The sequence below is a fragment of the uncultured Methanobrevibacter sp. genome, from assembly GCF_902774605.1.
Lineage (GTDB): Archaea > Methanobacteriota > Methanobacteria > Methanobacteriales > Methanobacteriaceae > Methanocatella.
Genome location: NZ_CACYJE010000005.1, coordinates 1 through 55,978 on the forward strand (window position 1 = coordinate 1; position 55,978 = coordinate 55,978).

The window sequence follows — 55,978 nt, forward strand, 5'->3', positions numbered from 1 at the left end:
ATATAATGCCAATGAAGGTACAATAAAAGCAGATGAAATAACGATTCCTAAATTTAATTGGTTTAAAAAATAAGTAATTGTAATTATTGTAATAATGATTCCTGGAACTGAAAATACCATCAATTTAGACAAAAACTCATAGCTATTTCCAAATCTAATATCGGACATGATTTTGTATTTCTTTTCTAATCTTTCATAATTCAAAAGGTAATAAAACCATGGACTAAACAAAATGCAATATAATATCCATATTACAATACTAAAAAAGTCATTTAAGTTCATACATGTTAATATAGCTAATAATAGAAGCGGAATTGTGTAAATTAATATTGAACATATTCTTTCCATCATTGATAAACTTTTAATGTCTAATGGAAGTAGTATTTTTGATATTCTTAAATTGTCCATATTTTATCACATGTAAATTTTTGATATATTAATCATAATATGTTATCGTATTTAACTCTTCTGCAGTTATCAGGAATTAACAAAATCTATGAAATTTTTTTTGATTCATAATATTGGGGAGGGGGTTTATAAAAAATTGTATTGAAATATTGTCAATAACTAAATTTATATACTATAAGAAATTAAAGTTACAATTAGTAACTAAAAGTAACTTTATTTAAGGAGGTCATTTTTTTGGCATTTAGAGATTATTTCAAATTCAACAAGGATAAGACAACATTCATTTTTATAGGTGGAAAAGGAGGAGTTGGAAAAACATCAGTATCCTCTGCCACTGCATTATGGCTGGCTGAACAGGGCAAAAAAACATTAATAGTGTCAACAGACCCTGCACATTCCCTATCTGATTCACTGGAAGTTCCAATAGGAAGCTATCCAAGAGAAATCAAAACAAATTTATTCGCAGTTGAAATCGACCCTGATGTTGCAATGGAGCAAAAACAGGCACAGCTTGAAGCCCAAAAAGCGGCAAACCCTGATGACAACGGAGGATTGTTGGGCATGGACTTCTTATCAGACCAACTGGACATGGCATCATCCTCACCGGGTGCGGATGAGGCAGCGGCATTTGAAATGTTCATGGCAGTGATGAACTCAGATGAATATGATGTGGTGGTGTTCGACACAGCACCGACCGGCCACACATTAAGGTTACTTTCCTTCCCGGAAGTCATGGACTCATGGGTGGGCAAGATGATGATGCTCAAGGCTAAATTGGGCTCAGCAACCAATGCCCTTAAGAAAATCATGCCTTTCATGGATGCGGTTGATGACCCTCAAACCTCAGAGGATTTGAAAAGAACCAAGGAGCAAATCGACAAGGCAAAAGAAGTGTTGTCAGACCCTGACAGGACCACTTTCAAGATGGTTGTGATTCCTGAGGAAATGTCAATTTATGAGTCTGAAAGAGCATTGGAAGCTTTAGGAAAGCACGATATCACTGTTGACAGTGTCATCGTCAACCAGGTGATGCCGGATATCTGCGACTGTGACTTCTGCCACTCAAGGCACAAATTGCAGCAAAAGAGATTGGCTTTAATTGACCAGAAGTTCCCGAACCAGCACATTGCTGAAGTGCCGCTCTTCAAGGATGAGGTAAAAGGCCAGGAGAAACTCTTAAACCTAGCTCATATCCTATATGATGGTGAGGACAACGATGAGGTTGTTCAGGAAGCTATTCAATTATAAAATTAAAAGTTAAAAGTTTAAACTTTTAACCATTCTCATTTTTTCTTAAAACCCAACTAATCACTTCAACAATCAATATCAAAATTATGAATAATGCGGAATTGATGAAAAAAGTTTTTTGATAGATTGTTTCCAAATAACCTGCAATTCCCCAGCAGACAATTAGAATTATTGATATGGCTCTAAATATTTTGCTGATCTTTTCGTTTTCATACTTTTGTTTGAATTTTAAAAGTATTCCAATTATCAGTATCACTAAAAGTATTGCTCCAAACATTAAATGCGCATATATTGGGATTTTCAGTGTTAGTGAGCATATTATGTATGCGATGACTATAATTATTGAAAAGAGTATTTCATATTTCTCCATTGTTTTCCTCTTTTTTAAAGAACCATTCGCAGAATAATGTTATAATTAATAATAAAATAGGAAATCCACTTATGTCTGTATTTCCGGTATACAAATCGTATATTAAGCAGATTACTGTTATTACAATTAGGATCTTTATGATAATTGATTGTTTTTTCAACTTTTCAATAATGTTTTTAGGATTTTTTATAAGTATATATGCAAAATATATGAGAATAATCAATGCAGGGATAACAAATATTAATAATGCAAATATCTGATTAAAAATCTCATTTCTTGTAAGGGCAATTGCGAATACTAAGATTGCAAACAAAATGAATAGTAGTATTGCTATAGTTTCAGATTTTATCTTCATATCATCACCTGTAATATATATTGTACAATATTCACTTCATTATAAAAATAATTATTTATTTTTACTTTAATTAAATTAAATTAAAATGAACCTGCATGAAGTATGCAGGCTCATTATAGTTTATTCTTATTTCCAACTTTTATCCCAATATTTTTTAGGCATGCTAAAGGGTGTCCAATGCTCGTCAGTGAAATACTTGTAGGTTTCTTTTTTTGTCAATGTTTTAGTTTGACCTTTGCTGATATATTTGGCATTATTCCTGTTTAGACTTCCATCTTTTTTTATTTCAACTTCGATATAGTCCATTCCTCCATTTTTATTTGGAATATTGTATACTTTCTTGTCTTGGAAATATCCTGGACGGGTAAATGTAACTATATCCATTGCTGTATGCCAATCCTTTTCATTAAGCACGTCCTGTTTAAAGCTTGATCCTGCTCTTTGAGCCATGGCCATAAAACCATAAATGGCAAGTAATGATCCGGATGCTCCATGAACTAATTTTCCCAGCGAGTATGATAATAAAGTATGGACTGTGTGAACATAGGAGTTGGCATCATTCATCATATCAGTTAATAGTTTCATTCCCGGCTTGCTGATTGATGTTAATTTGCTAAGGGCATTATAAATGTCGTTTGCCGCATTGCAAAGGCCGCATCCCTTGGTGTTGGTGCTAATTTTGGATCCCTTGTAGACGCTTTTTCCACTGGAAAGCAATACGCTGCACACGCCGCTTGTTGTGTTCAGTGCGAATGCGGATTCATTTCCATTGAAGACGTAAAGCATCTCGCCCAGTTGGGTGATGCTGTAGTTGCCATTGGCTATCGCTGAGAACACATCGTTCATTGAATTAGTTGTATTGGCATTGTAATCTCCGCTTAAAGGCTTCAGTGCGTACTCTTCAATGTTTGGCAGGTTGATTGAATTGGCATATTTGAACAGTTCAATGTTTTCATCATTGCCCATAACCTTCATGCCCATATCAGCGTTTAGAATATGGAGGTAGGTGTCCTTGGTGTTTATTCCGCCAAGTATTGTAGCGGTGCTTCCCCTTTTCCAGACCACATCCAATTCCTTTGCGTAGTGATCAGCGATTTCGTCCGCCAGCCATGCGGTTTCAAGGCCTGCCATGAACATTCCGTAAATGTAGATTATGTTAAAGTTGCTCCGGTACTTTTGGTCTATTCCCATCCATTTCTCTACAATGTCCTTTGTGACTTTTTCATTGATTATTGCATATGATTGTATTGCCTCAAAACCATGGTATAGTTCATAATCCTCTCCATGCCCGTAGGTAATATGCTCTTCCTTCCCATATTCCTCCGCGCCGTTGACGATGAATTTTGTGAGGATGTCCTCTTCAGGTATATATCCAGTTGTAGAAATTAGTTTGTCTACATGATTTATAGGTTTTCCGCAATTTGTGAACTTGACCTTATCCATATTGTGGTCGGTTACTTCATCATAACTTTTAATGTTAAAGTCATTAATGTTTTTGCCGTAATATTTCGCTAAATTATATTTCAGACCCATTTCATCATATTCATAAGTTATGAAATTGATTTGAGCTTTCAATCCATTGTTATGGGCATAGACTATTCTTTCAGTATTCTTCGAAAACTTATCAATGTTCACTCCGAACATATCAGTGTTCATAATGTTGGTGTTTCTGCATTCTATTTTAGTGTAATTAATCATTTTTGTAATTAAAATCCCGTCACCTTTCAGGTTCGCTTTATTGTAATCGCTTTTGACTCCGCTTCCGTCAAACGGAATGAAATGTGTTTTATATCCTAAAACTATTGAATCGATGCCTAATATTGTACTGGTGGAGAATCTATATGCTTTTCCTCCAACCTGCACTGTGAACACTTCATTTTTAGGCAACTTCACTATCCCATCAACTCCAGTCTTTACAGTGTAGTCTGAATTGTGGAATCCATAGGGCACTGTCACGTTGACATAATTCGGAATCAGTGTCACGTGGCTAAACGTGGTATGCTTGAGGGCCTTGTTGATTGTTATCTTGTTAGTGTTTTTCAAGCCATCGTACTCTGTGGTCACGCTGTACTGTCCCACATCATAATCCAGCGGTATTGATGCCATTCCGTTCTTGTCGGTGGTTTGTGTGAATGTCTGGCCGTTAATCTTTATGGTGACCTTCTTGTTGGGGGATGCCTTGCCGTAGCTGTTGAGTATTTTTACCTTGAACCTGCTGCCGTCGCCATCCTTCATTGTCAGGTCACTGGTTTCAATCAAGGATTTGATTGTCACGGTCTTTGTCACTGTTTCTGATGTCTTTGAGTTTATGGAGGATAGGCCATACTTGCCAGGTTTCAGGTCCAATGCCACTTTCCCCACGCCCTTCTTGTTGGTCTTGACGCTATATGTTTTGCCGTTTAATTTGAACTTGACTGCAGTGTTTTTCAAAAGCTTTCCCTTCTTGTCGTAGAATGTTGAGTAATAGGAGGCAGTGTTCTTATAGTATTTTGTGAAATCACTGCATTTAATTGTGCTTTTGATTGTCACCTTGCTGTTGACGCTTTTTTTGGCGAATTGACTTGATCCCGCATAGGTTGACACTACCTTATATGTTCCGCTTTTAAGATTGAGTGCAAGTGTCGCCACGCCCTTGGAATCGGTTTTCCTGGAGTATGTTGTCCCGTCAATGGTGATTTTTATTTTCGTGTTCTTCATTGCTTTCTTTTTGTTGTCCTTTAGTGTGACTTTGAATTTGGTGCCGTCCTTATAGTGCATCTTCACGTTAGGGGCTTTCATGTTGACTTTCACATTGGCCTTCACGGGGGTGACGCTGTGATATGTTGCCTTGCTTGCAAGCACTGTCTTTTCTGAAGAGCTGACTACATTATCGTTCTCAACGCTTTTGGAGAGAACCTCATCCGAGTGGGTGTTCATCTGAAGTTTCCCCTCACTGTCAATGTCCTGATCGTAATCAGGTTGATTAATGGTTTTTAATGTTTCATTATCACTGTCTGTTGCGCTTGCAGCTGTAATCAGAGCGAAAAACAGTAATATGAAACAGATGGTGTTTATTTTCATGTTCATAGTATCTACCTTCAAATTGTCAATTTAATCTTAAATCAACAATTAAGGTATTGTACTGGGAACATATAAGCTTTGATTTAAAAATCAAATCATAAAAGACTTTTAAAATGAATTCTAAGCAACAATTTTACGGTTCTATGACAATAATGCACATGTAGGTAAATTCACTCTCCGCAATGCATTTTAACGTGCCGGTTACAATCTTCTCATCAGGGTAGCTCAAGCGCTCACAGACAGTGACCTTGCGCTCAGGCTCCACACCATTGTCGATTAGAAACTTTGCCATGTCCTTGACTTTCCTTGAAGGCAATGCAATGGTAGTCTTGCCGTTGTTGATGACTGGCAGGATGTCCTCGATGTTTTCACGACCATGGAAAGTCATCACGTTCGCATTGTCCCATTGGATATGGCATTCGGCGGCTGCAAGCTGCAGGGAACTGATTCCAGGTATCACCTCAATCTCCTCTTCAGGAAAACCGTTCTCCCTTGAAAGTCGCAAAACAGTATTCAAAACGCCTGAAAAGCCAGGGTCCCCGGTTGACAGTATTGACACTGTGTTTCCATCAACCGCCAGTTTCACTCCCTCATCCAGCTTGTCAAGCAGGTCCTTGACGTTGAATGCGATTCTGTTTTGAACATCATCAAACAATTCAATCGCACGGGTGCTTCCTACAGTGTAGTCGCTCATCTTGACGGTGTCAATCGCCTTTTTGGTCAAATACTCGCTTGCGCCGGGGCCGATTCCAACAATATAAATTTTACCAGTCATGCTAATCATCAATGTTTAAAGTTTGCTTGAAAGTATCCTTCAGTTCCTCGCGCTTGTCCTCGGGATAGGTTTCATCCAGATCATCATCCAATGTGAACATCGCCAGCTCATAGACAATCCGGTTCATGGAGCGCCCATAATCGGTCAGGTAATACTCGGTAGTGACTGGAGTGGTGTTTATGACCTTCTTTTCAATCAAACCGTTTTCCTCCAATTCCTTAAGGCAACCTGACAGTACCTTATTGGATAGCTTGGGCTTGTCCTCCTTGAATTCCTTGAAATGCTTCTTTCCGAAGAACATGTCCCTGATAATCTGTATGCTCCATTTTTTGCTGATCAGGTTCAATGTCCTATCCACTGGACACACTATTTTTTGAACACTCATAATTAAAAATTGATTTAAATCATATTTAAATGGTTACTTTCAACTCACCGGGTTTCCATAAGGTTACAAAAATCATTTAAATGCATTGGATTAAATTAATTATTAACAAAAATTTTTTTGGGAGGGATTGAAATGGAACAATTGGACTACTTGCTCAACTACCTGATTGATGAGCGTGGAGAAAAAATCAGAATTCCGGACGATTATCATTCAAAAAGGGCATTGCTCAGATCACTGATGAACGTCAGGCCGCCAATGGAAATATCGCACGAGTACCTGAAAGTGCAGGATGAGTTCTTGACCGCTGAGACATTAAGCAAGGATTTGACCGGCATTGATGACATCACCGAAGCCAAAGGAAAGATGATGCTGTGGCAGGGCGACATCGTCACATTGAAGGTCGATGCCATCGTCAACGCCGCCAACTCCAAACTTTTGGGGTGCTTCATCCCCCATCACAATTGCATAGACAACATAATCCACTCCGCAGCGGGACTGCAGTTAAGGGATGAATGCAGCAGGATAATGAAAAGCCAAGGCGTTGACGAGGAGGTTGGAAAGGCGAAAATCACCGATGCCTACAACTTGCCCTCAAAACACGTGATCCACACTGTCGGTCCGGCTATACCTCAAGGATCAGGCCCCTCCGATAAGAACATGGAGGAGCTGGCCAGTTGCTATAGGTCATGCCTTGAGATTGCAAACCGCTATAATCTGGAGTCAATCGCATTCTGCTGCATATCCACTGGAGTGTTCAACTTCCCGCAGGACCTGGCGGCTGAAATTGCAATAGGAACCGTTGAGGAATACTTGAAAAGCAATGAAACCACACTGAAACACGTGATTTTCAACGTGTTCACTGATGAAAGCTACATGATATATAAAGAATTGTTGTTTGGAGATGATTAAAATAGATAAATTCGTTTTAAGATTGGACAAGGCTAAAAAAGCCATTGATGAAGCAGATTACATACTTATAGGTGCAGGTGCGGGACTGTCCACCGCTGCAGGCATCGAGTACACTGGTGAAAGGTTTGAGAAATACTTCCATGACTTCATAGAGGAATACGGTTTCACTGACATGTACTCCTCAGGATTCTACCCCTTCAAGACGCAGGAGGAGAAATGGGCTTACTGGGCAAGGCATGTCTACGCCAACCGTTATGATGTCGGCAAGACCAGCGTCTACCAGAAGCTGCTGGAGCTGGTTGAAGGCAAGGAATACTTTGTCCTCACAACTAACGTGGAATCACAATTCTGGATCAACGGATTCGAGGACAGTCGAATATTCGCCACACAGGGAGACTACGGGCTGCTGCAGTGCAAGACACCATGCCACCATAAGCTATACTCGAACAGGGAACAGGTTTTAGAATGGGTTGAAAAGACCGAGAATTTCAGAATCCCCACCGAGCTCGTTCCGAAATGCCCTGTCTGCGGCGGTGAAATGGAGCTGAACCTAAGGGTGGACAACACCTTTGTCGAGGACGGCAAATGGCATCAAATGAATCACAATTACTCCAAATTCCTCAAGGGGGTCGATGGAAATATAGTGTTTCTTGAAATCGGCGTGGGATACAACACTCCGGGAATCATCAGGTACCCATTTGAGCAGATGACTTACAGTGACGATAATGCAACATTGATACGCTTGAACCTGGACTATCCGCAGGCAATACCTGAAAACAAGGATAAGACAATCAGTTTCGATGAGGATGTTGGGGAAATCCTGGATTATTGGCTTTCAAGAATCTAAATTCCCAATCTCCTTTTTCAGGAATCTATAGATTGATTCGGCACCAACCAAATCACCGGGGTCGCTCCATTCTGACGGATAAAGGATGAATGGTCTTGACTGGTTTCCGCCCAATCCTCCATGGGACCCGATTAGCTCTTCAAAGGCGCACACTTCATCTGTTCTCTCATCGTAGAAACTGTTCACAAGAATGTCAGGCATGTTCTTGAATGAATTCTGCCTTTTCAAATGCCTTGAAGCATTCTCTCCAAAGCCGTTGAGAGGATTTTCGCCGATGATTTCATCACTGTCGAGGTAATAGATTCCATTCTCGCCAATGACCATTCCACCATTTGCCAGTGAATTGGCCATGATGAAGCCGATTCCTGAGTGGCTTACAAGGCCGGGTATCAGTTCCGGGAAAAGCATCACTATCTCCTCATAATTCAGGCGCTGCTTCCAGTTTGTCAGATAAATCAAACCCAGATTGCCGGAACCCAAAACTATCAGTTCAGAATCACTCGCCTTTTTGGTGCTCAGCTGTCTTGACTCATGTCCGGTAATGTATTCCAGGCTATTGGAGTATCTTTCACGCAGGTTCCTGTACTGCTCGTTTTCAAAAATAAGATCAGGCTTTATCTCTTCAATCTCGCGCCTGATGTTTTGAAGGGAACCCTCATCGTCGAAGAGATCATCACGAATGGTATCTACCCTTTCCCTGATGCTCTGCAGCTGCCTGCTTTCAGGCATGACTGCATCCCTGAAGTGGTCAATATTGTATTCGGTGGAGTATACCTTCAAGTCATCCGGCAGGAGTCTTCTCACGTAATCTCCAAGGGTGATTCCGTATCTTTGCTTGAATGTTGCGCCCTTGCTTTGGCCATGGTCGGACAATACCACCACCTTATAGTCACGGTCGTTCATCTCGATGGCGGATGTGAGTCTTGCGATTTGAACGTCGATCTGCTTTAAAACGCCCCATACGTCATCATCCTCCACTCCTGAATGGTGCGCCACTTCATCATAGCCCATGAATGTCGCATATGCAGTGTCGATTTCACCCCTGAACATTTCACTGGTGAGTATTTCAGTGGTGGCTTCCCTTAAAACAACATTGGCCCCTGCCCTGATTGCAGCATAGACTATTGTTCGCCTAAGCCTTGGCTGAATGTTACGGATTCTATGCATGAGCTGTGATTTCAATTCCAGTATGATGTCCCATAGGAACAGGACGAAGATTCTCTGGAAATTATAGGATTCCAAAAAAACGGTATGCAAGGTCTTGTTATATATCCTTGAGATTGATTTCAACCGGGATGAGGTAAGGGCTGATAGTTTGCTGTCTCCTGAAAACATGTTGGCGATGCTTAACCCGTTTACAAGCAATCCTTCCCCGTTGCTTATTCTCTTTTCAATCTCTGGCGCATGGCTTAATTTGCCTGAAACCATGATTCTATTGTCATTTTCCTTTTCAACCCACCTGTAGGCAACAATGTCTTGGTTGTTTCCGTGAAGTATTCCTGCCTGGCTTGCACCGGTCTGTGAGGACAGGTCGGTTTCCCATTCCTTCAGGACATGGGTCTCCTCTTCAAGCCATTTCTTAAGCGTTGGCATCACGCCATTGTCAATCGCCTTTTTCAGGGTGCTGAATGACAATCCGTCGATTTCAAGCATTATGGCTCCGGGGTATTTCTTATCGTCAGTGCTTTTCCTTTTAATCGCATATCTTAAAATGGTTTTGACGTATGAATCATAATAGCTGGTGTTGGTAATGTTTGTTATGAATGTTGTGAATATCGCCATGACAATCGGCACCTGCCAGAAACCGTAAAAGCCGACATAAACGCCAGGGATGAAGTATGTGGCTATGTAGAATATTAGAGAGTTTAGCACTAATGCACCAATCCCAAAGGTTAAGATAATATACTTCATCATAAACCTTCTGAAAACCGGCCATAGTATTGCATTGGCAATGGTGAATGCCACAACTATGATTATGGCATTATAATGGGGGCCTATGTTGAAATCAGTGCTGATGTAGTCGACAAAAAAGATAGCTGCAATGTTGGCTAACACGAGTAAAACTGTTGTGATGACCGTTTTCAGGGATGAAATTATAGTGTTTTTTAAACTCATTCTACCGGAATGCGCTGCTTGTTTTTTGTTTTCAATGTTATTATTGTTATTTCAGGCTTGCAGTTGATTCTTATTCTAAATGAATTGGTGCCTAATCCTTTGCTGGTGTATTGTGTCATTTCGCCAACTTTATAAAGTCCAACAGGGTACTTGGTGGAATTCGGTCCCCTGAAAGGGGTGGTTTCAACTATAGGTATGATCAGCTGTCCTCCATGGGAGTGTCCGGATATCTGCAAGTCGATTCTGCCGGTCTGGGATGATTCATGAGCGAAATCGGGTTCATGGGCAAGAAGTATTGTAGGATAGTCATCGTCCAGCTTGGCCAATACGGCGTCAAGGTTATCGGCGCAAACGGTGCATGAGTCCACGCCGGCGAGGTTCAGCTTATCATCGCCTCTGCTCAATAGGCGAACATCATTGCTCAAGTCCACAATGTCGCATTGATCGAATATCTCGCGAATCTTATCTGAGCCCATCCAATGGTCATGATTGCCCAAAACCCCAAACTTTCCTCCAGGGGATTTCAATTTGCCCAATGATTTTTTCAATGCCTCATCATACCCGTCAATGACATATGACACGTAATCTCCTGTCAGGGTGACGATGTCATAATTTAAGGTATTGACATAATCTATCAGGTCATCCAGGTACTCGGGGTTGATCCATTGGCCCATGTGGATGTCGCATAGGTTTAAAATCCTGAAGTTATGGAAATCCCAGCCGAGATTGTCCAATTCGATATCCACCTCAATGACATCAATTTTTTTTGGACTGAAATTCTTGTCCGGCAGGGAATAGGTCATTGCATCCTGAATCCCCTGTCTGATTTTCATGGCCTGTGGGTGGTCAATTTCTTCATCTTTCATAATGATAATATATTTTGGTTCTGAAAATATATATAATTTTAAAGACAAAGATTATGATGTTATTGATTATCAAGTGATTATTATGCTTCAAATTGCAGTTTGTGGAAAACCGAATGTTGGAAAATCATCTTTTTTCAATTCAGCAACAGCATCAACCGTGGAAATGGCGAATTATCCATTCACAACCATTGATGCTAACAAGGCGGTTGCTCATGTAATAAAGGATTGCCCATGTAAGGAACTGGGCGTCACATGCAATCCCCACAATTCAATCTGTTTAGATGGAAAAAGATTGCTTCCAATAGAAATGATAGATGTTGCAGGACTCGTTCCTGGAGCGCATGAAGGAAAAGGATTAGGTAACAAGTTTTTAGATGACCTGATGCAGGCTAAAGTATTCATCAATGTCATCGACGCATCAGGCTCAACAGACCTCGAGGGAAACCCGGTTGACCCTGGAAGCCATGATCCGTTGGATGATTTGGAATTTCTCGAAAACGAGATTGTGATGTGGATGTATGGGATACTCTCCAAGAACTGGGTCAGGCTCATAAGGAAAGTCGGTGCCGAACACCTCGACATTTCAAAAGTACTGTTTGACCAGCTTTCAGGTACGGGCATAGCTATAGAGGATATCATTGAAGCTAAAAGAACAATCGAACCTGATTACAATAAATGGGAAGAACAGGATTTGATTGATTTAACCCGCAATATATTGCATATTGCAAAGCCTATGATGATTATTGCAAACAAGGCTGATCTTCCGACCTCTGCTGAAAACATCAAAAGAATTCAGGAAAAATATCCGAACGTGATACCGACCTCAGCAGGTTCAGAGATTGCACTTGTAAAGGCCGCTGAAAGCGGACTTATAAGCTATCTGCCGGGGGATGACCATTTCGAAATATTGAAGCCGGAGGAATTGTCCGAGGCGCAGAAGAAAGGTTTGGAGTATATTCAAACCAATATCCTTGACGTTTATGGAAGCACCGGTGTCCAGGACGCATTGAACTACGGCATTTTCGAGCTGTTGGATAGGATTGTGGTCTATCCGGTTTCTGATGAGAACAAATACACTGACCAGAAGGGCAATGTCCTGCCTGACGGTTTCCTGGTTCCAAACGGTGCAACCCCTAAGGAGCTGGCATACATTGTCCACACAGACATCGGGGACAAGTTCATGCATGCGGTGGATGCCCGCAAGAAAATGCGCGTGGCCAGCGACTATGAACTACAAGACGGGGACATTATAAGTATTATTACAAGAGGATAATCATCCTCAATTCTTTTTTGTGATGACGATGAAAAAGGTAAAAATCACGGTTATGAGAAAGGTCCGGCACGATGATTTAATCGAGGAATATGAAAACCCTATTGAGCATGAGTGTGACGTTGAAGAGGGTCAGGTATTCATTGCCAACGGCTGGGTAAAGCCCGATAACTTCTGTGACAGCGCATGGGAAAGCCTTTCACCATTCGTAATGGGTTTGGCTAACGGCGCCAGTGATTTTTATGATGGCTGGATGAAGAATAAGAAATCCGCAATGATATCCTGCAATGACGGTTTCCGGCCGGTCAGTTTTCTTCTCGAAACCCTTGATGAGGATGCCGATTGATCATGGTTGATTTGGTGGAATTTTTCAAAAAGGAAACTATATTCTCAATATCATTGATTCTTTCATTGATTTCCTGTTTTTTTGTAAGGCCAAGCATTGGCTATTTAAACTATATCAACTGGGACACAATCATACTTCTTTTTGCAATAATGCTCATCGTTGAAGTCCTGAAGAACTTGACCATTTTTGAGATTCTTGTTCGCAAATTATTAATAAAAGTTAAAAGCATTCGGGGATTGGTTTTTCTTCTGGTTTTCACATGCTTTTTCAGCTCAATCTTCATAACCAATGATGTTTCACTAATCATATTCGTTCCATTCGCCATATTGGCATTGAGAAAGATAGACAGAACCGATTTGATCATATTCACTGTTTGCCTGCAGACCATTGCGGCGAATGTCGGCTGCATGGTCCTTCCAATCGGAGCGCCGCACAATATAGTATTGTACACTGTTTCCAATGTGTCATTCGATTCATTTTTCCTAATGCTGTTGCCCTATATAATAGTGTCGGTGGCATTTTTAATGATATTGACTTTTTTAACACCCAATGACAGGATACGGCCATTATCCTTTAAGAAAATAGATATCAACAGGGAGAACTTCATCAAAAGGGTCGTCCTTGGAGTGGATTACTTTTTGCTCTTGACCTTCATTGCATTGTTTATTCTAATAGGCAACCTTGAAAACATCCCATTTTTCACATTGATTTTTAAGAAATGGATTGTCGGCAATGAGGTTATATGCGGCGTTTTGACATCTCAAATAATCTCGAATGTTCCAGCGGCAATGCTTCTAAGCGGATTCAGCACCAATTATGAGGCAATCATTGTCGGAATCAACATTGGTGGTTTCGGAACACTTATAGCATCCATGGCGAATCTCATATCATTCAAGATTCTCGCCCGTGAATTCGATGAGTTCAAGGCCAGGTACCTGGTGGTGTTCACGGTTTTCAATGTCATTTTGCTTGTGATACTGTTGGGCGTTAATTTCTTGATGTAGATTTAAATCCCATGATTTGTAAAATTATATATTGGAGGTTAAAAAATGAACGATTCCCTGAACATGTATGATGATTTCTCAAATGTCGTTTCAAACGAGCAGAGCATCTCGACACAGTCCGTCCTGGATATATTGAAGGAATACTCAGGCACCATTTCAGTGTTTGACTTGATGGCGGTCAATGCTGAAATGATTGAGGAAAGCAAGTACGTGCAGGAAAATTACAAGCACAAGAGCCATGCAGTCTATGTCAAGTATTTTCTGGGACGCATCAAGGATGTTCACAGCGACAACAACACTTATGACCATGACATTGACAAGGAGGAGTTCATTGATGCAATCGCCACTTTGAAGTCATATCACGTTAACGAGTCAGTGACTTCCAAGACAAAGTTCCCATTGATTTATGGGATCATTTCAATCTACACCACTTTCATACTTGAGGAGCCGATTCATCCTGTGGGCACACCTTTCCCAGGGTCTTTGAAGGTTGAGGAAAAGGATGGGGTGTTCTATTGCCCGGTCAAGGATGCCAATTTGGAATCTCCGAATGCGGTCTGCAAGATGTGCATTGCCGAGCAGTTGGAATTTTGACTTTACCATCAAGAATTCCAATCTCTCATTTGTTTTCAACTTCTTGATATATATCCCTATTTTGAATTGCTTTGATTTTTCCAAATCCCTAATGGTAATGTGAAATGCGATTAAAAAAATCAATTTCAATGTCGACAGTATCATTTTAATCAATCAAATTTTCAATTTTAAGCATAGATTTAATATTGCATGAAAATCATATGATTAAACATGGCCAATAAGAATGTTGAACTGATGAGGGGAGAGCCTGAAATAGCAGTCAGGAAACTGGCAATCCCAATAATGATATCAATGCTTCTGACAGCATCATACAATATCGTTGACGGAATATGGGTTGCAGGACTGGGACAGGCAGCTATTGCAGGAATAGGATTTGTAACGCCAATATTCATGATTTTAAATGGTGTGAGCGTAGGATTGGGAAATGGTGCAACCAGCAGCATCAGCCGAGCGGTCGGCGCCAAAAACCATGAAAAGGCAAGCAAGTCAGCATCACACTCACTTTTGATATTCTTAATAGCTTCAATAATACTTACTCTGCTCCTGCTCGTCATACAGGAACCCTTGCTCAAGGCATACGGTGCAAGCGGCCAGTCACTCGTTGAAGGGATAAGATACGGGACACCATTGTTTGCAGGGCTATTCGCATTCATGTTCGGAAACGGCGGAAGCGGAATCCTTCGTGGAGAAGGCGACATGAAAAGGGCAATGTATGCGATGATGGTCTCAGTCATATTGAACTTCATTCTCGACCCGTTATTCATCTATGTTTTAAACATGGGCTCTGCAGGCGCATCACTTGCAACAATAGTGAGCTCATTCGGTTCGGCAATCGTGATCATGTACTGGATCTTAATCAAAAAGGACACTTACGTTGATGTTAAGCTTAAAGGGTTCGAGTTCGACCCTGCAATCATCAGGGACATTTTAAAGGTGGGGATTCCATCTTCGCTGGACATGTTTATGATGTCAGTTGCAATGAGCTTCTATCTGATGTTCATATCCTCTGTCGGTGGAGAGTATGGTATTGCGGCGTTCACATCAGGCCAAAGGCTATATCTCTTCGGTATAATGCCGTTGACAGCTATTGGAAGTGCTGTTGCAGCGGTGAGCGGTTCATCATTCGGCGCCAAGAACTGGAATTACCTTAGAAGAACACATGCCTACGGCACAAAATTCGCCACAATGTTCGCAGTGGCAATCATGCTATTGATAGTGGTATTCGCACCGCAATTGGCAATGATATTCGCATACACTCCCGAAACCGCCCCATTGATTCCGGAGATAACCAATTTCCTAAGGATTGCATGCTTCGGATTATTGTTGGTTGGTGTCGGCATGCCTTCCAACTTCATGTATCAGGGAATCGGGCGCGGAACAACCTCACTTGCATGGACAATCATACGGGAGCTAATATTAACTGTCGGTTTCACTTACCTGTTTGGAATAGTGATGAATATGAGTTTGACCGGCATATGGCTGGGATTGGCTGTCGGAAGGATTATAGCATCCATTCTAAACTACATTTATGCAAGATATACCATTCGAAAGTTGAAGCCCGTCTTAGAAAACTAGGTCAGGCTTGTTCTTGGTTTGATAGGAGTACCAGGTACTGTTCTCAATGAGAAACTCCCTGGCCAGGTCAACCAGTATCTCCTCGGTTTCGCCCTTCCGGGCAATTTCTCTTTCTGCATTGTCGTACAGGGCAATCATCCTTTTGTGGTCATTGATGGTGTATGTCAATGACAGCTTGCCGTAGTAGCTGCTGGTAAAAAGGGTTACGGCGGACATTGTACCTACAATTATTTTCAAAATCGCCCTAACGGCATTGACATCAACATTTCCGGGATTTTGAGTGGAGATGAAAAGCTCAAAGAACAATGTGATGAGGTATGCTATGATTGTGATGACTATGACCACTCGTGTGGTCCTGTTGTCCCTGTTTTTCTTGTTTTCCGCTTTTGCAAGAGCGCCATTATGATATGCTCTCTGGTCAAGTATCCAGAAGTTAATGATTGGATTTCTTTCATGACTGCTCATTTTCGGCAATGACTTCAGCACATCCTCAATCCATGGCAGGCCCTGCCTTATGAACCATGGCAGAATGTCTACAACTTGTTTTTGAACCCCTGCAACGGATAGGAAGAACTGGACACGCAATGTCTCTGCAAGTACGCGGTATTCAATGTATTTCCTGTGACAGTCAAGAGTATGGGCTTTCCTGCGGATATAGAACAAGAACAGTATCATGACTGTGCATGCAAGTATGAGTCCGTGCAATTCGGCCTCATCATATAAAAGAAAACCCATGGTGATTAATGTCCCGATGATTGACAATGCCAGAAGTATTCTCTGATGCTTGAGGGCATTTTTAATGCTTAAGACGTCTGCCGCACCATATAATTCGTCAATGGCTTTCAGTGCAGGGTCAGTGATGTCTCCTGTGATGTGGGTGAACTCTTCGTTGCACTCTTCCTTATCCCTGAAAAAGACTTCCTTCTTGTTCATTCATATCATTTCGTTAGATTTGCCAGTGTGTCTCCGGCAACTCGATATACAGTCCACTCATCCATCGCCTCGGCACCTAATGAAAGGTAAAAGTCAATGCTTGGCTGGTTCCAGTCAAGGCATGACCATTCCAAGCGGCCGCAGCCTCTTTCAATAGCGATTGATGCAAGCTTCTTAATCAATGCCTTTCCGTAGCCCTTGCCACGGTATTCAGGTTTGACGAAAAGATCCTCCAAGTATATTCCTGCCTTTCCAAGGAATGTTGAGAAATTATGGAAGAAGAGTGCAAAGCCGACTTCAGCATCATCCTCCATGATGAATATTACTTCAGCCACCTTCCTCACAAATAACCATTCATTTAGAAGCTCCTCAGTGGCGACAACCTCATCAAGCATCTTTTCATAAGTCGCCAACTGCTTGATGAAGTCCAATATCAATGCCAAGTCATTCTCGTCTGCGAACCTGATTTTGCTCATGAAAACCACTTACTCGTCAAGCAGGTCAGCCACCTTGTCTGCGATGAAAACGCAGCAGTCGACGCATGGGGACTTGTCCTCTCCTTTCTTGCTTATTATGTCGCAGCGCACGGTTCCGTACTCCTCCTTGAAGGAGTTGAATATTGCCTTTGCATTGGCCTTGATTTGTGACGGGTCATCATTGAGGATGCCGTTGGCAATCAATGCGCCGGTCACTGCCCCGCAGGTTCCCTCTTCGAATGTTCCTCCCATGCCTCCTGCAAAGCCGCAGGCCAACTTGGTCATTTCCTTAGGGGTGATGTCAGCGCCTGCTGTTTCACAAAGGCCCATCAATGTGGATTCGGAGCAACTTTTGAATGTTCTGTATTCGCGAATTTTTTCCTCGAGTAATTGTTTGTCAAGTTTCATAATCCAGTCTCCTAATTAATTATATTAATCACGAATTTTAAATAATTACTTATTAAATTGTAAGGTGATAAAAATTATACATCCAAGACCAAGTCCAATCGCTGCAACTCTCTACACGTTAAGAGACATGAACGTAGATGTAATCATCATGCACGGACCCACCGGGTGCTGTTTCAGGACAGCCCGCCTTCTAGAAGGGGATGGAGTTCGCGTGGTTACCACCGGAATGTCCGAAAATGACTTTATATTAGGTGCCGGTGAAAAGCTGGTTGAAACCTTGACCGAGGCTTATGAGGAATTCAAACCAGAACTCATGGGAATAGCGGGCACATGCGCCAGCATGATAATCGGTGAAGACTTGAAGGACGCCATTGAAACAGCAGACTTGCCATGCACCGTGATACCGGTCGAATCCCATGGGGGCTCCGGTGAGGGTGACAATACTGTCGGTGCAATCATGGCGCTTGATGCGGCCGTTGAGGCCGGTGTCATTCCGCGTGAGGAATCCGACAGGCAGATTGAAATGCTTGAAAAGGCAACTGAGGTTGAAAAGACCCGTGGAATGGCTCAGGGCAAATACATCAAGCCGAACTTCGGAGACTCAAAGGAGAAAGTTGCAAGAACAGTAGTCCAAGCATTAAAGGATGGCAGGAAAGTCGCTTTCGTTTTAAACGTTAAAAAGGAAACATCATACCTCTTTGCTGACATCATCAATTTCGATTACAAGCAGATAAATCCTGACATCAAGCCGATTTTCGTCGCCAACCTTGATGAAAACATTGGTCTTCCAAGAATCAGGCAGCACGCTGTAAACATCAAAGAGCAGCTCGACATCGAACCTGACCACATTACCGGCGGCCTTGACGAGTACCCAATCACTGCAGGAGATGCGGCGCAATACCTTAAGGACAAGGACTTGGACTTGATAGTGGTGTTCGGCGTTCCTCATGCGTTCCCGATAGAGGACTTTGACGTTGAATCAGTGGCAGTAACCGACGGGCCACGTCTCGTTGAGCCATTGAGAAACCTCGGCTACACTCATGTCGTTGCCGAACTCGACGCACATTCAAAGACATTGGGTGTTGATGAGATAGTCTTCTCTGATTTCGGAGGCATGATAAGGTCAACAATCGGGTGGTTAAGCGAATGATAACAATAATAGATTATAAGAGCGGAAACCTCAAAAGCATCTCAAACGGCTTTAAGAAAATCGGTGCCGAATATCAAATAACCGATGATAAGCAAATCATCGCCGACAGCGACTACCTTGTCCTGCCGGGTGTCGGGGCATTCGGCAGTGCAATGGAAAACCTTGAAGGGTTCAAGGATGTAATATATGAGCACATAAACGATGACAAGCCATTCCTTGGAATATGCCTCGGCCAGCAGGTGCTCATGAGCTCAAGCGAGGAATCACCAGGCGTCAAGGGCCTTGATTTATTTAAGGGTCATGTTGAAAAACTCCCTGAAGTGGTTAAGATTCCACATATGGGCTGGAACAGGCTTGAAGTCACCAGCAATTCAAGAATACTTGAAGGAATAGATGGGGAATACTTCTATTTCGTTCATTCTTATCATGTGATTCCGGATGATGAAGAAATCATTGCCGGAGTATGTGAATATGGAAGCAGTGTTGTGGCTAGTTTAAACAGGAATAATTTATTCTCAACACAATTCCATCCCGAAAAAAGCGGTAAGGCAGGATTGAAAATCCTAAAGAATTTCACTAACTTGGAGATATAGACAATGGATATTGAAGGATTTGTAAGGGCTAGAATTGACGATTACACTTATGATGATTTGGCAGACATTCTAGCAGTGCGCATAAGAGAATACAAGAACATCACTGAGGACAATTCAGTTGAAATGGCAAAGGCAGTTATTGATGAAGTGGCAACAACACTGAAACTGCAGGAAAGCGATGACGAGTTTCTAAAAGAAATAGCAAACGTCAACAAGGCTGATGTGCTGATGGGAGAGATGGGAGTAGGCTCACGCGGAGCCGGGGACTTTTTCGTTCACAGGAAAATCGCGGAAATAGTGTCATCCACAAACACCGCTTCACTCGTCAATCCATCAGAACAGGACGACGGTGGAGTGGTGAAGGCACCGGTCAAGAATGATGAGGTCTACATTACCACTGCAGTGGACGGCATACACTCAAGATTAAGCGAATACCCGTTCCTCGGAGGTTTCCACGTTACCCGCGCAACACTGAGGGATGTCTGCGTTATGGGGGCCGACCCTGTGGCCATTCTAAGCGATGTACACCTTGCTGATGACGGGGACGTTGCAAAGATATTCGACTTCACCGCTGGAGTCGCTGCAGTCTCAGAACTCGTTGATGTGCCGATTGTTGCCGGAAGCACATTGCGTGTCGGCGGCGACATGGTGTTGGGTGACAGGTTCGTGTCAGCGGTTGGAAGCGTAGGAGTGTCCGCTTATCCTCCAACAGCGCGTAAGGGAGCAACCGAAGGTGACGTGATACTTTTAACTGAGGGTTCCGGTGGGGGAACAATAACAACCACCGCTTTATATAACGGATTTTTCGATGTCGTGTGGGATACAATGAATGTTAACTTCGTCCAGGCATCACATGCACTCTTTGAAGCCGATCTCGTAAAGGACATTCATGCGATGACTGACGTTACCAACGGTGGATTGCGCGGTGACGCTCATGAAATATCAAACACCACTGGAGTCGGATTGGAATTCTATGAAAATGAAATCCGCCAGATGGTTGCGCCAAACGTTTTGAACATGCTTGAAACATTAAACATCGACCCGTTGGGAGTGTCAACAGATTCATTGATGTTGATCGTGCCTCCTGAAATAGTAAGTGATGTCAAAAAGGCCGTCGGCAAGTATGATGTTGCAATATCAGAAATTGGTGAGGTCAACAATTCAGGAGAACCTATACTCATTAAAGAGGACGGGTCTGATGAAAAACTTGTGCCGTTGTTCCGTGAAGCGGCCTACACCAAGATTAAAAAGCTGGTCGGTGAAACCACTCCTGAGGACTTTGAAATGATGAAGGAGAAGGTTCAAAGGGCATCCGATTTGGCGATTGCTAAAAAGGATAAGGTTATTGAACACATTCGTGGGGAAAGATAGTTAGGGAAATCAACAATTGATTTCTCTATTATTTATCTAATTGTTGTTTTTTTGTAACCCTTATTTAGTTTTTTAAAACCATATTTTTCATATTTTTTTTGCATTTTTTCTAATCGTTTATGTTTAATTCTCATGATATACCTCTAAATTTTATCAATTAAACCACTATGATACTTATTTTATTTATTAATCATGATTCTAAGTTTTTAATATGATGTGCAATATGTATTATTAGTTTTTTTTTAATATTATATAAATATTTTCTTATTTATCTGAATATACTGATATGAAGATTCCTTTTTGATTTACAAAAATTTTTCGAGCGTTGTTTTCATTGAAATAATTTAAATATTCTTTATGGATTGACAAAATTAATTTATTCAAATTTTTCTCATTTTCAAGAAATTTGATAGGCAATCCCATTTCTTTACATTGAATCGCAGAAAAGTTTTGTGAATGTTCTTTAATTGATTCATTGGTAATCAAAAACTTTTTCAATTTATTGATATTTTTTGTTTTAGAATACTTTAAAGCCTTTTCTAAAATATTTTCGCTCCATTCAATAAGATTTTCACATTCAAACACGAAATTAGCAGGATACTTATCAAGCAATGTTGTCCAATAGGGGATTGTCTCTGGTTGTTCCATAATTTCTTTTTTTGCTAGTTCATGTTCTTTAATTACACTTTTAGCAGACATGTCTAATATCTGTGGATCAACTGGTCCTAAACTTGATTGGTTTCCCATATAAATTTCGTTACAAGAACAAGCAATCATTGTACCTCCGGACATTGCCATTTGGGGAATTATTGCTCTTATATTTTGGTTAAATTGTACATGTAAGTAATCTATAATTGATTCTGTTTCACTTATTGCCCCACCAGGAGTGTGTAATATCAAGTCTAATCCTTTTGATTTATTTAGATTATTCATAACTTTCATAAATCCATTTTTATCAAATGAATTGATGTAATTTTCTTCAGAATCATCATTTAAAAAATTTGAAGCATATATCACAACATTTCTACCAGTTTTTTCAGAATATATTTTTAAATTATCAATAAGTCTTGTTTTTGAAGTATTTTCTTTTTCTGTTTTAAAGAATGATGGCATATTCGTATCTCCTTGGTGTTTTAGCATTATTCAAACCTCGTTATTTGAAATTAATTCATTTAATTCATTAATTTGAACAACGCTATTTGCATTACTAATTTTTGGTGTTTATTTTATAAACAGCTTTTTAAAGTGCGACTGTGCACAAAATCATACAGTCGCACTTTGAGACTTTTTTAATAAAATGGGGTGCAATTATTATTCATGTTAGACAATAAAGGTTCATTGTATATAATTGACGCAATGCTTGCAATCGTTTTGCTTTTAGTCGTATTCTTAATAATCAACACTGCAATCAACGTTCCAAGCTATGAGTATTCATATGAAAGCAAGGACATTCGCCAGGCGCAGGATGTTATGGAGCTTTTGAGCGGCAAGATAGATTTCAAAGACCACACCTTCATCGGTGAAATTTCAACCATGCTGAAGGATGGCAAGAATTCAAAGCAATCGGTAAGGGAAGTTTCAGAGATTTCAAAGGATAAGCTGGAGTCGTTCAATCTTGGGAATTACAGGTTCACTGAAACCAATGTGCTTGATGGTGAAGTGTTGGCTTCCAATGGGGAGTATGATTCCAAAAGCAGCGTTTCTGTTGCCACACGCACTTACGGGGATTATTCATATACGTTGTCAGTATGGTAATGATTAAATACTATAAAATTCATATAATTAATTGTTATCTTATTTTGTTTAGCCCTGGTGGTGTAGTTTGGATAACACATGGGACTGCGGATCCCATTCCCCGGGTTCAAATCCCGGCCAGGGCATTTATAATTTCCGTGATTATTATGTTAAACGCTAATACATATGTTACTTCTCAAAAAGGTATTGGTGGAACCATTAGAAACCAATATGAAGATTTTTACGTTGAAGAAATTCCTGAAATCATCCCATCCGGCGAAGGACCAAACATCTACATCTGGATAGAAAAGCTCGGAAGAACCACCCTTGACGTTGTCCTTGACATTTCCCGTGACCTTCACGTCTCAAGGAAAAGAATGGGCTTTGCAGGAATGAAGGACAAGAAGGCACTGACTCGGCAATGGATTTGCATAGCCAATATGGATTCCGACAAGCAGATGCAGCAGGTCAGGGACCTGGACATCTACAAGACTGATTTTTTAAAGATAGTTCGTGGCCGCAAGAAACTCCGCATGGGTCAACTCAAGGGAAACAAGTTCAAGATACTCATTAAGGACTTGGATGACATTGAAGGGTCCGCTGATATTGCAAATGAGGTTTTAAAGGAACTGCAGGTTACAGGCGTTCCAAACTATTTCGGCTGGCAGAGGTTCGGAAAGCCAAGAACAAACACTCACCTTGTCGGAAAGGCATTGATAGAAAACGACTTGGAAAAGGCAGTCGGAACATATATCGGCCATCCTTCAGAAGAGGAGCATGAAGAAAACCAGATGGCTAGACAGGCATATGATGACGGCAACCTTGAAGAGTCACTGAACCTCATGGGTAAGGGGATGAGATATGAGAAAATGATGATTCGCGAACTCATCAAGGATTCACGCAAGGGCGAGCTAACTGAAAAGTCATACAAGAACGCCTTATACGCATTACCGAAGCCCCTGCAGAGAATGTTCGTCCATGCTTATCAGTCATACCTCTTCAACGAGGCAGTGAGCAATCGTGTGGCCATGGGCATTGACAAATACATTGAAGGCGACATCATAATCGACAATGAGGAGCACATAGTCTATGATAAGACTCCTGAGGAGTATCAGGAACTGATGGATAGTTTTGAGGCAAACCCTACCTGTCCGTTATACGGCACCAAGGTCCCATATGCAGGCGGCGCCGTTGGCGAGATGGAGGAGAATGTCTTGAGGAATTATGATTTGGACAAATCCGATTTCGAGGTTCCGAAAATGCCACGTCTTGGAAGCCATGGGCTCAGACGCTCAATGAGGTTCCAGGTATGGGACGCTTCAGCCAAGGCGGTTGACGATGGGGTGATGTGTGAGTTTTCAATAAACAAGGGCTCATACGCAACTGCAGTCTTAAGAGAAATAATGAAGAAAGACGTAATATAGGTGATTTTGATGGTGATTTGTCCGGATTGCGGTAAGGAGGTTCCAAAGGATAAGTTCTGCAAGAACTGCGGTGCATACCTCGGAAACATTGAGGAAATCCCCAAAACAACCGAAACCTTACCTGAAGTGGCTGCTGTTAATGATGCTGTCCCTGCACGTAACATCAAATACTGCACCAACTGTGGATATAGGCTTAGTGATGATTTCAAGTTCTGCCCGAACTGCGGATACAATCTCAATTCACCTGTTAAAACTCAAAATATAACTCTAAAAAAGGATAAGAGCATGCTCATTGCAGTCATCCTGAGTGTTTTCCTGCCAGGTTTGGGCCAGATATACCTGGGATTGGACAATAAAGGTGCATTACTGCTGATTGCCTATGTGGTATCGGCAATATTAATCTTATTACTTATAGGTTTCATACTGGTTATTGTAATTTGGATTTGGGCATTAGTCGACACCATAATCTCAATGAATGCCTTGAATCGTGGAGAAGAAGTTGAAGATAAATTATTCTAATTAAAGTGATTAATATGATTGAATGTAGAAACATAGCAAAAGGAAAAGCAAAAGGGGAACTGATTGTTTCATCCGAGCCGATCAGTTTTCTAGGTGGAGTCAATCCTGAAAACGGTCAGATAATCGACCCGAACCATGAACTGAAAGGGGAAATCATAAAAGACAAGGTACTGTTCATCCCAGGCGGGAAAGGATCCACAGTCGGATCCTACGTCATCTTCCAGATGATGAAGAACAACACTGCTCCAAAGGCTATAATCTGTCTCAGCGCAGAGCCGATCATTGCTACCGGCGCGATAATGTCAGACATCCCGATGGTCGACTCACCGGCCGAAACCAAGGACCTGACAACCGGAACAATGGTTGAGGTCGACGGGGACAACGGCACAATAGAAATATTATAAGAAGTGATTTTTATGCAAACCCTGATTGAAAATGTAAACATTGTCAACCCCTTTGGGGAAGTTAAAACCAATCAGAACGTTCTGATAGAAAACAATATCCTCAAGGAAATTTCATCAAGTAAACTTAAAGCAGATAATGTCATTGACGGTGAAGACAATTACCTGATGCCGGGTTTCATTGACTGCCACACTCACATTTTCGCCAAAGGATTCCACAAGGAGGAAAACATGGCCAACCCATTGGGATTGCATTTCTACAATGCAGTGCCTCACAGTTTGCAAACAATCAATGCGGGTGTAACAACAATCAGGGATTGTGGATCAGCTGATTTAAGTTTTAAATTGGCACAGCAGCGTAGATTATTCACTGCTCCAAAGATACACTTGTCCATAACTCCTCTTGTAATGACTGGGGGACACTTTGACTTGCTTTTACCTTCAGGATGGGACATGGAGATAATATATCCTGGTTTTCCTAAGGGAAGATGCGACGGCGTTGAGGAAGTGCTTAAAAAGACACGTGAAGTTAAAAGGGCCGGTGCAGACTTCATAAAAGTTATGGCCAGCGGTGGAGTGTTGACCACCAATTCCTCACCGGAACATGCCCAATTCAACCTTAAGGAATTGAAGACTATCGTGTGTGAGGCCAAAGCCAATGACATGAAAGTATCTGCCCATTGCCACAGCCTAAAGGGAATGAATAATTGCATAAAGGCAGGTTTCTCATCAATCGAACATGGAACCTTCATCGATGAGAAAACCTCAAGAAGAATGGTTGAAAACAATGTGAGTCTGGTTCCAACACTCCTGGTTCACCAATACCTATATGAGAATGGCTTTCCCGCATGGGACAGTTATGCAGCCGAAAAAACAGAAAAACTAAAGGAAATCGTTAAAGTACACAAGGAAAACATCACAACCGCTTACGAACAAGGCGTGAACATACTCATGGGAACAGACAGCGGAGTAATTCCGCACGGACACAATCTGGAGGAACTGACACACCTCACAGGCATAGGCATGAGTGAGGACGAAGCCATTGCATCAGGAACCATCAAGGCAGCCGAGTTTCTAGGATTCGACAATCTCGGACTTGTCAAGGAAAACTACATTGCCGACTTGATAATCGTCAATTCCAATCCGTTAGATGACGTGTCCGTACTGAGCGACAACGACAACATATTGAAAGTAATACAAGACGGTTGTGTAGTGAAATGAAACTGATGATTGACAGTGAAGAGTGCATCGCATGTGGACAATGCAAATCCGTATGCATAAGAGACAATATTGAAATAGATGAAATTGCGGTTGAAACAGGAAGCAACTGCTTTGAATGCGGCCATTGCATGGCCATATGCCCAACAGGAGCCATAACCCTTAAGATATTCAAGGGCCATGAGGACAGGATAGAGGATTACAATCCAAAAGAGATTCCCGTCAAGTACAATGAGCTTCTGGAATTGCTGAAGCAGAGAAGATCCATCAGATGGTTCAAAAACAAAAAGATTGATAAGGACACATTCAACAAGCTGATTGAAGGAGCATACTATTCACCATCAGCCCAGAATGAGCAGGATGTTGAATTCGTGGTTTTGGACAGGAAGCTCAATGACTTCATGAAGCATGTCTATGATATTATCAGGATCGAGGAGGCGGAATTCTTTAGGATAAAGGAATTTGGAGACTATATACGTGACAATACCTCCAAAAAATATCATCCCTTGTTATGGACCGGCCAGCAGCTGATATTGACGTTCTCAACAGACAAGACAAGTGCTGTGATAGCCAATACTCGAATGGAATTGCTGGCATACACTATGGGATTGGGTGGCTTTTATTCATTATTTATTTTGAAGGCTGATGAAATCGACCATGGGAAACTCATGGAATTCTTCCCTGGAATCGACAAGAACAAGCATATGTACTCAGCTTTCATCATAGGGTATCCTAAAAAAAGGTTTAAGAGGACAATACCTCATAAGGAAATTAAAATGAAATATTTATGAACATTTTTGTTTAGTCCATTTTTTCATTTTCAATTTCTTCCTTTAATTTTTCATAATATCTTTCACGATTTAATCCTTTTTGAAGCCATTTTTTTGAATTGGCTTTGGGCAACTTTATGTCTTCTGGTTCGATGGTATAACTTTTTTGGCTTTGTCCAAATGGTATTAGGTACATTCTATCACCTTAATTTCTCTTTTGTTTCTATTATTTTATAAACGTTTTCTTTTCGTTAAATGCCTCTTTCCTTTGTAATTTTTTCTAGCTCCTGTCCATGCTTTTGTTTTATTAATAGTTACGGCATCATCACTTGCAGTAATGGCTTTTTCTTTTAATAGTGAAACGATTTCTATTGTCATAACTATTAATATTGTCTTAATTCTTTATAAAAGCTCTTTAACTGTGTTTTTGTGCTTTTTCACATTGCCGCACTTCCGCAAAGTATATATAATTTTTAGTGTAACCTAAACCTTTTTAAGTGTTAAAAATAAATTTAGTTTCATACAAGTGAAACGGTTGTGATATCATGGTAAAGCATAAGCATATGGATTTGCCGATTGAAGGAATGCATTGTGCATCCTGCGTATTGAGCGTTAATAAAACATTTGGTAAAATAGAAGGAGTAGAAGATGTTGATGCTGATTTGGCAGCAAACAAGCTGCACATTACAGTTGACACTAAAAAAATATCATATGATGAAATGGAGCGACTGGTCAAGAACCTAGGCTTTGACCTGCACTCCGATGAGATGACAATAAGGATTCAGGGAATGCACTGCGCATCCTGCACAATGAATGTTGAGAATTTCCTGATAAGACTGGACGGCATTTTTGACGTCAAGGCGGAATTGACATCCCAAACCGCTAAGATACGCTATGACGCATCAAAAGTGACCCTGGATGAAATCGAAGAGGTCATCGTTTCATTAGGCTTTGAATTATTGGGCGTTGAAGGCCAAACCGAGATTGATGAGGAAGCCATTTACCAGCAGGACCTTAAGGAAAAACGCAACCGCATAATCGTTGGACTCATCTTCTCAGCAATCCTGATGATACTGATGTTCAGCGGATGGGACCCTCTAATGGGACTCACCCATGGCATCCACAAGGCAACAGGACTCCACATATCCTCAATGGGTTTGCTCTCACTGATTGTAAGCATTGCACCGTTCCTATACGTTTCACTGCCAATCTTAAAAGCAGGTATCAACGGTTTGATGCATAAGAACCTCAACATGGACGTAATGTACTCAATGGGTATTCTTGTGGCTTACATTTCAAGCATTTTCGGAACATTCGGAATAGTCCTCGACCATACCTTCATGTTCTACGACTCCGCAGTCATGCTGCCGTCATTTTTAATGATTGGAAGATACCTTGAAGCAAGAGCCAAAAAGAGAACATCCGATTCAATCCGTGAGCTCATCGGCCTTCAGCCTACAGTCGCAACCGCAATAGAGGTTGATGAATCCGGTGAAATCATATCCCAAAAGGAAGTCTCCATTGCAGATATCGTGCTGGATGACCTGCTTTTGGTAAAGCCGGGTGAAAAAATTCCAGTTGACGGGGATGTTGTCGGTGGTGAATCATACGTTGACGAATCAATGATAAATGGTGAACCGATACCTAAGGTTAAAAAGGATGGTGAAGAGGTGTTTGCAGGAACAATCAACCAGGATGGAGTATTGCATATTCGCGCCAAAAAGATAGGTAAGGAAACAGTACTGTCAAACATCATTCGACTGGTTGAAAAGGCACAGTCATCACGCCCGCCGGTTCAGAAGTTCGCAAACACAATCGTATCCTACTTCATACCGGTCATACTGACGATAGCGATTATAGTGTTCTGCATATGGTACTTCATTCTAGGCGGAACATTGCTCTTCTCCCTGACCTGCCTGATTTCAATACTTGTTGTTGCATGCCCATGCGCACTTGGACTGGCCACCCCGACAGCAGTCACAGTGGGTGTTGGAAGGGCAGCGGAGTTCGGAATACTCATTAAAAACGGCGACACATTGGAGAATGCAGGTCAAATAGATGTTGCTGCATTCGACAAGACAGGTACAATAACCGAGGGCAAGCCTGAAGTGGATGACATAATAGCTTATGAAGGCAGTGAGAAAGACTTAATCAAGCTCGCAGCAAGTGTCGAGCAGAACTCAACTCACCCGATCGCCAAGGCCATTGTGAACAAGGCAAAGGAATTGGATATTGAACTTGGCCAGACAACATCATTTGAAAACGTCACAGGTAAAGGTTTAAAAGCAGAATTGAACTCAAGTGAAGTGTTGGCAGGTAACTTGAGCCTCATGCAGGCATATGATGTTGACGTGTCCACTGAAGCTGTCGATAAGTATCATGAGCTTGAAAAGCTCTCAAAGACAATCATATTCCTTGCTGAAGATAAGCATGTCAGGGGAATCTTGAGCCTCTCCGACAAGATCAAGGCCAATTCCAAAAGGACAATCGATGAACTGCACAAGATGGGTGTTGAGACCTACATGCTTACAGGGGACAATGAGGCCACAGCCCTGACAGTTGCAGGCGAGGTTGGAATAGACAATGTCGAGGCGGGAATACTTCCAGAAAACAAGCTGGACATAGTCAAGAAGACCCAGGCCAACCACACCCGCAAGGTGCTGTTTGTAGGTGACGGAATCAACGACGCGCCTGCATTGACACAGGCAGACATCGGTGTTGCAATGGGCAACGGAACCGACATTGCAATGGAAAGCGGGGATATTGTGGTCATGGAAGGTGATTTGGAGAATGTTGTTGCTGCAGTTCAGTTCTCCAAAAAGGTGATGCGCAGAATCAAGGAAAACATCTTCTGGGCATTCGCATACAACACAATACTAATACCTATTGCAGCAGGGGTCCTGTATCCTGCATTCGGAATAACCTTCGAGCCTGCACTGGCAGGACTGGCAATGGCTTTAAGTTCAGTTACGGTCATATCCCTCTCATTGATGCTTAAGAGATATGTTCCAGAGATAAAAAGAAGTAAAAATTAATTGATTTATATTCTAAAATCAATTAATTCCAATTTTATTTTTCCGAGCTTAGGTGCAAGGAAATTATAGAACAATGCGAACAAGTAGAATTCAATGAATCCACCAACGAAACCGCCTAAAACCTCACCAATGAAATTGGCGAAATTCGCTCCGCTTATTAAGGAGATTATCCCGGTTATTATGCTTAAAACGCCACTGATTATGGCAAACATGATGGCTGCTTTCAATGGGTCGATGTGGTCAATTGCTGTAAATCCGTTTTCCTCGCTTAATTTCAAGACTATCGCTCGTCCACTGTTCGCCACAAGATTGTAGATGTATGTTCCAAGCAGAACGAAGACGAATGTTATGATGAATGTTCCGAATATGATCAGCCCGATTGTTGTAGGCTGGCTTAAGAGCATGATCATCTGATAGATGCTGAATGCTACAGTGTCCTGGCCGGCATACATCAGGGTCTGCATTATTGAGGTTAAAAACATCGGCAATACGAACACTGAAACCAGGTATAAAAGGATGACCTGGATTGTCAGGATTATTGCGGTCATTGTTGCAGTCTCGGTAGTGGAGATTTTAGCAATTTCTCCCTTGTCGGTTATAATCATCGCCACTGTTTTCAGTCTTTTGGCAAGAAGATTGTAGAACAGGCCCTGGCTGAAGCTATTGTAGATTGTGTACATGAATGTTCCAACGATGATTGTTGGGACAAGGTATATTGCTATGCCTCCGCCGTTCGGCACGAAAGCGCCAATGATTATTGCTAGGATTATGGCTCCTATTATTGAGAAAATCACTGAGATTCCAGTTATCATTGTTGTAAAAGAAGCAAGCTCAATGGATTTTAACTCTTTTACGTTGCTCATAGTATCGCCTAGAACCAGTCTTTGGATTTTTCTAGCAATTCGTCGATGATTATCGCAATGGAACCTGTGTAGGTGTGAGGATCCATTATCTTGTCCACGTCTTCCTGTGTGAGGTATTTCTTGACTTCCTCATCTTCAAGAATCAGTTCGCCGAGGAGCAGTTTTTCCTTGTTTGCCTTGATGGCGTTTTTCCTGACGATACCGTATGCGGTCTGTTTTCCCATTCCTGCACGGGTAAGTTCGGCCATCAGTCTTTCGGCCATGATTAAACCGTTGGTCATGTTCAGGTTTCTTTCAATGTTTTCATCATAGAATACTAGATTGTTCATCAGTTTGATTGTGAGGTTAAGGATGTAGTCGGTTAGGATGCAGCTTTCCGGAAACATTATCCTTTCACAGGAGGAGTTGGTCAGGTCCCTTTCATGCCATAATGGGTTGTTGTCCAATGCTGCGTTCACGTATGACTTGACGATTCTTGCGACTCCACAGATTCTCTCAGCGGTAATTGGGTTCATCTTATGCGGCATGGTGCTGCTTCCGACTTGCTTTTCAGGGTCGAAGTATTCTCCGACTTCCATAAGTTCGGTTCTTTGAAGGCTTCTGATTTCAAGTCCGATTTTGTCAAGGGTACTTGCGATGTTGGCTAATACACTTATGAATTCAACGTGATTGTCCCTTTGAACAACCTGGTTGGTTATGGTTGCTGCAGGCAATCCCAGGATTTCCGCTACGGTCTTGTGGATTTCCCATCCTTGCTCTCCTAGTGCGGCGGTGGTTCCGACTGCCCCGTCCATCATTCCGACACAAACGTTTGCTCTTGCGTTTTCCAGCCTGACGTATTGCCTGTGCAGTTCATCTGCCCAGATACCGAATTTCATTCCGTAGGTGGTTGGCAATGCGTGCTGTCCGTGTGTACGGCCGATGCAGACTTTCATCTTGTTTTCCTCTGCCAGCTTGAGCATGATTTTTGTCAGTCTTTCAAGTTTCTCTTCGAGAACGTCTATTGAGTCACGAATGAGCAGTGAGTTTGAGCTGTCCACGATGTCGTTGGAGGTTGCTCCGAAGTGCACGTATTCTCCTGCACCGTTTTCACATACTTCTGTGATTGATTTGGATAGCGCTGCAATGTCGTGGTTTGTTTCAGCTTCGATTTCTTTCATTCTTTCCAGTTTCACAAAATCAGTATTGGCCTTGGCTGCGATTTCGTCAGCCACTTCCTGTGGGATTATGCCGAGTTTGGCTTCTGCCTGTGCTAATGCGGATTCTACATCGAGCATTCTTTGTAATTTGTTTTCTTCTTCCCAGATTTTTTTCATTTCCGGGGTACCATACCTAAATTCTATAGGGTGTATAGCCATTTTTTATCAACTCTCAAAATTGTTTTCAATATTTATTATTATTGTTTAATGTATTATATTTTTTAAGAAACATTTATATTGTTCTATATAAAGAGTAATAATTACTATTATGATTATATAATAGGTGGAATATATGGAAACAAAAATCCGACAGTTTCGCCAGGAAAAAGGCATAACTCAACAGGAGTTGGCTGATTTGGTTGGTGTGACTCGTCAAACAATCAATGCTTTAGAAAATGCTCGCTATAACCCTTCCTTATTATTGGCCTATAACATTACTAAGATATTGGGTAAACCAGCAATTGAAGATGTGTTTATCTTTGATGAATGAGTTTAAAATGCAAATCATATTAACTTAAATGAAGTTTAGTTAAATTCGTTCTGCTAATTAGATTAGAGTATACAAATTGATTTTTTTCACGATAATATGTCTTTATTTAATGATAAGTTGGGAGATATTCGTCTAAAAGAGGTATTATCCTTAATTATTTTTTTATTTTTAATTCAGTATTTTTTAAATGCATTTAACATAATTAATTTGGATTCTTTTTGGATATATCTTGTATTGATATTGTATTTCATATATAAGCTTAGGGACAATCTTCCTGAAAAATCAGATTTCACAGGCGTGTTTGGCGCAAGGGTTTTCGGGCAGATAATAATGATTGTGGTATTGAACGTGTTTTTGTCATATGGGTTTTTATACCTCTCGGATCATGTCTTGAATTTCATCCCATCATTTGGCCTGTCACACTCGATAACAGGCATTGGACTATTGGCCACCATTTTGATCTCTCCGATTTCAGAAGAGCTGATTTTCAGGGGAGTGTTTTTAAACAGGCTCAAGCTGGTTGTTCCAACTGTTTTTGCGGTTTTGATTTCATCTCTGCTATTTGCTTCGCTTCACACTTACGGCAGCATCACTTCCGCATTCATTTTTGGCGTTTGCATGGCGATTCTATACTTGAAAACAGGCAATGTTCTTGTTGCGATATTCGCACATTTCCTGAACAATCTGCTTGCTGAGCTGATCGTCATTATTGATTCCGGCAAGGTGTTGTTCACGAATGGCGCGGTGGTTGGCGTGATGTCAGTTTTGGCTGTCATTTCTTTTGTTCTGGTTTTGTGGTTCATCGTTAGGGAATTGAAATATATAAATAATAATAAGGTATAATACTTTTAATATGGATTTAAGAAAAATAGGTATTGTACTCATATTTGTTGGAATCGCTTTTACGATATTGTTCATCGGCAATGACAAGGTTTTCGTTCCGGCGTTGACCGTTACCGTATTGGGTTTTTTCATCACCGTTGTCGGGTTCGTCATTGAGATAAGGAAAAGGAAAATCATCAATGACAGGTTGGATGAGGACATCGGCACTGTCCTGCAGCCTCTGATAACCAAGTACTCCAATCTGAACAAGCAGTACCGTGCGGATTTTGAAGGTGAGGAATACGCCGAGAAAAGATTGCAGTTGAATAGGGATTTGGAACGTGAAATCACCGAACAGTTGCCTTATCTGGAAAGCAGGGAAATCAAAAAGATTGTTATTCAATTCAGCCAGGAACAGGATAAGATGGATTGAATTTTTTTTCAAGAATAATGTCAATGTACATTTTATGACAACAAGGTTTTAAATAGTACATTATACTAAATTATTTATTGTGATAGCAATGTTTTCCCCAAGTCTAGAAGAAGTACAAGAAATAGTAGAAAACCAGGAATACAGGAGAATACCGATCTCCTATGAATTATACTCAGATATTGCAACGCCGATAGAGGTGTTGAGAATATTGAAGGGCGTCAGTAACCACACATACATGCTGGAAAGTATAGAGGATTCACAAAAATGGGGAAGATACACTTTTTTAGGATACGACCCTCTGCTCGAGTTCACATGCCAAAACGGAGTCGTCAAAATCAAGGGCGACTGTGATTTCGAAAAGCTCACGGAAGATGAAAAGACAATCGAAACAGACAATCCCCGTGAGATAATCAGGGAATTGGTCGTTAAAAACAAATCCCCAAAACTGGAATATTTACCACCTTTCACAGGAGGATTCGTAGGGTATTTCGCATATGACTATATTAAATACTGCGAACCCTCCCTAAACCTTGACGCTGAAAATCAGGACCAGTTCAAGGACATTGACCTTATGCTGTTCGACAAGGTCATAGCATTCGACAACTTCAAGCAGAAAATCATACTCATAACAAACATGAAGACGGATGACCTCGAGGCTAACTATCAAAAGGCATGCGATGACTTAATTGAAATCGCCGATTTGATAAAAAACGGTGAAAAGACATACATTGAACCGTTAAAGCTCAAGTCAGATTTCAAACCAGTATTCTCACGTGAAAAATACTGCAGCATGGTTGAGAAAGCCAAAAACTATATCTATGAAGGAGACATTTTCCAGGTGGTGTTGTCCAACCGCATAGAAGCCGAAATAACCGGCAGCCTGTTTGACACATACAGGGTCTTGAGAACCACCAACCCCTCACCCTACATGTTCTACTTCTCAAGCAATGACATAGAAATCGCCGGAGCATCCCCTGAAACGCTGGTCAAGCTGACAGACAATCAATTATACACGTTCCCATTGGCAGGCACAAGGCCAAGGGGCAAAACAGATGAAAAGGACTTGCAATTGGAACAGGAACTATTAAGTGACGAGAAGGAATTGGCCGAACATAACATGCTGGTGGATTTGGGACGAAACGACATTGGAAGAATCTCACAAATCGGATCGGTTAAAGTCGATAAGTACCTCTCAATCGAGAGATTCTCCCATGTGATGCATATCGGATCAACAGTCAGCGGGGTTTTAAGAAATGATTTGGATTCACTTGCAGCCATCGATTCAATCCTTCCCGCAGGAACACTGTCCGGTGCACCGAAAATACGAGCCTGTGAAATAATAAACGAACTGGAAGACAACAAGCGCGGAATCTACGGTGGAGCAATCGGCTATGTTGACTTGAGCGGAAACATCGACACATGCATTTCAATCAGGATAGCGTTCGCACGCAACAACAAGGTGTTCATACGCTCAGGGGCAGGAATAGTGGCAGACAGCGTGCCGGACAATGAATTCGATGAATGCCTAAACAAGGCGGCTGCCGTAATAAATGCTTTGAAAACAGCTGACGGAGGGTTACAATGATTCTTTTAATAGACAATTATGACAGTTTCTCATATAATCTGTATCAACTAATAGGCACTATCAATCCCGACATTAAGGTAGTGAGAAACGACAAGATAACAATTGATGATATAGCCAAGCTAAATCCGGAATGCATAATGCTCTCTCCAGGACCTGGCAGGCCTGAAAATGCCGGAATATGCATTGATGCCGTAAAGCAGTTCCACGACAGGATACCGATGCTTGGAGTTTGCCTGGGCCATCAGGCAATATGCGCAGCCTTTGGAGGTGAAGTGTCACATGCATCAAGACTGATGCACGGCAAATCCTCAAAAATCAGCCTGGATTACGATTACCTATTCAAGGGACTTCCAAGCGAGATAAGCGTTGGAAGATACCATTCCCTAAGCCTAAAGGGCACAGTCCCGGATGAGCTTGAAATCATATCCAAAGCAAGGGATGACGGGGAAGTGATGGCAGTAAAGCACAGGGACTATAACGTTTACGGATTGCAGTTCCATCCAGAATCAATACTGACGCCGGACGGATTAACAATAATGCAGAATTTCCTAGAAAAAGTTAAAAGAGGGATTTTATGATTAAAGAAGCAATACTGAAAGTATACAAGCATCAAGACTTAACCTATGAGGAAGCCTACCAGACAATGGATGAAATCATGAGCGGTGAAGCCAGTGAAGTGCAGATGAGCGCTTACCTGACTGCAATGTCTATGAAAGGGGAAACAATTGATGAAATCACCGCTTCAGCAGAGGCAATGCGTGCACATTGCGTAAGATTATTGAACGATAAGGAAGTGCTGGAAATCGTTGGAACCGGAGGCGACGGCTCAAACACCTTCAACATATCAACAACATCCTCCATTGTAATCTCCGCTGCAGGCGTCCCGGTGGCCAAGCACGGCAACCGTTCGGCATCAAGCAAATGCGGAGCCGCAGATGTGCTTGAGGAGTTGGGAGTTAACATTTACATTGAGCCTGAAAAAAGCATAGAGTGTCTGAAGGAAATAAATCTATGCTTCCTGTTTGCTCAAAACTATCACCTGTCAATGAAATACGTTGCCAATGTGAGAAAGGAGCTGTCAATAAGGACCATATTCAATATCCTGGGTCCGCTGACCAACCCGGCAGGGGCGACAATGCAGGTTCTTGGAGTGTATGAAAAAGAATTAGTAGAACCTTTGATTAAAGTATTAAACAATTTAGGTGTCAAATCCGCATTGTCAGTTTACGGCATGGACGGTATGGATGAGTTCTCCGTCAGCGACAAGACATTCGTAAGCGAACTTAAAAACGGCAGAACAAGGATTTACGAAGTCCTGCCGGAGGATTTCGGTTTTGAACTTGCATCCAAAAGCGATCTTGTCGGTGGAGATGCCAAGGAAAATGCAAAAATAACCTTAGCTATTCTGAATGGTGAGAAAGGCCCTAAAAGAAATGCAGTATTGTTGAATTCCGCTGCGGGACTGTATGTTTCAGGCAAGGTGGAGTCACTCAATGAGGGGGTCAAGCTGGCCGAGGAGATTATCGATTCGGGACTTGCCCTAAAGCAGCTTGAGAAATTTATTGAAGTTACAAACAGATGATTATTATGTTGGATGAGATTGTTGAAAAAACAAAGGAACGTGTTGAAACAGCGAAAGACATCATTACTCTGGATGATTTGAAAAATGAAGTTAATCTGATGAATATAAATGATGATTTTCCCTTTAAAAAGGCTTTGACCGGCGATGACATTGCCATCATTGCCGAGGTTAAGAAGGCCTCTCCATCTAAGGGATTGATTTGTGAGGATTTCGATTATTTGAACATTGCAAGGGAATATGAGGATGCGGGAGCATCAGCCATTTCAGTTCTCACCGAACCATTCTTCTTCATGGGTTCAGATGATTACCTGAAGGAAATATCACAAACTGTCAGCATTCCGGTTTTAAGGAAGGATTTCATTGTTGACGAGTACATGATCTGGGAGGCAAAGGCATTGGGGGCTTCCGCAATATTGCTGATTGTCGCCATTTTGGATATTGTGCAGTTGAAGAGGTTCCTGGACCTTGCTCATGAATTGGGTCTTTCAGCCATTGTGGAGTGCCATGATGGTGATGAAATCATGCGCGCATTGACTGTCGGCGCTGAAATAATAGGCGTGAACAATCGTGACCTGACAGATTTCACAGTGGATATTGAAAACAGCATCAATCTACGTAGATGTGTCAGTGGAGATGTGGTGTTCATTTCAGAAAGCGGCATCAAAACAAAGGAAGATGTCACCAGATTAAAGGAAAATGATGTTGATGCAGTTTTAATAGGCGAAACTTTAATGAAAAGCGATGATAAGAAGGCCATGATTTCGGAGTTGAAGAATGGTTAAAATCAAAATCTGCGGACTCAAGCGATTGGAGGATATAGAAATCGCAAACCGCTACATGCCCAATTACATCGGTTTCGTATTCGCTGAAAGCAAAAGGCAAGTCACCCATGACTTGGCAAGAAAATTGAAAGCAAATCTAAACCCTAACATTAAGGCCGTTGGGGTTTTCGTAGATGCGGACGCTGATGAAATCCTTGAATTGTACAGGGATGAAATAATTGACATGGTTCAGCTTCACGGCAGCGAAAGTGAAGAGTTTATATTGAATCTGAAAGAAAAAACTAACCATGAACTAAAAGTCATAAAAGCAATTGAAATGTATGATGGAATTGACATAACAGAATATGACGATTCAAAAGCCGACTACCTGCTGTTCGACAGTGGCAAGGGTAGCGGAAAAACATTCGATTGGAATCTGATAAGAAAAGATTTAAAAAAGGAATTCTTCATAGCTGGAGGATTGACAAGCCAAAACATCAAAGAGGCGATAATGGAATTCAATCCCTATGCTGTTGACCTGAGTTCCAGTCTTGAAGTCAACGGATTTAAAGATGAAAATAAGATACGAGAAATAATGGAGGTTATAAGTTGAGCAGGGGAAGATATGGCCAATACGGTGGCCAATACATATCTGAAACATTGATGAACGAGCTGATTTACCTTGAAGAGCAGTTCAACCATTACATGAATGATCCTGAATTTATTGAAGAACTCAATACATTACTGAAAGAATATGCAGGAAGACCATCTTTACTATATTATGCTAAAAGAATGACAGAAGACCTTGGCGGGGCAAAAATATATCTTAAACGTGAGGACTTGAACCACACCGGCGCCCATAAGATAAACAATGTGCTTGGTCAAGTGCTGCTGGCCAAGAAAATGGGCAAGACCCGTGTAATAGCCGAAACTGGCGCTGGCCAGCATGGGGTGGCGACAGCAACCGCAGCGGCATTGCTCGACATGGAATGTGAAGTCTACATGGGTGAAGTCGACACCAAAAGGCAGGCTCTGAACGTTTATCGTATGGAACTGCTTGGAGCAAAGGTGCATCCCGTCAAATCAGGAACAAAAACATTGAAGGATGCAGTTAACGACGCGTTCCGTGACTGGATTGCACGGGTCCATGATACCAATTATGTTATAGGTTCCACAATGGGTCCCCACCCATACCCTCAAATGGTAAGGGATTTCCAGGCGGTCATAAGTAAGGAAGCGCGCCAGCAAATACTTGACAAGGAAGGAAAGCTTCCAAATGCAGTGATTGCATGCATAGGCGGTGGAAGCAATGCAATGGGTGCATTCTACAATTTCATCGATGATGAGGAAGTGAAACTGATAGGCTGTGAGGCAGGAGGCAAAGGAATAGATACCCCATACAATGCAGCGGCATTAACAATGGGCAAAGTGGGCATATTCCACGGAATGAAATCAATATTCAACCAAGGAGATTACGGTCAAATCGCACCCGTGTATTCAGTCTCTGCAGGACTCGACTATCCGGGAGTCGGACCTGAGCACGCATACTTGAGAGACACCGGTCGCGCTGAATACGTTCCGGTTACAGATGAAGAGGCAGTCAATGCATTCGAGTACCTCTCAAGGATGGAGGGAATCATTCCAGCCATTGAAAGCGCTCATGCAGTTGCATACGCCATGAAACTGGCGCCGACAATGAATAATGATGATGTGATAATAATCTGCTTATCCGGAAGGGGAGATAAGGATGTCAGATCAATTGCAGAATACAGGGGAGTTGATTTAGATGAGTAAGATTGCAAATGCATTCAAGGACGACACCGCATTCATAGCATTTTTAACAGCAGGAGACCCGACAATCGACAAGACAGTGGAATTCATCCTGGCAATGGAGGAAGCGGGATGCGACCTTGTTGAAATTGGAATTCCATTCTCTGACCCTATGGCTGAAGGGGTGGTCATTCAGGATGCCAATGTGCGTGCCCTTAAGCACAACACGACCACCGATGACGTGTTCGACATTGTCAGAAGAGTGCGTGAAAAAAGCGACATTCCGCTGGTGTTTTTGACTTACATCAATCCGGTTTTCTTCTACGGATATGAGAAATTCTTCAAAAGATGTGCCGAATTGGGTGTGGACGGCATCATCACTCCAGATGTGCCATTTGAGGAAAAAGGTGAAATACGCGATATTGCACGTGAAAACGGTGTTGATGTCATTTCATTGATAGCGCCAACTTCAAAGCAAAGGATACAGATGATTGCAAACGATGCGACAGGATTCATATATGTCGTTTCATCCCTGGGAGTCACTGGAATGCGTTCAGAGATAAAGACAGACTTGAACGCAATATTGTCAGATATTCGTGAAGTGACTGACCTGCCATTGGCGGTCGGTTTTGGAATCAACACTCCCGAACAGGCATCCCAAATTGGTAAAATCGCTGATGGAGTCATTGTCGGCAGTGCAATTGTTAAAATAATCGAGAAATATGGGGAAGATGCAACCGAGCACATCAGTGAATATGTTTCAAGCATGAAAAAGGCTGCCAACGAGTAGTTCAATATCAATCATAAACATTATAATATAGAAAAAACATATATTAATACATTATATTATAAGAGGATTATTTATGTTTAAAGCAGAATTAAGTGATTCTAGTATATTAAAAACCAGTTTTGATGCAATTTCATCAATCGTAGATGAAGTGCAAATACAAACTGACAGTGAAGGCATGAGATTAGATGCCTTAGACCGTAGTCACATAACTTTCGTACATTTGGAACTTAAAGCAAGTTTATTTGATGAATACATTTGTGATGTGCCTGAAAAAATCAACATTGACACTGATGAGTTCATGAGAGTTCTCAAACGTTCAAAATCACAAGACAGGGTTTTAATGTCAGTGGATGAAGGAAACTTCATCATAACCTTTGAAGGGGATGCAACCAGAACTTTCAAAATAAGATTAATTGATATAGAGTATGACAACCCTACTCCACCACAAATCGAACATCCTACAAACTTCAAGGTACGTTTCTCCATCTTAAAGGATTGTATTAACGATATTGACATCTTTTCAGATAAGATTGCATTGCAAGTGGATGAAGATTACTTTATCGCATCAGCAGACGGTGAATTTGGTGATGCAAGCATCAAGTACCTTCATGGGGAAAACATTCAATCCCATGAAAAAGCTCTATTCTCCCTGGATAAGATTAGAGAAATGCTAAAAGCAGATAAGTTTTCAGAGGAAGCGGAAATCAGTTTAGGTACCGACATGCCATTAAGCTTAACTCTTAACATGGCAACCGGTGACGGTAAACTCAGTTTCTTACTTGCTCCTAGATTAGAACAAGATGATTAATTTCATCAGGTTCATCTTTTTTTTATTTTTAAATTATAATTTTTCCGAGATGGTATTAAGTGGATGATTATTATCAAACTTTACGTAAGGTTCAGAAAAAAGAACGCAACAACGGTGCATTGGCTCGTGTAGAGGAGACCTTTTACAATGACATGCATGAGTACATGGACATGCTGAAACGTGAAGCAATGAATGATCCATTTTCAAAGGCTCCCGCAATACTTAAGGAGGCTCAAATCATCGCTACCGACATTTGCCAGAGAAGGGAAACCAAGATAACAAATTCGGCCGTTTTGAATATTCACAGGTCATACCATCTATTCACTGGAAAGCCCCAATTCGACTTGATCGACACGACCCCCTTGAATTTGACTCCCGAAGAGGAGAAATTCTATTATTCGCTGATTGACACTTTAAAAAATCACAGGAATAACATTTCTCTTGCTGAATTGTCAGAGGATGAAAAGGAAAAAGGCCACACCACCATCATCAAGCCTGTTGAAACTCAGACAAATACATTGACTCCTAGCGAAGCGGTCGAAAAGCCAAGTGAGGTGATAATTAAACCGAAACCGGTTGTGAGGGAAGTCAAGCCAATGGAAAAGCCTGCGGCAAAGCCGCCTGAACCAAAGCCTGTGGAAGATATTGAGGATAATCCCAATGCAGTTGATGATGCTGATGAATTCATAGATTTCGAATCCCAAAAGGTGGCGCGTGAAACCGAACTGGTTACAATGCTTGTGTTTGATGAGGTTGGAGCTATCGTTGGGGTTGACGAGAAGGTTTACGGTCCGTTCAGGCCACAGGACATAGTGACCCTGCCATTGATAAATGCGAAAATATTTTTCAAAAACAGGAAGGGTCGAAAGGTCAAAATCTAACAATTTTCCATTACCTTTAAATAACTTAATAAATAGATATACTAATCGTATCTATTTGTGATATTAAAAAATTATATTTTTTTATAATTTGGATTTCTGCTACATGTAGACTTGATGCGTTACAAGGTAGTTTGATCTCTAGTTTTTCATGAATTAAATTGAGCTTAGATAAATTCACGGATAGGTTTACAATGATTTATTAATTTACGGTGAAAAAATGAAAATACCAAAAGAAAAAAGAACATACTGTCCACACTGTAAAAGACATACAGTACATGAAGTTCACACTGCTAAAAGAAGAAAAGCTAGTGAGTTAACATGGGGACAAAGACAATTCAGACGTGTAACTGCTGGTTACAGAGGTTACCCAAGGCCTTTACCTGCTGGAAACAAACCTGTTAAAAAATTAGACTTAAGACTTAAATGCAAAGAATGTGGAAAATCTCACATCAAACAATCTTTCAGAACAGGAAAACCTGAATTCGTAGCTAAATAAGGTGATTGATATGGTTAGTAAAGGTAGAGGAAACTTTTTAAAAGTTAAATGTTTAGATTGTGATAATGAACAAGTAATTTTTGACCGTGCAGCATCCGACGTAAAATGCATTATTTGCGGTAAAACCCTAGTTAAATCTCGTGGTGCTAAAGCTAAAATTACTGCACACATCGAAAAAGTTTTAAACTAAATCTTTTAGTTTTTAACTTATTTTTTACTATTTTTTAAAATTATTTTTATTTGATGTTGGTGAGAATATGGTAAGAAAAAGTCAAGAATGGCCTGATGAAGGAGAACTTATTGTAGGTACTGTTTATAAAGTTCTTAATTATGGGGCTTTTGCTAAATTAGAAGAATATCAGGGCAAAGAAGCTTTTATTCATATTTCTGAGGTATCTTCTGGTTGGGTTAAAAACATCAGGGATCACGTTCGTGAAAACCAGAAAATCGTTTGTCGCGTTCTGCGCGTAAATCCTAAAAAGGGACATGTTGATGCGTCCCTGAAAAGAATCCGTGAAGACCAAAGAACTAAAAAAATCCAACATTGGAAAATTGAACAAAAAGCTGAAAAATTCCTTGAATTATCTGCAAAATCCTTAGACAAGACTTTGGATGAAGCATATGATGAAGTGGGTTATGAGCTCATGGACATCTTCGGCGATGTTTATGGTGCTTTCGAATCTGCAGCTGATGAAGGTGCAGAAACCTTGACTGAAGAAGGAATCCCACAGGATTGGGCTGATGCCATTACTGAAGTGGCAACCAAGAACATCACTCCTCCGGAAGTTCACATTAGCGGTTATGTGGACATTGAAACTTTTGTGCCTGACGGCGTTGAAGTAATCAGGTCTGCATTGAAGGCTGCTGAAGACAACGGGGATGATGAGGATGAAATCAAGGTTCAATGTGTAGGGGCTCCAAGATACAGAATCACTATCAAATCCACTGATTATATTTTAGCAGAAAAAACTCTTAAATCTGCAGCTGATAGATGTATTGCAGTTGTTGAGGAATCTGGTGGAAACGGTTCATTTTTAAGAGAGTTAGATAACTAGATTCTTATGAATATGAAAATGAATAAATGTCCTGATTGTGGAATTTATACTTTAAAGGAAGCATGCCCAAAATGCGGCGGGCAGCTGAAAGTAATTTATCCTCCTAAATTTTCAATAGAGGATAAGTACGGTAAATACAGACGTATACTAAAAAAAGAAGCGATGAATAAGGAGTAATTCTAATGCAAACAATTGAAATCAATGTTTTAGAAGAAATTGAATTAAACAATCCTATTTTCATAGAAGCGTTACCTGGTCTTGGACATGTTGGTAAATTGGCTGCTGATCATATGATTGATGAATTGGGAGCTACAAAATTTGCTGAAATATACTCCCCGACATTCCCTCCACAAGTGATAGTTAAGGATGAGGGCATAATTGAAAATATGCACAATGACTTGTACTATTTAAGGGATGTTGGCGAAGACAATTTGGATTTAATCATTCTTGTAGGCAATACTCAGGCATTATCCCCTGAAGGCCAATACCTTGCATGCAAGGAAATCCTTGAATTCGTCACTCCATTTGGAATTGATAGGATTTACACTTTAGGCGGGATGGTTACTTCTCCACAGCCTGTTGAAAACCCAAAGGTTTTCGGTGCGGCAACCTGCGAGGAAAACATTGAACTGTTAAAAGAAGCGGAGATTGAACTCAGATCCAATGACGGTGGAATAGTCGGTGCTTCCGGCTTATTCTTGGGATTAGGAGTTCGCCAAGGAATTCAAGGTTCATGCCTTATGGGCGAAACCCCAGGTTACTTTATCGATGCTGAAGCCGCTGAAGCTCTTTTAAAGAAATTGTCATTATTGCTCAATTTCGAAATCAATACTGATAAGCTGGATGAAAGGGCTGAGGAAACCAGGCAAATGATTGCCAAGGCTCAACAAATGGAGCAAGATTTAATCAACAAGGCAAATGCCGGAAATGCTGATGATTTAAGGTATATTGGATGAATTTCCAATATATATTTTTTTTTACTTTTTTCATGAATGTTTTAGTTATTCCCGACGCTTCAATGATAGTCATACCATTGATAGAAAAGAACGGTCACACATACATTTCCCCAACTGATTTTTCCCGCTATGACAATATGGACCTATGCGAAGGAAATGTCGGCTTTGACACTCTGATTTCCAGATACTCGACAGGCGAATTACCGTCAGGTGTGAAGTCAAGACTATACCTGTTTTCAAAAATCATTGATGATGCCGATGCAGCAATCATCATAGGCAGGCGTCCTGAAAATCGCGTGAGGATGTAGATGCCCTGAACGATTTGATACTTTTCGGAGGCAATGCCTGCAACAATGCCCATAGTCTCATGATCAAGATAGTTGAGGATTTAAACATTCCCGTTTTGAAACTGGCCTATCCTTCAAATCAGGATGAGCTTATTGGACTGGTTGACAAGACCAATATTTTTCTTGAGGATTTGAAATCATTTGACGATGATTTAGATGTGGATTTAACTCCCCGCAAAACCAAAGTGCCGATTGGGCATGTTAAAAAACAATTAAATAATCTATAATCCAAACATTTAATCATGTTGGTTAATGCTGATTTTCATCTTCACAGTTGCTTTTCAATGGCATCATCAAAGGACATGATTATAAGGAACATGGCGCCAAAGGCCCTGTTGAAGGGTTTGAATCTTCTCGGAACAGGCGATGCGCTGCATCCCAAGTGGCTTGACATTATAGAGGACACCACAACATATTCGGGAGATGGAATCTACACCTTTGGGGATATGGATTTCATATTGACAGGCGAGGTTGAAGGCAGGAATCGCATTCATCATGTGATAATCATCCCGGATTTGGACATCGCACGGGAACTTTCTGAGAAGATTCCGTCCAAAAACAAGCATGCTGACGGCAGGCCGAAAACCAATCTTGGAGGCGCGGAGCTTCTGGAATTGGCTCATGAGCACGACTGCCTTATAGGTCCTGCCCATGCGTTCACTCCATGGACTGGAATGTACAAGTCATTTGACAGCATTTATGACTGTTATGATTCCAAACCGGATTTCGTCGAGTTGGGACTGTCCGCAGACACCGACATGGCGGATACCGTGGCGGAACTCAAGGATTTCGTCTTTCTATCCAACTCCGATGCCCATTCCCCCTGGCCTCACAGGCTGGGTAGAGAGTTTAACCGGATAGAACTTGAGGACATTTCCTACTCCTCCGTGAAAAAGGCTTTTGGGAATAGGGACGTCAAGGCAAACTACGGGCTTGTTCCGAACCTTGGAAAATACCATATGACTGCATGCACCAAATGCTACAAACTATATGACCCTATTGTTGCCCGCGAAAACAAGATGAAATGCAGCTGCGGAGGAACAATCAAGAAGGGTGTTGACTACAGGATATCAGAAATCGCAGATTATGCTGAGCCGAAGCACCCTGATTTCAGGCCGGATTATGTTCATCTGATGCCATTGGCTGAAATTATCTCATCGGTTTACGGCAAGGGTGTGACAACAAAAACGGTTCAGGGATTGTGGCAGAAGCTGGTTGACAGTTTCAAAACTGAGATAGATGTGCTTATCAATGCTGATTTGGCCGAGATTGAAAAAATCGATTCCAGCATCGCTTCAGCCATAAGGTCCTTCAGAAACAACACTATCAACATCATTCCCGGCGGCGGGGGCAAGTATGGTGAGATATTGTTTGAAAAGGAATCCAAAAAAGAAAAAGTAGTCACTTTGGACTTTTTTTAAAAAACGGACTTGGAGGGATTTGAACCCTCGATCTTAAGATTAGGAGTCTTACGCCCTTCCAGACTAGGCTACAAGCCCATCAAATATTCAAATTGAAATATTTCTAAAAAAAGATTATATGAGAGCGGACCCGCCGGGATTTGAACCCGGGGTCTTCGGATTAGAAGTCCGACGCCCTATCCAGCTAGGCTACGGGCCCTTCATATACAACAATAATAAATATATTTTTAGTATTATATAAACTTAACTATTTTTTGTAAAAAAATAAAAAGGATTAAAAATAATCCTTATCCTCTTTCGGTATTTCCTGTTGCATCATTAACTGCAATGCCATCCACTGCATTTCCGTCAGCATCATAGACTGTAAAGTACCAGTATCCTCCAGAGTAATATCCGCTTCCAGCGTAGCATCCTTCTTCAGCAATTGCACCGCTTGCAATACTTTTTGCATCGGAGTAGGATAATTGAGTATTTGAACTGGAATCTGAACTTGATGATCCTGAGCCCCTGCTTGATCCGGAACTTGAACTTCCTGAACTGGAACTGGAGCTTGATGATGATCCTGAGCCACTGCTTGATCCGGAACTTGAACTTCCTGAGCTGCTGCTTGGTCCGGTACTGACACTGTCTGAACCTGAAGTTGTAGCAACACTTGATCCATTGTTTAGGGTGGTATTGTTACCAAGCCCGTTGCCGGCATCGTCGTTCGAATTCATACTGGATAAATTAGAGAATATTGGATTGTCACTATTGGTTATACCATAAGCTGCAACGGCAGCTGCAATACATAATACTATAATAATTGAAATGATTATATTTGCTTTATCCAATTTTTTCCCTCCTATATTATAAATTAAATATAATAATATAATTAAGTCTTTTATCTATTATATATGTTTCTATTTATTTATTTAGGGCATTACTTATTAATAATAATAAATATATATACTTAATGTTAGTTTCTAATTTCTTAATTTGAGGTGACATATTTGAAAGATAGAGTAGTTATATCTCCTACAACTCGTCAAGAAGGCCATGCCGAACTCGTCATGGAAGTTGATGATGAAGGGATAGTTACAAAAGGTATGTATTTTAGTATAACTCCTGTAAGGGGTTTAGAAAAGATGGTTCTTAGCAAAGCACCTGAAACCGCTCCAGTTTTATGTCAAAGGATCTGTGGAGTATGTCCAATTCCACACACTTTAGCATCAGCTGAAGCAATCGACCAAGCATTAGGTATTGAAATTCCTAAAGCAGCTAGATTGTTAAGAGAAGCTACCTTAGCAGCACACAACATTAACAGTGCAGCAATCCACCACTTCTTAGTAGCACCAGACTTCGTTCCTGAAGAATTATTCGCTACCGCAGTGGACAGCGTAAGTAACATCAGAAAAAATGTACAATACGTTGTTGATATGATTGCTGGTGAAGGTATTCACCCATCTGATGTCAGAGTTGGAGGAATGGCAAGAAACATTACTCCATTCGCGAAAGAAAGATTAATAGAAAGAATGACCGCACTCAAATCAGACCTCGAAGCACACATTGAATTAATCAAAAACTGTGTTGCTGAAAGCGCTGAAAAAATGGGTATGCCAGAAGATTTAGGTGTAGTCAACCAACCATTACTCGCAGTGCACCCAACATACGGTGTAAACGAGTTTGACATGGACGCATTTTCCGAAGTTTTACCTGAAGCATGGTACGATGACCCTGAAGTAGGTAAAAGAGGATGTTCCGTAATTCCATTAATTAACGGAACCAATGTTGAAACTGGTCCTAGAGCAAGAATGGAAAAATACCAAGGATTCAAAGGCAAAGGTGTCATTGCTCAACACGTAGCACGTGCTGACGAAATGATGAAAAACTACGAAGCATGTCTAGAAGCATTAGACGCAATCGACCCTGCTGCATCTGCAAGAGCAGACTACGATCCTAGAGGTACTGGTGAACTCGGATTCGGTATTATCGAAGGTCCAAGGGGAACCAACGCTCACATGGCAAAAGTTGAAGATGGAAAAATCAAATTCTACTCTGCAATTGTACCTACCACTTGGAACATTCCAACAATGGGTCCAGCTACAGAAGGATTCCATCATGAATTTGGTCCACACGTTATCAGAGCATACGACCCATGTTTATCCTGTGCTACTCACGTGATGGTTGTTGATGATGAAGACAAATCCATTCTCAAAAACGAAATGGTGAGAATCTAAGTTTGGAGGAAAAATAAATGCCTTACGATTCGGATATCATTGTAATCGGATGCGGAAATATATTATTCAAGGACGATGGATTCGGCCCAATAGTAATCAACATTTTACAGAAATACGCTAATGACAAGAACGATTATTACGACCCGGCAGTAACTGCATATGTAGAAGACGAATTCGATAAAGATGTTCTGGCACAAATCAAAGAAAAATTTGAAGGAATAGAATTGCCTGAACGCATTCAATTCATAGACGGCGGAACAGCTGCTCCAGTCAACTTCTTCCCACTGTACGAAGATTATGACTGGAAAAAACTAATAGTGATAGATGTTGTTGAATTCGATGCAGAGCCTGGCGTGGTAGACACATTCGATCCAACTATAATGAAAATTGGAAAATACGACAATCCTCACGGCATGACAGTGGAGGAACCTCTTCAAAAGATTGCCGAGAAATGTGAGGTTGTGGTAGTTGGTTGCAAACCAAAGGAAATTCCAACACCGGATATTGATATGGGTTTAACTGAACCTGTTGAAAAGGCGATTCCTAAAACTATTGATCTTATTTTAAAAGAAATCGGGGTAAAATAATGTTTGATAAATTGAAAAAAGCTTTTGGAGGTTCATCCGAACCTGAAGCACCAAAAGTAGAGAAAAAAGTTGAAGCTGCTCCTGCAGAAACACCTAAAGCTGCACCAGCAGAAGAAAAAGCCGCTTCAGCAAAACCACGTATTGGTTACATACACTTAAGTGGTTGTACTGGAGATGCAATGTCCTTAACCGAAAACTACGACATTTTATCTACAGTCTTAACTGACATGGTTGATATCGTATACGGACAAACCTTAGTTGACAAATGGATTCACGGTACTTACGCAGAAGAAATGCCTGAAATGGACTTATGTTTAATTGAAGGTTCCGTATGTTTACAAGATGAACACAGTTTACACGAAATCCAAGAAGCAAGGAAAAAATCCGGCTTAATCTGTGCATTTGGTTCCTGTGCTATGACCGGTTGTTTCACCACCTTCGCACGTGGAGGTCAACAAGCACAACCTAAACACGAATCATTCGTGCCTGTAAGCTCCTTAGTTAAAGTGGACTTAGCACTTCCTGGTTGTCCTGTAGCACCTGAAATGATTGCAAACGCTGTTGTTGCATTATGTAACGGTGACTTAGAATACTTACAACCTGCTATGGACAAAGCTGCTTGCAACACTGGATGTGGCTGTGACGTATTAACCAACATTATCCGTAACGGATTATGTTCTGGATGTGGAACTTGTGCTCTAGCTTGTCCAACAAGAGCTATGGGCTTTACTGAAGGTAGACCTAGCTGTGATAGAGACAGATGTATTAAATGTGGATCTTGTTATGCAATGTGTCCAAGAGCATGGTTACCTATAAAAAGAATTAAAGAAAACACAGGATTATAGGAGGATTGAACATGCCATTAGGTACTTATAAAGAAGCATTATCTGCAAGATCAACTGATAAAAAAATATTAGATGTATCCCAAGACGGAGGAATTGTTTCAGCATTACTCTGTTACGCACTCGATGAAGGAATCATTGAAGGTGCTGTTGTAGCTGGAACTCCTGATGATGATTGGAGGCCTATTCCTACTGTAGTAACCTCAGCAGACGAAGTTATTGCAGCAGCAGGTACCAAATACTCAATGTCTCCAACCTTATCCGCTTTAAAAGAAGCAACCCGTCAATATGGATTAGAGAAAATCGGTGTAGTGGCAACTCCATGTCAAACCCAAGGGTTAAGAAAAGCACAAGCTTATCCATTAACCAGATTCGTCGTTAATAAAATCAAATTAATGATCGGTATCTACTGTATGGAAAACTTCCCTATGGCTTCTCTCGACACCTTTGCAACCGCAAAATTAGGATTTGACTCCTTAACAGATGCTACTAAAATGGACATTGGTAAAGGTAAATTCTGGTTAACCAAAGACGGTGAAGACTCAGGATTAGCTATTAAAGAAACACACGGATACGAACAAGCTGGATGTAACATCTGTATGGATTACGTGGCTGAATGGGCTGACGTATCAACCGGTTCAGTAGGATCTCCTGACGGATGGTCCACTGTATTGACCAGAACAGATGACGGTGAATCCGTATTCAAAGCTGCTGTTGACGCAGGTTTAATCGAAACCAAACCAATGGACGAAGTTAAACCGGGCCTTCCTTTACTTGAAAAATTAGCTAAAGGTAAAAAGGACAAAAACGGCAAAGAACGTGAAAGAAGAGCTAAATTAGGATTACCACTTCCTGTGGAATACTAATTCCTTTTCTTTTTTCTTTTTTTATTTTTTTAACTCTTTTTTTTGAATTAAGTTTAAATAGTCCTCTTGTCAAATATATTTAACACATGGAGGTTATTTAATGAAAAACACTAAATTACTCATTTTCCTCATCGCATTGACAGTGGTATTGTCAGTGAATTTTGCATTTGCGGCTGACGACAATGCAACTGATTTGGCAATGAATGCTGATGAGGACATTAAGGACAATGATTTAACAGTAAACGAAGAGGATTTGTTGTCCGTTGATGAGTTCAAGATCAAGAGACATATAAACAGGTATCTGATGATAAATATGCTGTCGTTGATGATGATTCAAAACTATCAGTCGAAACAGTTCAGACAATAAATATGGAGGGAATCACAAACCGTGTAAATGGTGGAATTTGGTATAAAGCAACATTTTATGATACAACTGGCAAGCCATTACAAAATGCTTTAGTTGCATTCTATTTAAATGATGACAATAAATGGGGTTATGAAATTGCTACAGATTCAAATGGGGTTGCATTGTTAAAAGCAAAAATCTCAAATGGGAATCACAAGATTAGTGCTGTCAATTATGGTACTGGTGAAGTAATGTCTGATTATATTAAGGTTTTTAATGTAATCACAGGTGGTAAAGAGATTAAAATGTATTATGAGGATGGTAAATCATATAAGGTTCGTGTTTTTGATGATAATGGAAATCCTGTAAAAGCAGGCCAAAAAGTCACATTTTTTATAAATAATAAGAAAACAGTTAAAAAAACTGATAAGAATGGTTATGCTACATTGAAAATCACTTCAACACCAGGATTATATACTATTTCTGCAATATATAAAGATTTTATCGTTTCAAATAATCTTGTTGTAAAAAATCCGTTTAAAGTTAAGATGGCTAAAAAAAATAAGAATTCTAAAGTTAAATTCACAGTTAAATTGCTTGGTAAAAATAAAAAGAATAAATTGGTTAAAATCAAATTTAACAAAAAAACTTATAAAGCAAAAACCAACAAGAAGGGTGTTGCAAATTTTAAGTTGAAACACCCTAAAAAATCAGGTTATTATAAGCTTACAGTACAATATAAGAAACTTAAGGATGATTTCACATTCTCTACTTTCAAGATTTAAAATAGAAAAGAATTAATTCTTTTCTGAATATTTTTTTTTTTAAATGGTTGTAACGGTACAGCCTTCTTTTTCAACGATTACAGTATGCTCCTTCTGGCTTACAAAGCAGTCCTGCTTTTCGCGCAGCGGTGCGTAAGGGTATATTGCCATTGCATCAGCCAATTGCTTCAATGCCATATGGCCTTTCCTTTCACCGAACTCGTCTGTTATCCATCTTCCTGAGAAAGGCACGAAGCGGTGGTTGTGCTGAATGTATTTCAGGACTCTGGTTGTGGATTTCATCCTGAACGGCTTGTTGGCCATATAGGAGTATATGTAGTGTCCCGGCGCGTCGTTGACAATGCCTTCGCCGTTGGTTGCGAATGGTTCGATTGCGATTGCCTGACCCTCTTCTAGGACGTATCCGTCATGATTGTCATAGTTAGGAATTGATATTCCAGCGTGGAGATTGTTCTGTTCCAGGCTGTGGCCTGTTAAATTAAAGATTGGGTTTAGCTTGTATTCTGCTATTGCCTCATGGACTGCAGCGCCTATTTTTGACACTTCAACCCCTGCCCTGACGGTGGCGATTGCAGCTTCCAATCCTGCGGCTGACGCTTCAACGATTTCCTCGTGCAGGTTTATCTCATCCTGAGTGTAGTTTGCAGTGATGTCCCCATCGGCTATTACTGTAACTGCAGTGTCTGCAATATAACCATCAATCATTGCACCCAAATCCAGTTTCACCATGTCTCCTGCACGGATGACTGTTTCATCCCCTGCAGGGGAGGTGTAGTGGGCTGCAACTTCGTTCAGTGACACGTTGCATGGAAAAGCGATGTCTGCTCCTGCCTTCAGGATTTCACTTTCAACATATTCGACCAGGTCAATGACCAAGGTTCCGTCCTTAATCATCTTTGAAGCTTCTCCACGTATCTTTGAAGCGAGTTTTCCAGATTCAATATAAGATTCCATCATAAGTTATTACCTTCTCTATTGATATAATTAAATATTTAACTAATAAACTTTATATAATATTTTATATTGATTAAAATATATATTAAACGTGGAGGTTGAATAAATGGATTTTCCTACAATACCTGATCAAATGTTCCTACTGATTATTTTGATTATTGTTGTTGTGGTATTGATTATTATCGTTTTCCAATGGAGAAGTGTTGCCAAGTCCAAGAATGAAATTAAACTTCTTGAAAAGGAAATTGAACTTAAGAAAATGTCCATGGTGGAAAAAGATATCGAATCCAAAAGGTTAATGGACAATCCTATTCCATTGCCGCAAGAGCAACAAGACAGTCTTTCAGCAATCAGGCAATCCACAACAGAAGCAAGAAGTCGTGTAGGCTATCTTCACTCTGAAATCAATGAAAGATTAGCCAGGCTTGAAGCTGAAACTGAACAGAGAAAATTGGAAAAGATGCTTAAGGAAATTGAGCAGAAAGAAGCTAAGCTTAAAAAAATGAATAAATAGGTGTTAATATGGATGCAACAGAAGCAATTGCAGTAATAATTTTAATCGTAGCAATTGTGATTTTAGTTTACTATTACTTATTGAACAGTCCGGGCGCCATGGATAAATTGCGCGGTTATGTGCCGACCAGTGCCGATGCTCATATGGATGAGGTTTTAGGTGGCAATTCCTCTGATGTGGCGAATGCCGTTAAAGAGGATGACAATTCCGATTCTGTCACTAAAAGGATTAAAGTCAAGTTGAGTGACATTGACATGTCTGGCATAAACACTGACGCCTTTTCCAGCAAGATTGATGCTTTCCTTGACGCTAAAAGCGATGAGTTGATTAAGGACTGGTCCTTGGCTACCACTGATGACATTGATGATCTTCAAACCAAATTCTCCCAAACCACATCAAATGTTGATGCTTTGGAGAAGGATTTCATTGAGTTTAAAAAGTCATCCAAGGAATTCCAGGAAGCCACTGAGGAAAAATTAAGTGAGTTGGATAAGAGGATTGAATCATTAGAAAATAATTAATATTATTTTCTTTGATTTCAACTATTTTATCGAAACCTTTATATAGTATAGCAATCATAATTAGTATTAGTTATTACTGTTTTTCATATAGCAGGGTGGGGTAGTCTGGTGAACCCGCGGGGCTCATAACCCCGAGATCCCTAGTTCAAATCTAGGCCCTGCTACATTTTTACTTAAACTTATTATTTTTCATGGCAAGTTAAAGGCAGCTGCTGGTTAATTACATTTTAACTAAGGAAACTCCGCACATCAATACAATACTATGGCGTTGAAAGACGTATGCTGAGAAGCATGACCCTGGAGCAGAAACGACACGGCTTTTAATGGTGGACGATGATACTTGATTGAGGACATTAAAAGAAACGGTGAAACGGCCATTCCATAGGATGCAAGAGCAAAGATGCCGATAATCGATTGTGTAGGCAAGGTAGTTCGCTAAGATGAATGCTGCATGAACAGAATGTGGGTTACTCTTAACAGGCCATGTAAAATTATGTGGGTTACCAAACATTTATATGTTGGTAATCTGCATATTATTAATTATGACAACCAAAACCAAATTTTCTGAAACCGATGCTAAATTAAGCATGATGGTGGAACGAAGAAACCTTACTAAAGATGCAATTAAAAATTACAACACTGTTTTTAAAGAAATACATGAGTTATTTGATGTCACACCATCTGATATTGTTAGAATAGGAAAAAGAGAACAAAAACCATATATAGATAATGAAACAGGAAATCATGACCTTCTTGATTTGGAAGATAGGTCTGTAACTATATATCAATTTAATTATTATAATTATTTAAAAAGCAGAGGTTTAACTAATAGGACTATTAAGCTTAAATTAGATACATTCAGAGCTTTATTGGGTGAATATGATATTCAAAAACCTAAACCAATTAAAATAACCATTCAAAACGATAGGATTCGTGATGAGGATATTGTTTCTTGGAGGGAAGTTGAAACAGCAATGTCATTCTGTAAAAGTATTAGGGATAAAGCCATTATTTCTTTTTTTGCCACTACTGGTTTAAGAAGTAGTGATGTAAGGAGATTAACGATCGGTGATTTAATTAATGCATGTGATATTTATTTTGATAATAATGAAGAAAAAACAATAGATAACCTATTAGCTAAAAATCCTGAAGAAATTTATCCATGTTGGGAAATCATGCCCTCAAAAACAGCCAAAAAGTCACAATTATGTGTTACATTTAATACTCCTGAAGCAAGTACATATATGTGGCAATATTTACATAATCGAATTGAATATAATATACGAAAAGGAAGAAATGAAATATTAAAATCTGATTATCCTTTGTTTGCAACATCTACGAATAAAGAACTAAAATCTACAGCTATCGAACAATTATTTCAAAGGTTAAATAAACAATTAGGAGATAAGATGGATAAGAATGGTAAATATCGTAGATTTAGGTCTCATTCTCTTAGAAAATTGTTTTCCACTACTTGTAGGAGAAACATTACTCAAGTTGTTGTTAATTCTGATAAAACTTCAGAAGTGGATATTATTAGTATATTTACTGGACATGTGCCACCTAATGAATCAAATTCAAAAGTATATGAGGCCATTGAATCAGATAGTCATGATAGTTATCTTAGGAAAACTTACCTTGCATTAAGTCCCTACCTTAGTATTAAAGATATAGAAATTAAGGATATTAAAACACAACAATATAAAGACTTGGAAGAACAAAATGAAGCATTGAAAAAACAATTGGAAGCTCAGGCTGTTTCTATGCAAAGAGAAATGGACGAACAGAAAGAGCAATATGAAAAAAAGATTAAGCATGTTGAAAGTGTCAATTCAGCTTTATCATCTCAAGTATTGGATATTCAAAATCAATTAGATAATCTTGCCAATGCTAATGATTTAAAAAGAATACAAGAGTATATATCTGGAC

65 protein-coding genes, 4 tRNA genes and 1 other RNA gene (1 of these 70 cut by a window edge) are annotated in these 55,978 nt (G+C 40.6%); 50 read left to right on the forward strand and 20 right to left on the reverse strand.

Annotated elements, in window-relative coordinates; all coding sequences use genetic code 11:
- On the reverse strand, positions 1–408 hold a 408-nt coding region (locus tag QZU77_RS01945; protein WP_295599211.1), incomplete at its 3' end, for a hypothetical protein.
- Between the two features lie 234 nt (positions 409–642).
- On the opposite strand from QZU77_RS01945, the gene QZU77_RS01950 reads away from it, so the two are divergent.
- The gene (locus QZU77_RS01950) at positions 643–1,656 is read left to right on the forward strand and encodes an ArsA family ATPase (protein ID WP_295599214.1); all 1,014 of its coding nucleotides are present in this window, start codon (positions 643–645) and stop codon (positions 1,654–1,656) included.
- 25 nt (positions 1,657–1,681) lie between these two features.
- On the opposite strand, the gene QZU77_RS01955 is transcribed toward QZU77_RS01950, so the two are convergent.
- The 5 genes from QZU77_RS01955 to QZU77_RS01975 form a co-directional block, all read right to left on the reverse strand.
- Positions 1,682–2,026, reverse strand: a complete 345-nt coding sequence (locus QZU77_RS01955) for a hypothetical protein (protein ID WP_295599218.1) — start codon at positions 2,024–2,026, stop codon at positions 1,682–1,684.
- Positions 2,013–2,381: a hypothetical protein gene (locus QZU77_RS01960; protein WP_295599221.1), complete on the reverse strand. Its 369-nt coding sequence runs from the start codon at positions 2,379–2,381 to the stop codon at positions 2,013–2,015. Before QZU77_RS01960 ends, QZU77_RS01955 begins: the two co-directional genes overlap by 14 nt.
- Positions 2,382–2,507: 126 nt before the next feature.
- The gene (locus tag QZU77_RS01965) at positions 2,508–5,447 is read right to left on the reverse strand and encodes a hypothetical protein (RefSeq protein WP_295599224.1); all 2,940 of its coding nucleotides are present in this window, start codon (positions 5,445–5,447) and stop codon (positions 2,508–2,510) included.
- A 127-nt stretch (positions 5,448–5,574) separates the two neighbouring features.
- Positions 5,575–6,216: a cobalt-precorrin-7 (C(5))-methyltransferase gene (locus QZU77_RS01970; RefSeq protein ID WP_295599226.1), complete on the reverse strand. Its 642-nt coding sequence runs from the start codon at positions 6,214–6,216 to the stop codon at positions 5,575–5,577.
- Position 6,217: 1 nt separating this feature from the next.
- Complete coding sequence (locus QZU77_RS01975; protein ID WP_295599229.1) at positions 6,218–6,601, reverse strand: helix-turn-helix domain-containing protein; 384 nt, start codon at positions 6,599–6,601, stop codon at positions 6,218–6,220.
- 132 nt (positions 6,602–6,733) lie between these two features.
- On the opposite strand from QZU77_RS01975, the gene QZU77_RS01980 reads away from it, so the two are divergent.
- Complete coding sequence (locus QZU77_RS01980) at positions 6,734–7,510, forward strand: protein-ADP-ribose hydrolase (protein WP_295599232.1); 777 nt, start codon at positions 6,734–6,736, stop codon at positions 7,508–7,510.
- On the forward strand, positions 7,503–8,357 hold the full coding sequence (locus tag QZU77_RS01985; RefSeq protein ID WP_295599235.1) for a hypothetical protein: 855 nt from the start codon (positions 7,503–7,505) through the stop codon (positions 8,355–8,357). Before QZU77_RS01980 ends, QZU77_RS01985 begins: the two co-directional genes overlap by 8 nt.
- On the opposite strand, the gene QZU77_RS01990 is transcribed toward QZU77_RS01985, so the two are convergent.
- Positions 8,346–10,472: a phage holin family protein gene (locus QZU77_RS01990; RefSeq protein WP_295599238.1), complete on the reverse strand. Its 2,127-nt coding sequence runs from the start codon at positions 10,470–10,472 to the stop codon at positions 8,346–8,348. The genes QZU77_RS01985 and QZU77_RS01990 overlap by 12 nt on opposite strands.
- The gene (locus tag QZU77_RS01995; protein ID WP_295599241.1) at positions 10,469–11,338 is read right to left on the reverse strand and encodes a metallophosphoesterase; all 870 of its coding nucleotides are present in this window, start codon (positions 11,336–11,338) and stop codon (positions 10,469–10,471) included. The genes QZU77_RS01990 and QZU77_RS01995 overlap by 4 nt, the downstream gene beginning before the upstream one ends.
- Positions 11,339–11,420: 82 nt before the next feature.
- On the opposite strand from QZU77_RS01995, the gene QZU77_RS02000 reads away from it, so the two are divergent.
- The 5 genes from QZU77_RS02000 to QZU77_RS02020 all read left to right on the forward strand — a co-directional run bounded on the left by QZU77_RS02000 (position 11,421) and on the right by QZU77_RS02020 (position 16,127).
- Positions 11,421–12,611, forward strand: coding sequence for a redox-regulated ATPase YchF (locus tag QZU77_RS02000; RefSeq protein WP_295599246.1), 1,191 nt, complete (start codon positions 11,421–11,423; stop codon positions 12,609–12,611).
- Between the two features lie 28 nt (positions 12,612–12,639).
- Complete coding sequence (locus QZU77_RS02005; protein ID WP_295599249.1) at positions 12,640–12,954, forward strand: TIGR04076 family protein; 315 nt, start codon at positions 12,640–12,642, stop codon at positions 12,952–12,954.
- A 14-nt stretch (positions 12,955–12,968) separates the two neighbouring features.
- Positions 12,969–13,958, forward strand: a complete 990-nt coding sequence (locus QZU77_RS02010) for an SLC13 family permease (RefSeq protein WP_295599252.1) — start codon at positions 12,969–12,971, stop codon at positions 13,956–13,958.
- 45 nt (positions 13,959–14,003) lie between these two features.
- Positions 14,004–14,552, forward strand: coding sequence for a DUF2115 domain-containing protein (locus QZU77_RS02015; RefSeq protein ID WP_295599254.1), 549 nt, complete (start codon positions 14,004–14,006; stop codon positions 14,550–14,552).
- A gap of 210 nt (positions 14,553–14,762) precedes the next feature.
- A complete protein-coding gene (locus QZU77_RS02020; RefSeq protein WP_295599257.1) occupies positions 14,763–16,127 on the forward strand; it encodes an MATE family efflux transporter in 1,365 nt (454 codons plus the stop codon).
- On the opposite strand, the gene QZU77_RS02025 is transcribed toward QZU77_RS02020, so the two are convergent.
- The 3 genes from QZU77_RS02025 to QZU77_RS02035 are packed head-to-tail and all read right to left on the reverse strand — an operon-like array spanning position 16,116 to position 17,944.
- On the reverse strand, positions 16,116–17,060 hold the full coding sequence (locus tag QZU77_RS02025) for a hypothetical protein (RefSeq protein ID WP_295599260.1): 945 nt from the start codon (positions 17,058–17,060) through the stop codon (positions 16,116–16,118). The genes QZU77_RS02020 and QZU77_RS02025 overlap by 12 nt on opposite strands.
- A 5-nt stretch (positions 17,061–17,065) precedes the next feature.
- Complete coding sequence (locus tag QZU77_RS02030) at positions 17,066–17,536, reverse strand: GNAT family N-acetyltransferase (RefSeq protein ID WP_295599264.1); 471 nt, start codon at positions 17,534–17,536, stop codon at positions 17,066–17,068.
- 9 nt (positions 17,537–17,545) lie between these two features.
- The gene (locus QZU77_RS02035) at positions 17,546–17,944 is read right to left on the reverse strand and encodes a C-GCAxxG-C-C family protein (protein WP_295599267.1); all 399 of its coding nucleotides are present in this window, start codon (positions 17,942–17,944) and stop codon (positions 17,546–17,548) included.
- Between the two features lie 76 nt (positions 17,945–18,020).
- Between QZU77_RS02035 and cfbD the strand changes: the two genes are divergently transcribed.
- The 3 genes from cfbD to QZU77_RS02050 are packed head-to-tail and all read left to right on the forward strand — an operon-like array spanning position 18,021 to position 21,058.
- Positions 18,021–19,094: a Ni-sirohydrochlorin a,c-diamide reductive cyclase catalytic subunit gene (gene cfbD / locus QZU77_RS02040; protein ID WP_295599437.1), complete on the forward strand. Its 1,074-nt coding sequence runs from the start codon at positions 18,021–18,023 to the stop codon at positions 19,092–19,094.
- Positions 19,091–19,687 (forward strand): imidazole glycerol phosphate synthase subunit HisH, encoded by a 597-nt coding sequence (hisH, locus tag QZU77_RS02045; protein WP_295599270.1) that lies wholly within the window; start codon positions 19,091–19,093, stop codon positions 19,685–19,687. The genes cfbD and hisH overlap by 4 nt, the downstream gene beginning before the upstream one ends.
- A 3-nt stretch (positions 19,688–19,690) precedes the next feature.
- Positions 19,691–21,058, forward strand: coding sequence for an AIR synthase-related protein (locus QZU77_RS02050; protein ID WP_295599273.1), 1,368 nt, complete (start codon positions 19,691–19,693; stop codon positions 21,056–21,058).
- Positions 21,059–21,322: 264 nt separating this feature from the next.
- On the opposite strand, the gene QZU77_RS02055 is transcribed toward QZU77_RS02050, so the two are convergent.
- Positions 21,323–22,171 (reverse strand): S49 family peptidase, encoded by an 849-nt coding sequence (locus tag QZU77_RS02055; protein WP_295599276.1) that lies wholly within the window; start codon positions 22,169–22,171, stop codon positions 21,323–21,325.
- Between the two features lie 204 nt (positions 22,172–22,375).
- Between QZU77_RS02055 and QZU77_RS02060 the strand changes: the two genes are divergently transcribed.
- The 7 genes from QZU77_RS02060 to QZU77_RS02090 all read left to right on the forward strand — a co-directional run bounded on the left by QZU77_RS02060 (position 22,376) and on the right by QZU77_RS02090 (position 27,145).
- On the forward strand, positions 22,376–22,813 hold the full coding sequence (locus QZU77_RS02060; protein ID WP_295599279.1) for a hypothetical protein: 438 nt from the start codon (positions 22,376–22,378) through the stop codon (positions 22,811–22,813).
- A 51-nt stretch (positions 22,814–22,864) separates the two neighbouring features.
- Positions 22,865–22,938: transfer RNA gene (locus QZU77_RS02065), tRNA-Arg, on the forward strand.
- 21 nt (positions 22,939–22,959) lie between these two features.
- Positions 22,960–24,216 carry a tRNA pseudouridine(13) synthase TruD gene (truD, locus tag QZU77_RS02070; protein ID WP_295599281.1) on the forward strand — a complete coding sequence of 419 codons (1,257 nt, stop codon included), beginning with the start codon at positions 22,960–22,962 and terminating at the stop codon, positions 24,214–24,216.
- A 9-nt stretch (positions 24,217–24,225) separates the two neighbouring features.
- Entirely contained in the window at positions 24,226–24,735 is a 510-nt protein-coding gene (locus QZU77_RS02075; protein ID WP_295599284.1) for a zinc ribbon domain-containing protein, read from the forward strand.
- A 14-nt stretch (positions 24,736–24,749) separates the two neighbouring features.
- Positions 24,750–25,139: a DUF126 domain-containing protein gene (locus tag QZU77_RS02080; protein WP_295599287.1), complete on the forward strand. Its 390-nt coding sequence runs from the start codon at positions 24,750–24,752 to the stop codon at positions 25,137–25,139.
- Positions 25,140–25,151: 12 nt separating this feature from the next.
- Positions 25,152–26,357 (forward strand): amidohydrolase family protein, encoded by a 1,206-nt coding sequence (locus QZU77_RS02085; protein ID WP_295599290.1) that lies wholly within the window; start codon positions 25,152–25,154, stop codon positions 26,355–26,357.
- The gene (locus tag QZU77_RS02090) at positions 26,354–27,145 is read left to right on the forward strand and encodes a nitroreductase family protein (RefSeq protein ID WP_295599293.1); all 792 of its coding nucleotides are present in this window, start codon (positions 26,354–26,356) and stop codon (positions 27,143–27,145) included. The genes QZU77_RS02085 and QZU77_RS02090 overlap by 4 nt, the downstream gene beginning before the upstream one ends.
- A 10-nt stretch (positions 27,146–27,155) precedes the next feature.
- Here QZU77_RS02090 and QZU77_RS02095 read toward each other — a convergent pair whose 3' ends face one another.
- Positions 27,156–27,320, reverse strand: coding sequence for a hypothetical protein (locus tag QZU77_RS02095; RefSeq protein ID WP_295599296.1), 165 nt, complete (start codon positions 27,318–27,320; stop codon positions 27,156–27,158).
- A gap of 35 nt (positions 27,321–27,355) precedes the next feature.
- Complete coding sequence (locus QZU77_RS02100) at positions 27,356–27,502, reverse strand: hypothetical protein (protein ID WP_295599299.1); 147 nt, start codon at positions 27,500–27,502, stop codon at positions 27,356–27,358.
- A 167-nt stretch (positions 27,503–27,669) separates the two neighbouring features.
- Here QZU77_RS02100 and QZU77_RS02105 point away from each other — a divergent pair, with 167 nt between their 5' ends.
- Complete coding sequence (locus tag QZU77_RS02105) at positions 27,670–30,159, forward strand: heavy metal translocating P-type ATPase (RefSeq protein WP_295599302.1); 2,490 nt, start codon at positions 27,670–27,672, stop codon at positions 30,157–30,159.
- 5 nt (positions 30,160–30,164) lie between these two features.
- On the opposite strand, the gene QZU77_RS02110 is transcribed toward QZU77_RS02105, so the two are convergent.
- Positions 30,165–31,022 (reverse strand): hypothetical protein, encoded by an 858-nt coding sequence (locus QZU77_RS02110; RefSeq protein ID WP_295599306.1) that lies wholly within the window; start codon positions 31,020–31,022, stop codon positions 30,165–30,167.
- Positions 31,023–31,030: 8 nt separating this feature from the next.
- Positions 31,031–32,380, reverse strand: coding sequence for an adenylosuccinate lyase (purB, locus tag QZU77_RS02115; RefSeq protein ID WP_295599310.1), 1,350 nt, complete (start codon positions 32,378–32,380; stop codon positions 31,031–31,033).
- A 133-nt stretch (positions 32,381–32,513) separates the two neighbouring features.
- Between purB and QZU77_RS02120 the strand changes: the two genes are divergently transcribed.
- The 20 genes from QZU77_RS02120 (at position 32,514) to QZU77_RS02215 (ending at position 46,418) form a co-directional block, all read left to right on the forward strand.
- The gene (locus tag QZU77_RS02120; RefSeq protein WP_116592632.1) at positions 32,514–32,711 is read left to right on the forward strand and encodes a helix-turn-helix transcriptional regulator; all 198 of its coding nucleotides are present in this window, start codon (positions 32,514–32,516) and stop codon (positions 32,709–32,711) included.
- Between the two features lie 207 nt (positions 32,712–32,918).
- Positions 32,919–33,554: a CPBP family intramembrane glutamic endopeptidase gene (locus QZU77_RS02125; protein WP_295599313.1), complete on the forward strand. Its 636-nt coding sequence runs from the start codon at positions 32,919–32,921 to the stop codon at positions 33,552–33,554.
- Positions 33,555–33,564: 10 nt separating this feature from the next.
- Entirely contained in the window at positions 33,565–33,966 is a 402-nt protein-coding gene (locus QZU77_RS02130; protein WP_295599316.1) for a hypothetical protein, read from the forward strand.
- 88 nt (positions 33,967–34,054) lie between these two features.
- Entirely contained in the window at positions 34,055–35,551 is a 1,497-nt protein-coding gene (trpE, locus tag QZU77_RS02135; protein WP_295599440.1) for an anthranilate synthase component I, read from the forward strand.
- Positions 35,548–36,129 carry an aminodeoxychorismate/anthranilate synthase component II gene (locus QZU77_RS02140; protein ID WP_295599318.1) on the forward strand — a complete coding sequence of 194 codons (582 nt, stop codon included), beginning with the start codon at positions 35,548–35,550 and terminating at the stop codon, positions 36,127–36,129. The genes trpE and QZU77_RS02140 overlap by 4 nt, the downstream gene beginning before the upstream one ends.
- Entirely contained in the window at positions 36,126–37,133 is a 1,008-nt protein-coding gene (gene trpD / locus QZU77_RS02145) for an anthranilate phosphoribosyltransferase (RefSeq protein ID WP_295599321.1), read from the forward strand. The genes QZU77_RS02140 and trpD overlap by 4 nt, the downstream gene beginning before the upstream one ends.
- A gap of 5 nt (positions 37,134–37,138) precedes the next feature.
- Positions 37,139–37,915 carry an indole-3-glycerol phosphate synthase TrpC gene (gene trpC / locus QZU77_RS02150; RefSeq protein WP_295599325.1) on the forward strand — a complete coding sequence of 259 codons (777 nt, stop codon included), beginning with the start codon at positions 37,139–37,141 and terminating at the stop codon, positions 37,913–37,915.
- Positions 37,908–38,507 (forward strand): phosphoribosylanthranilate isomerase, encoded by a 600-nt coding sequence (locus QZU77_RS02155; RefSeq protein ID WP_295599328.1) that lies wholly within the window; start codon positions 37,908–37,910, stop codon positions 38,505–38,507. The genes trpC and QZU77_RS02155 overlap by 8 nt, the downstream gene beginning before the upstream one ends.
- Positions 38,504–39,688 carry a tryptophan synthase subunit beta gene (gene trpB / locus QZU77_RS02160; RefSeq protein ID WP_295599331.1) on the forward strand — a complete coding sequence of 395 codons (1,185 nt, stop codon included), beginning with the start codon at positions 38,504–38,506 and terminating at the stop codon, positions 39,686–39,688. The genes QZU77_RS02155 and trpB overlap by 4 nt, the downstream gene beginning before the upstream one ends.
- Positions 39,681–40,454, forward strand: a complete 774-nt coding sequence (gene trpA, locus QZU77_RS02165) for a tryptophan synthase subunit alpha (RefSeq protein WP_295599334.1) — start codon at positions 39,681–39,683, stop codon at positions 40,452–40,454. The genes trpB and trpA overlap by 8 nt, the downstream gene beginning before the upstream one ends.
- Before the next feature lie 73 nt (positions 40,455–40,527).
- Positions 40,528–41,262, forward strand: a complete 735-nt coding sequence (gene pcn / locus QZU77_RS02170; RefSeq protein WP_295599337.1) for a proliferating cell nuclear antigen (pcna) — start codon at positions 40,528–40,530, stop codon at positions 41,260–41,262.
- A 59-nt stretch (positions 41,263–41,321) separates the two neighbouring features.
- A complete protein-coding gene (locus QZU77_RS02175) occupies positions 41,322–42,143 on the forward strand; it encodes a hypothetical protein (RefSeq protein ID WP_295599340.1) in 822 nt (273 codons plus the stop codon).
- 217 nt (positions 42,144–42,360) lie between these two features.
- Complete coding sequence (locus tag QZU77_RS02180) at positions 42,361–42,639, forward strand: 50S ribosomal protein L44e (RefSeq protein ID WP_116592620.1); 279 nt, start codon at positions 42,361–42,363, stop codon at positions 42,637–42,639.
- A gap of 10 nt (positions 42,640–42,649) precedes the next feature.
- Complete coding sequence (locus QZU77_RS02185; RefSeq protein ID WP_067044971.1) at positions 42,650–42,829, forward strand: 30S ribosomal protein S27e; 180 nt, start codon at positions 42,650–42,652, stop codon at positions 42,827–42,829.
- 67 nt (positions 42,830–42,896) lie between these two features.
- The gene (locus tag QZU77_RS02190) at positions 42,897–43,694 is read left to right on the forward strand and encodes a translation initiation factor IF-2 subunit alpha (protein ID WP_295599345.1); all 798 of its coding nucleotides are present in this window, start codon (positions 42,897–42,899) and stop codon (positions 43,692–43,694) included.
- Between the two features lie 6 nt (positions 43,695–43,700).
- Positions 43,701–43,871, forward strand: a complete 171-nt coding sequence (locus QZU77_RS02195; RefSeq protein WP_295599348.1) for an RNA-protein complex protein Nop10 — start codon at positions 43,701–43,703, stop codon at positions 43,869–43,871.
- 5 nt (positions 43,872–43,876) lie between these two features.
- Positions 43,877–44,650: a proteasome assembly chaperone family protein gene (locus tag QZU77_RS02200; RefSeq protein WP_295599351.1), complete on the forward strand. Its 774-nt coding sequence runs from the start codon at positions 43,877–43,879 to the stop codon at positions 44,648–44,650.
- 32 nt (positions 44,651–44,682) lie between these two features.
- Complete coding sequence (locus tag QZU77_RS02205; protein WP_295599354.1) at positions 44,683–44,958, forward strand: DUF2112 family protein; 276 nt, start codon at positions 44,683–44,685, stop codon at positions 44,956–44,958.
- A gap of 14 nt (positions 44,959–44,972) precedes the next feature.
- Entirely contained in the window at positions 44,973–45,224 is a 252-nt protein-coding gene (locus QZU77_RS02210) for a DUF2112 family protein (protein WP_295599357.1), read from the forward strand.
- A gap of 15 nt (positions 45,225–45,239) precedes the next feature.
- Positions 45,240–46,418 carry a TIGR00375 family protein gene (locus tag QZU77_RS02215; RefSeq protein WP_295599360.1) on the forward strand — a complete coding sequence of 393 codons (1,179 nt, stop codon included), beginning with the start codon at positions 45,240–45,242 and terminating at the stop codon, positions 46,416–46,418.
- Between the two features lie 4 nt (positions 46,419–46,422).
- Here QZU77_RS02215 and QZU77_RS02220 read toward each other — a convergent pair.
- From QZU77_RS02220 to QZU77_RS02230, 3 genes are all read right to left on the reverse strand, one after another.
- Positions 46,423–46,496 (reverse strand) — tRNA-Arg (locus QZU77_RS02220).
- Between the two features lie 47 nt (positions 46,497–46,543).
- Positions 46,544–46,617 (reverse strand) — tRNA-Arg (locus QZU77_RS02225).
- Between the two features lie 88 nt (positions 46,618–46,705).
- Entirely contained in the window at positions 46,706–47,248 is a 543-nt protein-coding gene (locus tag QZU77_RS02230; RefSeq protein ID WP_295599361.1) for an endoglucanase, read from the reverse strand.
- Positions 47,249–47,407: 159 nt separating this feature from the next.
- Here QZU77_RS02230 and frhA point away from each other — a divergent pair, with 159 nt between their 5' ends.
- The 6 genes from frhA (at position 47,408) to QZU77_RS02260 (ending at position 52,060) form a co-directional block, all read left to right on the forward strand.
- Entirely contained in the window at positions 47,408–48,634 is a 1,227-nt protein-coding gene (frhA, locus tag QZU77_RS02235; RefSeq protein WP_295599364.1) for a coenzyme F420 hydrogenase subunit alpha, read from the forward strand.
- 17 nt (positions 48,635–48,651) lie between these two features.
- Entirely contained in the window at positions 48,652–49,221 is a 570-nt protein-coding gene (gene frhD / locus QZU77_RS02240) for a coenzyme F420-reducing hydrogenase, FrhD protein (RefSeq protein WP_295599367.1), read from the forward strand.
- Positions 49,221–50,066, forward strand: coding sequence for a coenzyme F420 hydrogenase subunit gamma (gene frhG / locus QZU77_RS02245; RefSeq protein WP_295599369.1), 846 nt, complete (start codon positions 49,221–49,223; stop codon positions 50,064–50,066). The genes frhD and frhG overlap by 1 nt, the downstream gene beginning before the upstream one ends.
- A gap of 11 nt (positions 50,067–50,077) precedes the next feature.
- On the forward strand, positions 50,078–50,929 hold the full coding sequence (frhB, locus tag QZU77_RS02250; RefSeq protein WP_295599372.1) for a coenzyme F420 hydrogenase subunit beta: 852 nt from the start codon (positions 50,078–50,080) through the stop codon (positions 50,927–50,929).
- A 100-nt stretch (positions 50,930–51,029) separates the two neighbouring features.
- A complete protein-coding gene (locus tag QZU77_RS02255; RefSeq protein WP_295599375.1) occupies positions 51,030–51,296 on the forward strand; it encodes a hypothetical protein in 267 nt (88 codons plus the stop codon).
- 2 nt (positions 51,297–51,298) lie between these two features.
- Positions 51,299–52,060: an Ig-like domain-containing protein gene (locus QZU77_RS02260; protein ID WP_295599378.1), complete on the forward strand. Its 762-nt coding sequence runs from the start codon at positions 51,299–51,301 to the stop codon at positions 52,058–52,060.
- Between the two features lie 39 nt (positions 52,061–52,099).
- Here QZU77_RS02260 and map read toward each other — a convergent pair whose 3' ends face one another.
- Complete coding sequence (map, locus tag QZU77_RS02265) at positions 52,100–53,017, reverse strand: type II methionyl aminopeptidase (protein ID WP_295599381.1); 918 nt, start codon at positions 53,015–53,017, stop codon at positions 52,100–52,102.
- Positions 53,018–53,120: 103 nt separating this feature from the next.
- Between map and QZU77_RS02270 the strand changes: the two genes are divergently transcribed.
- The 5 genes from QZU77_RS02270 to QZU77_RS02290 all read left to right on the forward strand — a co-directional run.
- Positions 53,121–53,528 carry a hypothetical protein gene (locus QZU77_RS02270; protein WP_295599384.1) on the forward strand — a complete coding sequence of 136 codons (408 nt, stop codon included), beginning with the start codon at positions 53,121–53,123 and terminating at the stop codon, positions 53,526–53,528.
- A gap of 8 nt (positions 53,529–53,536) precedes the next feature.
- Positions 53,537–54,049: a hypothetical protein gene (locus QZU77_RS02275; protein ID WP_295599387.1), complete on the forward strand. Its 513-nt coding sequence runs from the start codon at positions 53,537–53,539 to the stop codon at positions 54,047–54,049.
- 89 nt (positions 54,050–54,138) lie between these two features.
- Positions 54,139–54,213 (forward strand) — tRNA-Met (locus QZU77_RS02280).
- Positions 54,214–54,243: 30 nt separating this feature from the next.
- Positions 54,244–54,531, forward strand: an RNA gene (gene rnpB, locus QZU77_RS02285) — RNase P RNA component.
- 60 nt (positions 54,532–54,591) lie between these two features.
- Positions 54,592–55,978 carry the 5' portion of a tyrosine-type recombinase/integrase gene (locus tag QZU77_RS02290; protein ID WP_295599390.1) on the forward strand. Its footprint extends 386 nt past the window's final position, so the window shows 1,387 of its 1,773 coding nt (coding positions 1–1,387); the start codon lies at positions 54,592–54,594; its stop codon lies off the right edge, out of view.

Bases quoted from the DNA above. Each gene is read 5' to 3' on its own strand.
- QZU77_RS01955 (WP_295599218.1), bottom strand. From the start codon at position 2,026: ATGGAGAAATATGAAATACTCTTTTCAATAATTATAGTCATCGCATAC.
- QZU77_RS01960 (WP_295599221.1), bottom strand. From the start codon at position 2,381: ATGAAGATAAAATCTGAAACTATAGCAATACTACTATTCATTTTGTTT.
- QZU77_RS01965 (WP_295599224.1), bottom strand. From the start codon at position 5,447: ATGAACATGAAAATAAACACCATCTGTTTCATATTACTGTTTTTCGCT.
- QZU77_RS01970 (WP_295599226.1), bottom strand. From the start codon at position 6,216: ATGACTGGTAAAATTTATATTGTTGGAATCGGCCCCGGCGCAAGCGAG.
- QZU77_RS01975 (WP_295599229.1), bottom strand. From the start codon at position 6,601: ATGAGTGTTCAAAAAATAGTGTGTCCAGTGGATAGGACATTGAACCTG.
- QZU77_RS01980 (WP_295599232.1), top strand. From the start codon at position 6,734: ATGGAACAATTGGACTACTTGCTCAACTACCTGATTGATGAGCGTGGA.
- QZU77_RS01985 (WP_295599235.1), top strand. From the start codon at position 7,503: ATGATTAAAATAGATAAATTCGTTTTAAGATTGGACAAGGCTAAAAAA.
- QZU77_RS01990 (WP_295599238.1), bottom strand. From the start codon at position 10,472: ATGAGTTTAAAAAACACTATAATTTCATCCCTGAAAACGGTCATCACA.
- QZU77_RS01995 (WP_295599241.1), bottom strand. From the start codon at position 11,338: ATGAAAGATGAAGAAATTGACCACCCACAGGCCATGAAAATCAGACAG.
- QZU77_RS02000 (WP_295599246.1), top strand. From the start codon at position 11,421: ATGCTTCAAATTGCAGTTTGTGGAAAACCGAATGTTGGAAAATCATCT.
- QZU77_RS02005 (WP_295599249.1), top strand. From the start codon at position 12,640: ATGAAAAAGGTAAAAATCACGGTTATGAGAAAGGTCCGGCACGATGAT.
- QZU77_RS02015 (WP_295599254.1), top strand. From the start codon at position 14,004: ATGAACGATTCCCTGAACATGTATGATGATTTCTCAAATGTCGTTTCA.
- QZU77_RS02020 (WP_295599257.1), top strand. From the start codon at position 14,763: ATGGCCAATAAGAATGTTGAACTGATGAGGGGAGAGCCTGAAATAGCA.
- QZU77_RS02025 (WP_295599260.1), bottom strand. From the start codon at position 17,060: ATGAACAAGAAGGAAGTCTTTTTCAGGGATAAGGAAGAGTGCAACGAA.
- QZU77_RS02030 (WP_295599264.1), bottom strand. From the start codon at position 17,536: ATGAGCAAAATCAGGTTCGCAGACGAGAATGACTTGGCATTGATATTG.
- QZU77_RS02035 (WP_295599267.1), bottom strand. From the start codon at position 17,944: ATGAAACTTGACAAACAATTACTCGAGGAAAAAATTCGCGAATACAGA.
- hisH (WP_295599270.1), top strand. From the start codon at position 19,091: ATGATAACAATAATAGATTATAAGAGCGGAAACCTCAAAAGCATCTCA.
- QZU77_RS02050 (WP_295599273.1), top strand. From the start codon at position 19,691: ATGGATATTGAAGGATTTGTAAGGGCTAGAATTGACGATTACACTTAT.
- QZU77_RS02055 (WP_295599276.1), bottom strand. From the start codon at position 22,171: ATGCCATCATTCTTTAAAACAGAAAAAGAAAATACTTCAAAAACAAGA.
- QZU77_RS02060 (WP_295599279.1), top strand. From the start codon at position 22,376: ATGTTAGACAATAAAGGTTCATTGTATATAATTGACGCAATGCTTGCA.
- truD (WP_295599281.1), top strand. From the start codon at position 22,960: ATGTTAAACGCTAATACATATGTTACTTCTCAAAAAGGTATTGGTGGA.
- QZU77_RS02075 (WP_295599284.1), top strand. From the start codon at position 24,226: ATGGTGATTTGTCCGGATTGCGGTAAGGAGGTTCCAAAGGATAAGTTC.
- QZU77_RS02080 (WP_295599287.1), top strand. From the start codon at position 24,750: ATGATTGAATGTAGAAACATAGCAAAAGGAAAAGCAAAAGGGGAACTG.
- QZU77_RS02085 (WP_295599290.1), top strand. From the start codon at position 25,152: ATGCAAACCCTGATTGAAAATGTAAACATTGTCAACCCCTTTGGGGAA.
- QZU77_RS02090 (WP_295599293.1), top strand. From the start codon at position 26,354: ATGAAACTGATGATTGACAGTGAAGAGTGCATCGCATGTGGACAATGC.
- QZU77_RS02095 (WP_295599296.1), bottom strand. From the start codon at position 27,320: ATGTACCTAATACCATTTGGACAAAGCCAAAAAAGTTATACCATCGAA.
- QZU77_RS02100 (WP_295599299.1), bottom strand. From the start codon at position 27,502: ATGACAATAGAAATCGTTTCACTATTAAAAGAAAAAGCCATTACTGCA.
- QZU77_RS02105 (WP_295599302.1), top strand. From the start codon at position 27,670: ATGGTAAAGCATAAGCATATGGATTTGCCGATTGAAGGAATGCATTGT.
- QZU77_RS02110 (WP_295599306.1), bottom strand. From the start codon at position 31,022: ATGAGCAACGTAAAAGAGTTAAAATCCATTGAGCTTGCTTCTTTTACA.
- purB (WP_295599310.1), bottom strand. From the start codon at position 32,380: ATGGCTATACACCCTATAGAATTTAGGTATGGTACCCCGGAAATGAAA.
- QZU77_RS02120 (WP_116592632.1), top strand. From the start codon at position 32,514: ATGGAAACAAAAATCCGACAGTTTCGCCAGGAAAAAGGCATAACTCAA.
- QZU77_RS02130 (WP_295599316.1), top strand. From the start codon at position 33,565: ATGGATTTAAGAAAAATAGGTATTGTACTCATATTTGTTGGAATCGCT.
- trpE (WP_295599440.1), top strand. From the start codon at position 34,055: ATGTTTTCCCCAAGTCTAGAAGAAGTACAAGAAATAGTAGAAAACCAG.
- QZU77_RS02140 (WP_295599318.1), top strand. From the start codon at position 35,548: ATGATTCTTTTAATAGACAATTATGACAGTTTCTCATATAATCTGTAT.
- trpD (WP_295599321.1), top strand. From the start codon at position 36,126: ATGATTAAAGAAGCAATACTGAAAGTATACAAGCATCAAGACTTAACC.
- trpC (WP_295599325.1), top strand. From the start codon at position 37,139: ATGTTGGATGAGATTGTTGAAAAAACAAAGGAACGTGTTGAAACAGCG.
- QZU77_RS02155 (WP_295599328.1), top strand. From the start codon at position 37,908: ATGGTTAAAATCAAAATCTGCGGACTCAAGCGATTGGAGGATATAGAA.
- trpA (WP_295599334.1), top strand. From the start codon at position 39,681: ATGAGTAAGATTGCAAATGCATTCAAGGACGACACCGCATTCATAGCA.
- pcn (WP_295599337.1), top strand. From the start codon at position 40,528: ATGTTTAAAGCAGAATTAAGTGATTCTAGTATATTAAAAACCAGTTTT.
- QZU77_RS02180 (WP_116592620.1), top strand. From the start codon at position 42,361: ATGAAAATACCAAAAGAAAAAAGAACATACTGTCCACACTGTAAAAGA.
- QZU77_RS02185 (WP_067044971.1), top strand. From the start codon at position 42,650: ATGGTTAGTAAAGGTAGAGGAAACTTTTTAAAAGTTAAATGTTTAGAT.
- QZU77_RS02190 (WP_295599345.1), top strand. From the start codon at position 42,897: ATGGTAAGAAAAAGTCAAGAATGGCCTGATGAAGGAGAACTTATTGTA.
- QZU77_RS02195 (WP_295599348.1), top strand. From the start codon at position 43,701: ATGAATATGAAAATGAATAAATGTCCTGATTGTGGAATTTATACTTTA.
- QZU77_RS02200 (WP_295599351.1), top strand. From the start codon at position 43,877: ATGCAAACAATTGAAATCAATGTTTTAGAAGAAATTGAATTAAACAAT.
- QZU77_RS02205 (WP_295599354.1), top strand. From the start codon at position 44,683: ATGAATGTTTTAGTTATTCCCGACGCTTCAATGATAGTCATACCATTG.
- QZU77_RS02215 (WP_295599360.1), top strand. From the start codon at position 45,240: ATGTTGGTTAATGCTGATTTTCATCTTCACAGTTGCTTTTCAATGGCA.
- frhD (WP_295599367.1), top strand. From the start codon at position 48,652: ATGCCTTACGATTCGGATATCATTGTAATCGGATGCGGAAATATATTA.
- frhG (WP_295599369.1), top strand. From the start codon at position 49,221: ATGTTTGATAAATTGAAAAAAGCTTTTGGAGGTTCATCCGAACCTGAA.
- frhB (WP_295599372.1), top strand. From the start codon at position 50,078: ATGCCATTAGGTACTTATAAAGAAGCATTATCTGCAAGATCAACTGAT.
- QZU77_RS02255 (WP_295599375.1), top strand. From the start codon at position 51,030: ATGAAAAACACTAAATTACTCATTTTCCTCATCGCATTGACAGTGGTA.
- QZU77_RS02260 (WP_295599378.1), top strand. From the start codon at position 51,299: ATGGAGGGAATCACAAACCGTGTAAATGGTGGAATTTGGTATAAAGCA.
- map (WP_295599381.1), bottom strand. From the start codon at position 53,017: ATGATGGAATCTTATATTGAATCTGGAAAACTCGCTTCAAAGATACGT.
- QZU77_RS02270 (WP_295599384.1), top strand. From the start codon at position 53,121: ATGGATTTTCCTACAATACCTGATCAAATGTTCCTACTGATTATTTTG.
- QZU77_RS02275 (WP_295599387.1), top strand. From the start codon at position 53,537: ATGGATGCAACAGAAGCAATTGCAGTAATAATTTTAATCGTAGCAATT.